Here is a 41,838-nt window from a genome sequence, read left to right as displayed (position 1 = left end):
CAACCGCCACATCAGGCGCGATTAGCTCAGCGGGAGAGCACTACCTTGACACGGTAGGGGTCACTGGTTCAATCCCAGTATCGCGCACAGTAACGGGCCCCTCGGGGCCTGCTGCACAACCGCCACATCAGGCGCGATTAGCTCAGCGGGAGAGCACTACCTTGACACGGTAGGGGTCACTGGTTCAATCCCAGTATCGCGCACAGTAACGGCCGAGGCCGCGATCCGTCAGGGTCGCGGCCTCGGCCGTTTGTCGTTCCGGCTGGACTGAGGCTGGGGCCTCGGGGCTCTCGGGGCCGGAGACCTCTCGGGGCCGGAGACAGAGAAGAGCCGCGTACGGTCGCCCTCACCGACGTCCGTACGCGGCATCTCCGCCTGCCGGGGCGCTCTGCGAACCGCTCTCGCCCGTCCGCGTGTCAACGCGGTCGCGGCCTCCCCGGCGGCACTGCTCCCCGTCCCCAGGGGAACAGTGCCCGTTCTGGTGTACCTCTTACTACGGCCTTGGTGCCCTCGAGGCTTCGACGGCCTCAGCGGCCGATCAGCTCCGCCAGGGCCTCGGCCTGGTTCGCCAGCTGGTCCCACCCACCGAACAGCAGCACCAGGAGCACGGCGCACGGCAGGGCCATGGCCAGCGCCACCGCGGGGTGCCGGGTGGGCTGCTCGGCGGACTGGGACTGGGTGAAGGCCGACCGAGGCCGGCGGGGGGTGCCCGTCTGCTGCGATGCCATGGCCCTGCTCCTGATCCGGTCGAGTTGGCGCGGTGGACGGCTTACCTCGGGGGACGAGCTCCCCGTCCACCGCTGGACACAACGCTATTGGTCGGGGGGCTTCCTGGGCGTCATGCCGTCGTACTGTTCCTCGGGCATCCCGGAGGATGACGCTCAGACTCAAGGCGTACTACCGAAGGGGGAGGGAGGTCCCAGCCCGTCCCCGAGGGAACCCTGAGGGGCAACCCCGAGAAACGATTCGGCACTCCTATGACCTGCAGTTCAGCGCACCATCCGACAATCGCACGGTGGCTTCAGGTGTTGCGTATCAGCACACCGCAGCGGGCAGTCCGTAAGCTGTGCCAGACAGGAACTGACGATGCCCCAACCGACGGGGCCTCACCCACAGGCTGACGGGGAACGAGACATGGCGATGATGCGGCTGAGGCGTGAGGACCCCCGCATCGTCGGGCCGTACCGCCTGCACCGGAGACTGGGCGCCGGCGGCATGGGCGTCGTCTACCTCGGCTCCGACCGCCGCGGACAGCGCGTCGCCCTCAAGCTGATCCGCGCCGAACTCGCCGAGGACCAGGAGTTCCGCACCCGCTTCGCCCGCGAGATCGCCGCCGCCTCCCGGATCCGGGGCGGCTGCACCGCCCGGGTCGTCGGCTCCGACATCGAGGCCGACCGCCCCTGGCTCGCCACCGCGTACGTCCCCGGGCCCTCCCTCTACAAGCGGGTCGGCGACGAAGGACCGCTCAGCTGGCCCGAGGTCGCCCGGATCGGGGCCGCGCTGGCCGACGGGCTGGTCAAGGTCCACGAGGCCGGGGTCGTCCACCGCGACCTCAAGCCCTCCAACATCCTGCTCTCCCCGCGCGGGCCGCGGATCATCGACTTCGGCATCGCCTGGTCGCGCGGCGCCAGCACCCTCACCCACGTCGGCACCGCGGTCGGCTCCCCCGGCTTCCTCGCGCCCGAACAGGTACGCGGCGTCGCCGTCACCCCGGCCACCGACGTCTTCGCCTTCGGCGCCACCCTCGCCTACGCGCTCACCGGCGACACCCCCTTCGGCTCCGGGGCCTCCTCCGAAGTGATGCTGTACCGGGTCGTCCACGAGGAACCGGACCTCTCCGCCGTGCCCCCGCAGCTCGCCCCGCTCATCCGGGCCTGCCTCGCCAAGGAACCCACCGAACGGCCCGGCGCCGCCGCCCTCCACGAGCGGCTCAGCGAACTGGCCGCCCGCGGCGCGGCCACCGCAGGCGGCGGGCGCGGCGCCCGTCGAGGGGCGGCCCCGGCCGCAGCGCCCGCCGACCCGGCCGACGCCCCGCAGGCACCCCAGCAGGAGGACGGACGGCCGGGCGTACCGGCCCCCGGGCGCTCGCCCGAACCCTCCGCACCCGCGCCGCGGGCCCGCGCGGCGGCCGGCCGGGCGGGCGGGCAGCCGGCCGGAGCGTCCGCACGGCGCCCGCACGGCGCGCCGCTCCCCCGGCCCGAGGCCACGCCCGTCACCCGTCCGCTGCGGGAGCGCCCGCACACTCCGCCACCGGCCAGACCCCGGCCCCGGGACCGGCAGCACACCCCGGCGCCCGGGGGGCGGCCGGGCACCGCGCGGCAGCGGCTGCTGCGGCAGCGGCTGGTCGTCTTCGTCACCGTGACGATCGGCGTCGCGCTCGCCATCGCGGCGGCGCAGGGCTGCGAGAACCGGAGCAACCAGGGCGCACGGCCGGCGGTCGGACAGACCGCCCCGGCCGGCCCCCGGGGCGGCGAACAGGCCGTACCCGGGACCTCGGTGGACGTCGCACCGCAGGCCACGGCGACGCCGCTCCCGGCCGCCGCGCGCGGCACCGGGGACAGTGCGTTGGCGCCCGCGCAGGGGCCCGGGCCCGTGGTCGACTGGCCCAACCACAGCTATCCCGACGGGGCGGGCGGGCCCGCCGTCAACCTGAAGGACGGCCGTTCGGTCGGCGGCGGACCCCAGGTCGCGCTGAGCGCGGTGCTGCCGGCTCGGTACAAGGGCCAGCCGGCCGCGGTGGTCGTGCTGCGGCGAGCGGAAGGGGCGGCGCCGGTCGACCTCGTCCAGCTCTACACCTTCGCCGGGGACAACCCCGTCGCCACCACCTCCCGCACCTCCACCGCCGACCCGCAGGCCACGGCCACCTGGCGCCTCGACGGCAGCGCGGTCGTCCGGGAGGAACGCGTGGCCGCCACCGGCGCGGTCATCTCCACCCGCTACACCGTGCGCGGCGACGGCACCCTCGACGAGTCCTGGCCCGGCGCCGGCGCCTCCGGCGGCACCGGCCTCACCACCCCTCCCCCGGCCGCCGCACCGGCACCGCCGACCGCCCCGGCGGGCTGAGCGCGGGGAGTCGGGCGGCGAGTGGGGTGACGTTGCGTGGCTGGAGTGGGGAGTTCCGGCTGACGGGGCGATGGGGATTGCGCGGCGCGCGCGAGAAGTCGGATGGGTCGACTTTCTGTGCTGCGCGGAGAAAGCCGGGGGTGCGGGGGCTGGTGGGTGGGCTTACCGCCGTGAGAACGCGGTGCCGCGGCAGGGGCGGGTTGCAGGGGTAGGTGCAGGAAGTCGGGCAGGCCGACTTCTCGTGTAGCGCCACCGGCAGGGATAGGAAGTCGGGCGGGCCGGATTTCCGTGTGGGCGAGTGAGGGGTGGGTCGCCGCGCGCTCGGGCTGGGGGTGGGGTGATCCGGTGCGGGGCGGGTTGTGAGGGGGGTCAGGGGGTGGTGACGGCGTAGAAGGCTACGGCGGCGGCGGCGCCTACGTTGAGGGAGTCGATGCCGTGGGCCATCGGGATGCGGACGGGGTGGTGGGCGGCGGCGATGGCTCGGGGGGTGAGGCCGTCGCCCTCGGCGCCGAGGAGGAGGGCGGTCTTGGGGAGCGAGTGGGGCGCGAGGGTGGCGAGGTCGACAGCGGTGTCGGCGGGGGTGAGGGCGAGGAGGGTGAAACCGGCGTCGCGGACGGTTTCGAGGGCGGCGGGCCAGGGGTCGAGGCGGGCGTAGGGGACCGCGAAGACGGCGCCCATGGAGACCTTGACGGCGCGGCGGTAGAGCGGGTCGGCGCAGTCGGGTGAGAGCAGGACGGCGTCCATCCCGAGGGCGGCGGCGCTGCGGAAGATCGCGCCGAGGTTGGTGTGGTCGACCAGGCCCTCCAGGACGGCGACCCGGCGGGCTCCGGCGAGCAGGTCGGCGGCGTCCGGGAGGGCCTTGCGCTCCATCGAGGCGAGCGCGCCGCGGTGGACGTGGTAGCCGGTGACGGCCTCGGCGAGCCCGGGTTCGACGACGTGGACGGGGGCGTCGGCCTCGGTGATGACATCGGCCATCACGTCGAGCCACTTGGCGGTCAGCAGCATCGACCGCATCCGGTAGCCGGCCGAGAGGGCACGGCGGATGACCTTCTCCCCCTCGGCGATGAACAGGCCCTCGGCGGGTTCGCGGCGGCGGCGCAGTTCGACGTCGGTGAGGCCGGTGTAGTCGGCGAGGCGGGGGTCGGCCGGGTCGGTGATGGTGCTGGGTTCGGACACCCTGCGATCTTGCCAAGCCGGGGCGGGGAAGGCCAAACGGCGGAAGGGGCGGGGTGGTCCCGGGCTAGTCTGAGTGTAAATATGACCGTATGGCCCGAAATCCGGGCCGATCCTGGGCTCCGTCGGCCTCTGGTGCCACCGGCGACGCCGGTTCCTCCGGTGGGCGCCCACACGGTCGGCAACAACTGCCCCGCGCGAAGCGGCCGCGACCGGCACGGCACCGGTCGGTGGCCGGGCAGGTGTTCGCGCTGCAGATCCTGATCGTGCTGCTGCTGGTGGTGGGGGCCGGGGTGGCGCTGGTGGTGCAGTCGCGCAACGACGCCGACCACGAGGCGCGCAACCGGTCGGTGGCGGTCGCCCAGTCCTTCGCCAACTCACCGGGCATGGTGGCCGCGCTGCGCTCCCCCGACCCGACCGCGATCCTCCAGCCGAAGGCGCAGTCCGCGCGGATCGCCACCGGCGTGGACTTCATCGTCGTGCTCAACAACCAGGGCATCCGGTACACCCACCCCAACCCGGCCCGGATCGGCCAGAAGTTCGTCGGCACCTACGAGCCCGCGCTGCACGGCCAGGTGGTGACCGAGCACCTCAACGGCACGCTCGGACCGCTGGTCCAGGCGGTGGTCCCGGTGTACGCGCCGGACGGCTCGGTGGCCGGGATGGTCTCGGCCGGCGTCACCCTGAGCAAGGTCTCCACCGCGAGCGAGCGCCAGCTGCCGGTGGTGCTGGGCGCGGCGGCGGGCGCGATAGGACTGGCGACGCTGGGGACCGCCCTGATCAGCCGCCGACTGCGGCGGCAGACCCACGGGTTGGGCCCGGTCGAGATGACCCGGATGTACGAGCACCACGCGGCGGTGCTGCACGCGGTGCGCGAGGGCGTGATGATCGTCGGCGGGGACGGGCGGCTGCTGCTCTGCAATGACGAGGCGCGCCGGCTGCTGGACCTGCCGCAGGACGCCGAGGGCCGCCCGGTGACCGACCTGGGCCTGGAGCCCGCGCCACTGGAGCTGCTGACCGCCGACCGTCCGGTGAGCGACGAGGTGGTGCTGGCCGGCGAGCGGCTGCTGGCGGTGAACGTACGGCTGACCGACCAGGCCGGCGGCCCGCCCGGCTGCGTCGCCACGCTGCGCGACTCCACCGAGCTGATGGCGCTGACCGGGCGGGCCGAGGGCGCGCAGCGGCGGCTGCGACTGCTGTACGACGCCGGGGTGACGGTGGGCAGTTCGCTGGACGTGACCCGGACGGCGGAGGAGCTGGCGCAGGTCGCGGTGCCGCGGTTCGCGGACTTCGTCACGGTGGACCTCGCCGAGCAGGTGCTGGCCGGTGAGGAGCCGCCGTCGGTCGGCTCGCTGGGCCAGGTGCGCCGTACCGCGCTCGCCGGGACCGCGGACGACGCGCCGTTCCACCCGGTGGGCACCGTGCTGGACGTGGTCCCGGCCACCCCGCTGGCCGGGGCGATGCACAGCGGCGTGCCCGGCCTGGAGCCGCGGCTCGCGGAGGCGCACGGCTGGCGGGAGCAGGACCCGGAGCAGTCGGCCCAGGTGCTGGCGTACGGGGTGCACTCGCTGGTGCGGGTGCCGCTGCGGGCCCGCGGGGCGCTGCTGGGGGTGGCCCGGTTCTGGCGGGCGGAGCGGCCGGAGCCGTTCGATCCGGAGGACCTGAAGCTGGCCGAGGAGCTCGTGGCGCACGCGGCGGTGTGCATCGACAACGCCCGCCGGTACACCCGTGAGCACGCGATGGCGGTGACCCTGCAGCACAGCCTGCTGCCGCGCAGCCTGCCGGACCAGAACGCGCTGGAGGTGGCGCACCGCTACCTGCCGGCCCAGGCCGGGGTGGGCGGGGACTGGTTCGACGTGATCCCGCTGCCGGGCGCGCGGGTGGCACTGGTGGTCGGCGACGTGGTCGGCCACGGGCTGCACGCGGCGGCGACGATGGGGCGGCTGCGGACCGCGATCCACAACTTCTCCACGCTCGACCTGCCGCCGGACGAGCTGCTGGGGCACCTGGACGAGCTGGTGAACCGGATCGACCAGGAGGAGGGCGGCGGCGCCGAGAGCGCCGGGCTGACCGGGGCGACCTGCCTGTACGCGATCTACGACCCGGTGTCGCGGCGCTGCACGCTGGCCGGTGCCGGGCACCCGCCGCCGGCCGTGGTGGACCCGCAGGGCCGGGTGACCTTCCCGGAGCTGCCGATCGGGCCGCCGCTGGGGCTGGCGGTGCTGCCGTTCGAGACCGTCGAGCTGGAGCTGGCCGAGGGCAGCCGGCTGGTGCTGTACACGGACGGGCTGGTGGAGGACCGCGAGCGGGACATCGACGAGGGCCTGCAGCTGTTGCGGGCGGCGCTGGGCGGGCCGGCCCGCACGCCCGAGCAGACCTGCGCGGACGTGCTCGGGGCGATGCTGCCGGCGCATCCGCAGGACGACATCGCGCTGCTGGTCGCGGAGACCAGGGTGCTGGCGCCGGACCGGGTCGCCCAGTGGGACGTGCCCGCCGAACCGGCGGCGGTGGGGGCGGTGCGGGCGCAGGTGGCGCGGCGGCTCGCGGACTGGGGGCTGGAGGAGGCCGCGTTCGTCACCGAGCTGATCCTGAGCGAGCTGGTGACCAACGCGATCCGGTACGGCTCCGAGCCGATCCGGGTGCGGCTGCTCCGCGACCGCACGCTGATCTGCGAGGTGTCGGACGGCAGCAGCACCTCGCCACACCTGCGGTACGCGGCGACCGAGGACGAGGGCGGGCGCGGGCTGTTCCTGGTCGCCCAGTTCGCGGACCGCTGGGGGACGCGCTACACGGCGACCGGGAAGGTCATCTGGACGGAGCAGCCGCTGGAGTAGCCGCGGCGCGGGAAGTCGGACCGGCCGACTTCCCACGCCGCGCGGGGCCTACCGCCGGAAGGCGGCCGCCAGCACGTTGACCACATCGCCGACCACGATCACCGCCGGGGGCTTGACGCCCTCGGCCTCGACCACGGCGGCGACGGTGCCCAGGGTGGCGTCCACCCGGCGCTGGGCGGCGGTGGTGCCCTCCTGGACGATCGCGACCGGGGTGTCGGCCGCCCGTCCGTGGGCGACCAGCTCGGCGGCGATCGCGCCGATCTTGTCCACGGCCATCAGCAGCACCAGGGTGCCGCTCATCCCGGCGACGGCCGGCCAGTTGGTGACCGAGCGCGGGTCGTCCGGGCCGACGTGGCCGGAGATCACGGTGAACTCCTGGGTCAGCCCGCGGTGGGTGACCGGGATGCCGGCCGACTCCGGGACGCTGATCGAGCTGGAGATGCCGGGCACCACGGTGACCGGGATGCCGGCCTCGGCACAGGCCAGCAGCTCCTCGCCGCCGCGGCCGAAGACGTACGGGTCGCCGCCCTTGAGCCGGACCACGAACTTCCCGGCCTTGGCGTGGTCGATCAGCGCCTGGTTGATCGCCTCTTGGGCCATCTGGCGCCCGTACGGGATCTTGGCGGCGTCGATCACCTCGACGTGCTCGGGCAGCTCGGCGAGCAGTTCGCGCGGGGCGAGGCGGTCGGCGACCACCACGTCGGCGTCGGCGAGCAGGCGGCGGCCACGCACGGTGATCAGGTCCGGGTCGCCCGGGCCGCCGCCGACCAGGGCGACGCCGGCGCCGTGCGTGCGGTAGGAGCGGGCGGCCAGCGAGCCGTCCCGCAGGCCGCCGACCACGGCGTCGCGCAGGGCCGCGGAGTGCCGCGGGTCGCCGGTGAGCACGGCGACGGTGGCGCCGGCGTCCCGGCCGCTGGCCGGGGTCCAGGCGGTGGCGGCGGAGGCGTCGTCGCTGCGGGCGCAGAACACCCGCTCGCGCTCGGCCTCGGCGCTGACCGCCGCGTTGACCGCCGGGTCGTCGGTGGCGACCAGGACGTACCAGGCGCCGGTCAGGTCGCCGTCCGCGTACGGGCGGGCGTGCCAGGTCAGCTCACCCGCGTCGGCCATCGCCTGGACGGCCGGGGTGGTGGCCGGGGATATCAGGTGCAGCTCGGCGCCGGAGGCGATCAGGGCCGGCAGCCGACGCTGCGCGACCTGGCCGCCGCCGACCACGACGACGCAACGGCCGGCCAGCAGCAGGCCCACCGGGTACGGGGTACGGCCCTCGGTGCTGGGGTGCGGGGTGGGCGCGCTCATCGGCGGTGCTCCTGATCGGGGACGAGGGGTTCGGGGCAGTGCGGTGGTACGCCGCTCCGCGGGCCGGCGCGCCCTCGGGCCGGTCCGCGGAGCGGGTGAGGTGGTGCGTCAGGCCTTCTCGGTGACCCCGGCGGAGTCGAAGGTGGCTACATCGTGCATCGCGCGGGCCGCACTCTGCACCAGCGGGAGCGCCAGCAGGGCGCCGGTGCCCTCGCCGAGCCGCAGGTCCAGGTCGATCAGCGGACGCAGGCCGAGCTTCGCCAGCGCGGCCTGGTGGCCGGGCTCGGCGGAGCGGTGGCCGGCGATGCAGGCGGCCAGCACCTCGGGGGCGATCGCCTTGGCGACCAGCGCGGCCGAACCGGCGATCACGCCGTCCAGCACCACCGGGGTGCGCAGCGACGCGGCTCCGAGCAGGAAGCCGGCGATGGCCGCGTGCTCCAGGCCGCCGATGGCGGCGAGGACGCCGATCGGGTCGTTCGGGTCGGGCTGGTGCAGGGCGAGCGCGGCGCGGATGACCTCGATCTTGCGGGCGTGGGTCTCGTCGTCGATGCCGGTGCCGCGGCCGGTGACCTCGGCCGGGTCCAGGCCGGTGAACACCGAGATCAGGGCGGCCGAGGCGGTGGTGTTGGCGATGCCCATGTCGCCGGTGACCAGTGCCTTGTTGCCGGCCGCGACCAGGTCGCGGGCGGTCTCGATGCCGACCTCGATGGCCTGGAGGGCCTCCTCGCGGGTCATCGCCGGGCCCTGGGTCATGTCCGCGGTGCCGGGCTTGACCTTGCGCGGCAGCAGACCGGTGGCGCGGCCCTGCTGGACGGCCTGCGGCAGCTCGGCGGCGACGCCGACGTCCACCACGCAGACCTCGGTGCCGATCTGCTTGGCGAAGGAGTTGATCACCGCTCCCCCGGCCAGGAAGTTGCCGACCATCTGGGCGGTCACCTCCTGCGGCCACGGGCTGACGCCCTGGGCGTGCACGCCGTGGTCACCCGCGAAGATCGCCACGCAGGCGGGCTCCGGGATCGGCGGCGGGCACTTGCGCGACAGGCCGCACAGCTGGGCGGAGATGATCTCCAGCATGCCGAGCGAGCCGGCCGGCTTGGTCATCCGCTTCTGGCGGTCCCAGGCCTCGCCGAGCGCCTTGGCGTCCAGCGGGCGGATCCCGCGCAGGGTGTCGGCGAGCAGGCTCTGCGGCTCCTCGCCGGGCAGCGCGCGGTTGCCGTACTGCTCCTCGTGGACCACCCAGGCGAGCGGGCGCTTCTTGGCCCAGCCCTGCTGCTCCAGCTCCGGCTCGTCCGGGAAGGAGTCGACGAAGCCGACGCACAGGTAGGCGACGACCTCCAGGTGCTCGGGCAGGCCCAGCTCGCGGACCAGCTGCTCGTCGTCGAAGAAGCTCACCCAGCCGACGCCCAGGCCCTCGGCGCGGGCGGCCAGCCAGAGGTTCTCGACGGCGAGGGCGGCCGAGTACGGGGCCATCTGCGGCTGGGTGTGCCGGCCCAGGGTGTGCCGGCCGCCGCGGGTGCGGTCGGCGGTCACCACGATGTTCACCGGGGTCTCGAGGATGGCCTCGATCTTGATCTCCCGGAACTGCTTGGCCCGGCCCTTCGGCAGCGAGTCCGCGTACGCCTCGCGCTGGCGCTCGGCCAGGGCGTGCATCCGCCTGCGGGTCTTCGCCGAGCGGATCACCACGAAGTCCCACGGCTGCGAGTAGCCGACGCTGGGCGCGGTGTGGGCGGCCTCCAGGACGCGGATCAGCACCTCGTGCGGGATCGCGTCCGGGCGGAAGCCGTTGCGGATGTCGCGGCGCTCGCGGATCACCTGGTGGACGGCGTCGCGGCCGGCCTCGTCGTAGCCGGGGGCGGCGGGGCCGCGCGGCTCGGCGGGCTCGGCGACCTGCTCGGCCTCGGCGGCGGGGGCCTCGGACGGGTCGACGGGCTGCTCGGGCTGCTGGTCGGCGGGCTGCTCGGCCTGGGCCTCGGGCTGCGGCTCCTCGGTGGCGAGGGCCCCGGCCGCCTCGGCCTCGGGGGCGACGGCCTCGGCGGGCTGCTCCCCCGGCTGGTCGGCGGCGGCTTCGGCGGGCTGCGCGACCGGCTGCTCCGGCTGCTCGGCGTGTTCGGCCTGCTCGGTGGCGGGGGCCTCCTCCTGGACGGCCTCCGGCGCGGCGGCGAGGGCGACGGGCTCGGCCTGCTCCGCGGTGGGCTCGGCCGTCGGCTCCTCGGCGGCCGGGGCCTCCGCGGGCTGCTCGGCTTCGGGGGCGACTGCCTCGGCGGGCTGGGCAGCCTCGGCGGGCTGGTCAGCAGCGGCGTCGACCGGCTGCTCGGTGACCGGCTCGGCCTGGGCTTCGACGGCCGGCTCGGCCGGTACGGCCTCCGGCTGCTCACCCTCGGTGACGACGGGCTGGACGGCGACCGGCTCCGCCACGACGGTCTCGGCGGCAACGGCCTCGGCTGCGACGGCCTCCTGGTCGGCGCCCTCGGGAACGGCCTGGCCGGAGGGCATCTCACCGGTGCCGGCGGCGGTCTCGGCGACCGGCTCGGCCGGGACCTCGACGACCGGCTCGGCCTGAACCGCCTCGACCTGGGCCACCTCGGCCTCGGTCATCCCGGTGACCTGCCCGGCCTCCTGGATCGCCTCGGCGGCCGGGGCCGGCTCGGCGGCGGCCTGCGGCGCGTCGGCGGCCGCTATGGGAGCGGGCTGCTCCGCTGCCGTCTCCTCGGCCGCCGGGGCCTGCTGGGGCGCCTCGACCTTGGGCAGGCCGTGCGGGGTCGGGGCGGCGAGGAAGGCGGAGATCCGGCGCGGCTGGCCGGCCGGGGCGGCGGCCTCGGTCTGCTCGGCGGGCGCGGCGGGCGCCGACTGCTCGGCGGCCACGACCGGCGCGGCACCGGCCTCGGTCCCGGCAGTCTCGGTCACCGCAGTCTCGGGCGCGGCGGCCTCGGTCACGGTGGCCTCCGTGGTCTCCACGGCGGCGGCGTCCACGACCACGGTCTCGATCGCGGGGCTCTCCACGGCGGCGGCCTCGGCGACCGGCTGCTCGGCGGCCTCGGTCGGGGCCGACTCGGCCACCACGGCTTGGGCCGCCTGCGCGGCCTCGGGGACCGGCTGGACCTGGACGGCCTCGGCGACCGGCGCGGCCGGAACCGCCTCCGGGGTCTCGATGACCTCGATGACCTCGATCGCCCCGACCGTCTCGACGGTCATCAGCCCCTCGACCGGCGGCGCGGCCAGCGGCACCTGCTGGTAGCCCTGCGGCACCTGGTGAACCGTCGGACCGGCGTCGGCCGTGGTGGGAACCGGGGCCACCGGCGCGGCGGGCGCCATCGGGGCGGCCTGCGGCACGCCCTGCGGCGCGGCGCCCGGGACCGGCACGACGGCCTCGCCCATCGGCGGCCGGCCGACGACCGGGATGCCGTGCGCGGGCGTACCGCCCTGCGTGGGGCCGCGGTCGGCCAGCGAACGGACCGGCACCTGGCCGGTCATCAGCGAGGGGTCCGGGATCGGCGGACCGGCGTGCAGCGGGCGGCGCGGCGCCTGAGCCTGGGTCATCGGCTGCTGCGGCTGCGCCGGGGCGGCGTGCAGCGGCTGCTGCTGGACGTGCTCACCGCCGAGCACCGGCGGGTCCACCGGCGGCCAGGACGGCTCGACCGGGGTGCCGTCCGGCTGCGCGAACGGCGCCTGCTCGGCGCCCCAGGAGCCCTGCGGGCCGGGCATCAGCAGGACGTCGTCCTCGTCGTCCAACCCGTCCGGCTGGTCGACGAAGTGGAACGCCGGACGGGCCGCGCCCTGGTCGACGGTCCAGCCGTCGCCCGGGGCGGCCGGGGCCGGCACGCCGGGGACGGCGAAGTTCGGCTGGCCCTGCGGCGGGATCACGCCCACGCCGGGCAGGCCGCCGACCGGCGCCGCCGGGTGGGGGATCACCCCGCCGTCGGTCGCGACGCCCTGCAGGGGTGCAACGCCCGCGACGCCCTCCGGTCCGCCGAGCGGGTCCGGCCCGGCGTTCAGGTGCTCCGGCAGTCCCTCGCCCGGGACGTGGCCGCCATCGGTCATTGTCAAAGCTCCTTCCAGGCCGCTGCCGCGCCCCTTGGCGACGCGATCACCGACCGCAGCGCCCATCCGCACGGGCCGGGCCTGCACCGACCCGCCCCTCAACACACGCGGCCGCCGCGCCGTGGCGCTGCGGCCCAAGTCCTTCCGGCGCGCTGCGGCACCCCGGCCCGGGCACCGCCGATGAGGGCGGTGCACCATCTGAATCAACGACAACCCGGAGCAACCGGCACGACCGCACCGGACCCTACGGCATTCTCCAGGTCCGGCACGCGGCCCGTCGAATTGCCCACACTCCGAGCGGAACCGGGTTGCACCACGTCAAAAAGGTGACAAACCGACCGAATCGGGTGGGTCGTCGGCGGCTGCAGCCGCCTGGGACGCCACACTACCGGCCCGGCGCGGCGACCTCTCGAATCGGTGTCCGGATGCGACCTGGATCACCGCGCGGTGCGCCCGGCGGTCCCGGCGCACACCCGAGGCCTTCACACGATCTGCTCACCCCAGAGCAGCAGTGCGCCGCTCGCGCCCGACCCGAGCGCCAGTGCGCCGCCGTCCTCGGCGGCCTGCAGCGGGGTGGACTGCAACAGCGTGCCGTCCGCCCGGTACCCGGCCCCGGCGATCGCCCGGTGGATCTCCTCGGCCTCGGCGAAGGTCCGGGCGAGGGCGACGAAGCGCTCGGGCTTGCGTGCCAGCACCGCGCGCACCACGTCGAGGCCGCCGGACTCCACCACGGCCGCGTCCGGCTCCGGCAGTCCGCCCAGCACCTCGGGGCCCTTCCCGTACACCGTCTCCACCTCGACGCCGTACCGGCGGGCGTTGACGGTGAGTCGGGCGCAGGCCGAGCGGGAGCCCTCGACGGCGACCACGGCGGCGCCGAACCGGGCCGCCTCCACCGCGAGGGCTCCGCTGCCCGCGCCGACCGACCAGACGAGGTCCCCGGGACGTGCACCCAGACGGGCCAGCACCAGGGCGCGCACGTGCGCGGGCAGCGCCTCCGATGCGCCCGGTACGTCCTCCGTGCGCCCGGCGCCCGCATAGGCGTCGCCGGGGAGCGCCCAGCCGCGGTCCGCGCCGGGGTAGCCGAGCGGGCGCCCGGCGAGCCAGCCGGCCGCCTCGCCGACCGCGCCGGCCTGGGCACCGCCGCCGATCACCAGCACCACATTGGGGTCGCGCCAGACGTGGTCGGCGATCCGGTCGGAGGTGAGGACGGTGACGTCCTCCTCCGGGGTGCCGAGGGCCTCGCAGACCACGAAGGTGCGGTGCACCCCGCGCAGCATCAGGGCGAGTTCGCCCGGCCCGGCGCCCGGGGCGGTGAGCACCGCGACCTTGGGGTGGGCCCGGCAGATGTTGGCCGCGCGGCGCAGCCGTCCGCCGTGGGCACTGACCACCTGGGCGTCCTCCCAGGGCATGCCGGCCCGGGCGAAGGCGGTGGCGACGGAGGAGACGGCGGGCAGGACTTCGAGCTCGAGGCCGTACTCGGGGCGGCGCAGGGTGCGCACCACGCCGAAGAAGCCCGGGTCGCCCTCGGCGACCACGACGGCGGCGCCGCGGTGCTCGGCGATCGTGCGGGCGGCCTGCTGGATGTTGCCGAGGGCGAGCCGCTCGGCGTCCTCCGGCACCGGGAGGGCGTCCAGTTGGTAGGGCGCTCCGGCCACCAGGGTCGCCGCGGCGAGGGCCGCGCCGGCGGCCTCGGTCAGTGGCGTACCGTCCCACCCGATGACCGTGATCCGGTCAGCCATCTGCGGCCGTTCTCCCTCGACTCGTTGCGCGGCTCGTTGCGCGGCTCGTGGCGCCGGCTGTGCGGCGCCGGTGGAGAGGCTACCGGGTGTGGTCCCCCGGAGGCCGACATCTCGCACACATGTCCGCGCCGCGCGGGTGACCGGCGGGGGAATGCGGGGGAATGCGGGGGGCGGGATCAGTCGCGCAGCACGTAGCGGTGGTCGCCGTGCCAGCCGTCGCGGTGCAGTTCGGGCGACTCCAGGTCCTCCGGGAGCAGGCTCCACAGGATCAGGTCGCTGCGGCTCTCCTCCACGACCTCGCCGGACTCGCCGCGGACTATCCAGGCGCTGCGCAGCACGCCCTCGCTGATGCCGCCGATCTTCTGGGCGACCTGCTGGGCGGAGGTGTTGCCGGCGGCGGTGCGCAGCTCCAGGCGCAGGAAGCCGCGGTCCTCGAACAGCCACTGGGCGACGCCGAGGACGGCCTCCGGGGCGTAGCCCTCGCCGCGCGCCCAGACGGCGGTGACGTAGGAGATCTCGGTGCTGCGCAGCCGCCAGTCGGTGTTGCGCAGTTCGACCAGGCCGACCAGGCGCTGGGTGAGGTGCTCGGTGACGGCGAAGACGATGCCGCGTCCGCCGGCGCGGTGGGCGGGGGCGAGGGTGCGGGCGAGCTCGGCCGCGTACTCCTCGGTGAAGGGGTGCGGGAGGTCGGTCCAGGCCAGTACGAGGTCGTCGGCCATCATCGTGGCCAGGCCCGGGGCGTCATCCTCCGCAAGGGGCCGCAGCAGCAGCCGTTCGGTGCTGATGGCGGTCTCGGGGAAGCTCGCTGCCATGCCGTCTCTCCTCGCCGGGTTGTGAACACAACACCGTACGCCTCCGGCGCGCCCCGGGTATCAGGCGGTGCGCGGCCCGCGCGACGGTGCGTCAGAACCCGGTCTGCCGTGGTGTCCCTGGTGCATACTGCCCGACCGGGCCCCCGCCGAGGTGCGGCGGGGGCCCGGTCGGGCACTACGAGGTATGACCGTACGACGATCAGAAGGCCGGGATGACCGAGCCCTGGAAGGTGTCGTTGATGTACTTCTTGACCTCGTCGGAGTGCAGCAGCTCGGCCAGCTTCTTCACCCGCGGGTCGTTCTCCTTGCCCTTCTTGACGGCGAGGATGTTGGCGTACGGGTTGCCCTCCGCCTTCTCCAGCACCAGGGCGTCGGTGGCCGGCTTCAGGCCGGAGTCGATCGCGTAGTTGCCGTTGATCACGGCGGCGTCGAGGTCGGTGATGGAGCGGGGCAGCTGGGCGGCCTCCAGCTCCTTCCACTTGAAGTTCTTCGGGTTGCCCGTCACGTCCGCGGGAGTGGCGGCGGTGCCGGCGCCGTCCTTGAGGGTGATGAGCTTGTTGTCGGCGAGCAGCTTGAGCGCCCGGCCCTCGTTGGTGGCGTCGTTCGGCACACCGATGGTGGCGCCGTCCGGCAGGTCGTTGATGGACTTGACCTTCTTGGAGTAGACGCCCAGCGGCTCCAGGTGAACGGGCTCGACCGGGACGATGTCGGTGCCGTTCTTCTTGTTGAAGTCCTCCAGGTACGGGACGTGCTGGAAGTAGTTGGCGTCGGCCGAACCATCCTGCACCGCCGTGTTCGGGGTCACGTAGTCGGTGACCTCCTTGATGTCGAGCTTCAGGCCCGCCTTGGCCGCGAGGTTGTCCTTGACGAACTTGAGGATCTGCGCGTGCGGGGTCGGGCTGGCCACGACCTTCAGCGGCGCGTTCGGGTCCGAGGAGGACGAACCCGAGCTGCCGCACGCGGCCAGCGACAGGGCGAGGCCGGCGGTGGCGAGGACACTGGTGAACTTCAGAACGTTGCGCACGAAAAGTGCCTTTCTGCGTGGTACGGGGAGCCGCGTCCGGAGGTCGGACGAGGGAGGTCTAGGAGGCGACGAGGTCCTCGTCGGGGGCGGTGGCACGCGGGGGGAGCAGGCGGGTGCGTCCGCCGCCGCGGCCCCGGTTGGCCAGCCGGCGCACGGCGTAGTCGCCGGCCAGCTGGATGATCGTGACGATGATCGCGATCTCGGCCACGATGATCCACATGAAGGTGGTCTCGAAGCGCAGGTAGCCGTACCGGTAGGCGAGGTCGCCGAGGCCGCCGCCGCCGACCGTGCCGGCCATCGCGGAGTAGCCGATCAGCGCGATGACGGTGGTGGTGACGGAGGCGACGATGCCGGGCAGCGCCTCGGGCACCAGCGTCTTGCGCACCAGCGTCCAGGTGCTGCCGCCCATCGCCTGGACGGCCTCGATCAGGCCGCGGTCGACCTCCCGGACGGAGGTCTCGACCAGCCGGGCGAAGAACGGGATCGCACCGACCGTCAGCGGCACGGTCGCGGCCTGCCAGCCGAGGGAGTTGCCGGTCAGCCACCGGGTGAAGGAGATCAGCGCGATCATCAGGATGATGAACGGCAGCGAGCGGGTGAGGTTCACGATCGCGCCGAGCACCTTGTTCACCGGCTGGTTCTGCAGCGCGCCACCCTTGGAGGTGAGCACCAGCAGGACGCCGAGCGGCAGGCCGAGCAGCACGGTGCAGACGGTCGAGACCCCGACCATCTGGAAGGTCTCCTGGGTGGCGGGCCACATCAGGTCCTGCATCTGGTCCCAGCTCAGGCCAGTCATGCCACCGCTCCGTTCGCCGCGCCGATCACGTCCACCTGCAGGCCCTGCTCGCGCAGGTAGCCGATCGGCACCACGTTGTCCTGGTGGCCGCCGGGCAGCTCGACCCGCATCCGGCCGACCATCCGGCCGGCGATGGTCTCCACCGCGGCGCCGAGGATGTTGATGTCGATCTGGTAGGTGCGGGCCAGCTGGGAGACGAAGGGCTGCGCCGGGGTGTCGCCCTGGAAGGTGATCTCCAGGACGGTCGCGCCGGGGTGGCCGGTGCCGAACTCGCTGAGCGGGAACAGCTCGCGCGCCAGCTCGGAGCCGGGCTCGGCCAGCAGGTCGGTCAGCTCGCCGGACTCCACCACCCGGCCGCCGCGCATCAGGGCGGCGGAGTCGCAGACGGACTTGATGACGTCCATCTCGTGGGTGATCAGCAGGACGGTCAGGCCCAGTTGCTGGTTGAGGTCGCGCAGCAGCTTGAGGATCGAGCGGGTGGTCTCCGGGTCGAGCGCCGAGGTGGCCTCGTCGGAGAGCAGCACCTTGGGGTCGCCGGCCAGGGCGCGGGCGATGCCCACCCGCTGCTTCTGGCCGCCGGAGAGCTGGTTGGGGTAGCTGCGGGCCTTGTCGCCGAGGCCGACCAGGTCGAGCAGTTCGGCGGCCTTGCGGCGGCGCTGGGTGCGGTCCAAGCCGATGATCTCCAGCGGGAGTTCGACGTTCTGCTGCACCGTGCGGGAGGAGAGCAGGTTGAAGTGCTGGAAGACCATGCCGATCCGGCGGCGCGCCTCGCGCAGGTCCTTGCCGGCCCGGTTCTCGCCGCCGGACAGCGCGGTCAGCTCGACCCCGTCCACGGTGACCGTGCCGGAGGTCGGACGCTCCAGCATGTTCACGCAGCGGATGAGGGTGGACTTGCCGGCGCCGCTGGTGCCGACGACTCCGTAGACCTCGCCCGGGCGGACGTGCAGGTCGACACCGGCGAGGGCGGTCACCTCGCGGCCTCGGGAACGGTAGACCTTCGTCAGGTCCGTGGTGGTGATCACAGCTGCTTCCGTGGGTCGGGGGCGGGCGGCGGTGTCGGCCGTTCGACCGGGTGTGCGGTCGGCGGCGTCCTACGACGCGTCACCAGGGGGATCCGGACCTGCCACCCCTTGATCGTGGCCGCAGAACGGCCGGGCCGCGCGACGGCGTGGCCCTAACGAGTCATCGACGGCCGCGGGTCGGCGGGCACGCCGGAGGGAGGGATTCCGGTCTTCCGGGAGGGCGGCGCGCTCACACGGGCAGGAGCGGCGCCGGAGTCTCGCTTCGGGGCGCGAGGTCTCGCTTCGGGGCGCGAGGAGGAGGCACCCTCGACGGGGTGCCGGGGGCGGTGGCCCTCAGCAGTGACACATTCGACGGCACATGGCACGCTCACCTGCCGGCAGCGTGCCGGTGGGGGTCCAGTTCGTCGTCGCAGTCATGTGAGCCAGTAAAACAGATGGGTCGATTTACGCCCAACTGTTCGGGCCCGACTGTCCGCATTGCGGACACGGGCCGCCCCGGAACTGCGGCGGAACGCCTCGACGCCGCCACCGGGGCGTCCGGATGGTGGCGGCGTCGAGGTGCCCGGAGGCGGGCGGGGCTCAGGCGGTCGCGGCCAGCGGGGCGACGACCGGCTTCTCCAGGTGCACGAAGCTCAGCCGGCTGGTGACCGGCTCGACCGCGGTCTGCCGGTAGCCCTGGCGGGCGTACAACCGCAGGTTGCCGAGGCTCCGGTGACCGGTGAACAGCCGGAAGGCCGTCACCTGGCGGCCGTCCTCGGCCAGCCGGCGCTCCAGCGCGTCCAGGAGCCGGCCGCCCAGGCCGTGCCGCTGCATCCGGGGGTGGACGACCAGACGCCCTATCCGGCCGATGCCCTCGGCGTCCACATGGCCGCGCACGGCGCCGACCACCTCATCGCCCAGCCGGGCGACCAGGACGTGCTGCTCGGTCAGTTCGGCGCGCAGGCTCTCCAGGGTCTGCGTCAGGGGCTCGATCGCCCAATCGCCGTACAGCTCCGCCTCGGGCTGGTAGCCCAGGTACTGGAGCTTGAGGATCTGCTCCGCGTCCTCGGCCGCAGCAGCCGAGATGATCACGCTCATGCCCATGTGGAGGGGCCTCCCCAGTCGTCGTGCCCGGCGCGCAGAGGGTGGCGCGCTCACGCTCAGTATCCGAGCGTATGCGCCACCGTCAAGAGTGACGTTCGCCAGCGTGCTACCCGGGTGTCAGGTTCTCTCAACCTTCGACGGGGCAGACGTGGCAAGGGTCACGCCGGGGCCGGGGTGGGGGCGACGCGCCGTGGGCGGGGCGGGGCGAGCTGTGGGGCGCTCGGGTGACCCGGGGCTGGGGCGTGCAGCAGGGGAAGGGGGGTGAGGAGGGGCGGGGGCAGACGTGGCAAGGGTCACGCCGGGGCCGGGGTGGGGGCGACGCGCCGTGGGCGGGGCGGGGCGAGCTGTGGCGCGCTCGGGTGACCCGGGGTGGGGGCGTGCAGCAGGGGAAGGGGGACGAGGAGGGGCGGGGCCCCGCCCGGTCAGGGGTAGCGCTCGGCGTGCAGCAGCAGTCGCAGGCAGGCCAGGCAGCGGGAGCGGGTGGGGCCGATGGAGCCGCGCGGCATGCCGAGGCGTTCGGAGAGCTCGCGGTAGGTGGGCGGCGGATCCTCGGCGAGGGCCGCGATCAGCTGCGGGCAGCGGCCGGGCAGGGCGGCGACGGTCTCGCGGACCACGCGGCGGCGGAGTTCGGCGAGGAAGACGTCCTCGGCGGAGGGGACGGGCGGAAGGGGGGTGCACACACCGTGCATGACGGGCCCGGGCGGGGCCGGTTACGCCCGGACCGGGGCGCGCACGCGGGAGGGGCGTGACGGTCGGACCGTCACGCCCCTCGCGCGCTGCCCCAGGGGTCGATCCCCGTTACGCGGGGATCAGCCCTGGGCCCACTCCTGCTGCCGCGCCAGGTCCGCCTTCACCTCGGCGAGCTGGACCGCGACGGCCGAGGGGGCGGTGCCGCCGCGCCCGTTGCGGGCGGCGATGGCGCCGTGCACGCTGAGCACCGTCCGGACCTCGGGGGTCAGGTGCTCGGAGATCGAGGCGAACTGCTCGTCCGTCAGGTCGGACAGTTCGATGCCCTGGGCCTCGCAGACCTTGACGCAGGCGCCGGCCACCTCGTGCGCGACCCGGAACGGCACACCCTGCTTGACCAGCCACTCGGCGATGTCGGTGGCGAGCGAGAAGCCGGCCGGGGCCAGCTCCTCCAGCCGCTCCCGGTGCACGGTGAGGGTGGCCATCATCCCGGTGAACGCGGGCAGCAGCACCTCCAGGGTGTCGCAGGAGTCGAAGACCGGCTCCTTGTCCTCCTGGAGGTCCCGGTTGTAGGCGAGCGGCAGCGCCTTGAGGGTCGCCAGCAGGCCGGTCAGGTTGCCGATCAGCCGGCCGGACTTGCCCCGGGCCAGCTCGGCGATGTCCGGGTTCTTCTTCTGCGGCATGATCGAGGAGCCGGTGGAGAAGGCGTCGTGCAGGGTGATGAAGCCGAACTCCTTGGTGTTCCAGATGATCACCTCCTCCGCGATCCGGGAGAGGTTGACGCCGATCATCGCGGTGACGAAGGCGAACTCGGCGACGAAGTCGCGCGAGGCGGTGCCGTCGATGGAGTTGCCGACCGAGCCGCCCTCGAAGCCGAGGTCGGCGGCGACGGCCTGCGGGTCGAGGCCGAGCGAGGAGCCGGCCAGCGCGCCGGAGCCGTAAGGGGAGACGGCGGTGCGGGCGTCCCACTGGCGCAGCCGCTCGGCGTCCCGGCCGAGGGCCTGCACGTGCGCGAGGACGTGGTGGGCGAACAGCACCGGCTGGGCGTGCTGGAGGTGGGTGCGGCCCGGCATCGCGGTGTCGGGGTGTGCCTCGGCGAGGCCGACCAGGGCGTGCTGGAGGTCGAGCAGCAGGCCGCCGATGGTCCTGGCGTGGTCCCGCAGGTACATCCGGAACAGGGTGGCGATCTGGTCGTTGCGCGAGCGCCCGGCCCGCAGCTTGCCGCCGAGGTCGGCGCCGAGGCGCTCCAGCAGGCCGCGCTCCAGGGCGGTGTGGACGTCCTCGTCGGCGACGGTGCCGACGAAGGTGCCGGCCTGGACGTCGGCGAGCAGCTGGTCGAGCCCGGCCAGCATGCCGGCCAGTTCCTCGTCGGAGAGCAGTCCGGCCTTGTGGAGCACCCGGGCGTGGGCCTTGGAGCCGGCGATGTCGTAGGGGGCGAGGCGCCAGTCGAAGTGGACCGAGGCGGAGAGCTTGGCCAGCGCCTCGGACGGGCCGTCGGCGAAGCGCGCGCCCCAGAGGCGGACGTCAGTCACTCCTCGGGCGGACTGCTGGGCGGTCATCGCGGTGGCTCCTTCACACATGTACGGTGGGTGGCATAAGTATGCATCACACCGTATGAAACACAAAACCCCGGTCGAAGGGGATCCTTCGACCGGGGTTCCGGGTGTCCGGTGCCCTACTGGGCCTTGGCCTGGGCGAGTTGCATCAGGTGGTCGGCCAGCGCCTGGCCTCCGGCCGGGTCGCGGCTGATCAGCAGCACGGTGTCGTCCCCCGCGATGGTGCCGATGATCTCGAACACCTCGGCCTGGTCGATCGCCGAGGCGAGGAACTGCGCGGCCCCGGGCGGGGTGCGCAGCACGACCAGGTTGCCGGAGGCCGTCGCGGAGACCATGAGCTCGCCGGCCAGCCGGGCCATCCGGCCCTCGCTGGCCGACTCCCCCATCGGGGCGCGCGGGGTGCGGTCGCCGCCCTCGGCGGGGACGGCGTAGATCAGCGCGCCGTCCCGGTTGCGGATCTTGACCGCGCCCAGCTCGTCCAGGTCCCGGGAGAGGGTGGCCTGGGTGACCACCAGTCCGTCGTCGGCGAGCAGCTTGGCGAGCTGGCTCTGCGAACGCACGGGCTGGCGGGTGAGCAGGTCCACGATCCGCCGGTGGCGCGCCGTGCGGGTCTGCGGGACCTGCGGCGTCGGGCCGGCGGCGGAGGGGCCGGAGCGGGATTCGGTCATGTGATTATTCTCCCGGACGACGGTCAACTCGCATCGGCCGGGGCGCTCTCGCGCACCGTCCGGAGGATCTCCGGCAGCGCCGCGAGGAAGGCGTCCGCCTCCTGCTCGGTGAGCACCAGCGGCGGCGCCAGCCGTACGGCGTCCGGAACGGCCGCGTTCACCAGGAAGCCCGCCTGCTGCGCGACGGCCTGGACCTGCGCCGAGACCGGCCGGGTGAGCACGATGCCGAGCAGCAGGCCGGCCCCGCGCACGTGCGAGACCAGCGGGTCGCCGATCGCCTCGACGCCGTGCCGCAGCCGCTCGCCGATCTTGCGGACGTGCTCCAGCAGGCCCTCGGACTCGATGGTGTCCAGCACCGCGAGCCCGGCCGCGGCGGCCACCGGGTTGCCGCCGAAGGTGGTGCCGTGCTGGCCCGGGGTGAGCAGCTCGGCGGCCGGGCCGAAGGCCAGCACCGCGCCCATCGGCAGGCCGCCGCCGAGCGCCTTGGCCAGGGTGACCACGTCCGGCTCGACGCCCTCGGCGGCCTGGTGGGCGTACCAGTAGCCGGTGCGGCCGATACCGGTCTGGATCTCGTCCAGGACCAGCAGGGTGCCGGTGGCCCGGGTGATCTCGCGGGCGGCCCGGAGGTAGCCCTCGGGCAGCGGGATCGCGCCGTTCTCGCCCTGGATCGGCTCCAGGAAGACGGCGGCGGTGTCGGTGGTGACGGCCGCGCGCAGCGCCTCGACGTCGCCGAACGGGACGTGGGTGACGTCGCCGGGCAGCGGGAGGAACGGCGCCTGCTTGGCGGGCTGGCCGGTGAGCGCGAGGGCGCCCATCGTCCGGCCGTGGAAGCCGCCCTGGAGGGCGACCAGGTGGGTGCGGCCGGTACGCCGGCTGATCTTGAAGGCGGCCTCGTTGGCCTCGGCGCCGGAGTTGCAGAAGAACACCCGGCCGCCCGCCCGGCCGTCCAGCTCCAGCAGCCGTTCGGCGAGGGCGATGGTCGGCTCGGCCATGAAGAGGTTGGAGACGTGACCGAGGGTGGCGATCTGCCGGCTGACCGCCTCGACCACGGCCGGGTGTGCGGTGCCGAGGGCGTTGACGGCGATGCCGCCGAGCAGGTCGGTGTACTCCTTGCCGTCGGCGTCCCACAGCTTGACGCCCGCACCGCGCACCAGCGGGATCCGGGGGGTGCCGTAGTTGTCGGTGAAGGTGTGCTGCCACCGGTCCTTCAGCTGGTCGTTCGCGGTCATGCCAGTCCCCCGGTCACGTTCGGTTCGTCGTCCGGCACGACCATCGTGCCGATGCCCTCGTCGGTGAAGATCTCCAGCAGCAGGCTGTGCTGCACCCGGCCGTCCAGCACGCGGGCGGTGCCCACGCCGGAGCGGACGGCCCGCAGGCAGCCCTCCATCTTGGGGAGCATGCCGCTGGCCAGGCTCGGCAGCAGGCCCTCCAGCTCGGTCGCGTTGAGCTGGCTGATCACGTCGTCGGAGTTCGGCCAGTCCTTGTACAGGCCCTCGACGTCGGTCAGCACGACCAGCATCTCGGCGCCGAGCGCGACCGCCAGGGCGGAGGCGGCGGTGTCGGCGTTGATGTTGTAGACGTGACCGTCGACGCCGCGGGCGATCGAGGAGATGACCGGGATCCGGCCGTCCGCGATCAGCGCCTTCACCGCGCCCGCCTCGATGTTGACGATGTCGCCGACCAGGCCGATGTCCACCTGCTCGCCGTCCACCACCGCGTAGCGCTTGACCGCCGTCATGGTGTGGGCGTCCTCGCCGGTCATCCCGACGGCGAACGGGCCGTGCTCGTTCAGCAGCCCGACCAGCTCGCGCTGCACCTGGCCGGACAGCACCATCCGGACCACGTCCATGGTCTCGGGGGTGGTGACGCGCAGGCCGTTGGTGAAGTTGGACTCCAGGCCGAGCTTGTCCAGCTGGGCGCTGATCTGCGGGCCGCCGCCGTGCACCACCACCGGGTGCAGCCCGGCGTAGCGGAGGAAGACGACGTCCTGGGCGAAGGCCGCCTTGAGGCTCTCGTCGACCATGGCGTTGCCGCCGAACTTGATCACGATGGTCTTGCCGTGGAAGCGCTCCAGCCACGGCAGCGCCTCGATCAGCGTCATGGCCTTGGGCAACGCGGTGTTGTTGCGGGCCTGTTCGCCCTTGGGTGCGATCTGCACGGGTTTCCCTCGTCGATGGGGGTCCCCCGGCCGAAGGCTGGGGGAGGATGTCGCGGATCGGCTGCGGGTGCCGCGGCTCAGCTGGAGTAGGCGCTGTTCTCGTGGACGTAGTCGGCCGTCAGGTCGTTGGTCCACAGCGAGGCGCTCGCCGTACCGGCGTTGAGGTTCGCGGTGATGACGACGTCGCGGGCCTTCATGTCCACCAGCTCGCGGTCCTCGCCCACGCCGCCGTCCTTGCAGACCCAGACGCCGTTGATGGCCACGTCGAGCCGGTCGGGGTCGAAGGCGGCGTCAGTGGTGCCGATCGCGGACAGCACCCGGCCCCAGTTGGGGTCCTCGCCGTGGATGGCGCACTTGAGCAGGTTGTTGCGGCCGATCGTCCGGGCGACCTCGACGGCCTCGTCCTCGGTGGCGGCGCCGGTGACGTCGATCCGGATGTCCTTGCTGGCGCCCTCGGCGTCGCCGATCAGCTGGCGGGCCAGGTCGGCGCTGACGGTGCGGACCGCCTCGGCGAACTCGGCCGCGTCCGGGGTGATGCCGGTGGCACCGGAGGCGAGCAGCAGCACGGTGTCGTTGGTCGACATGCAGCCGTCGGAGTCGATCCGGTCGAAGGTGGTGCGGGTGGCGCCGCGCAGCGCGGTGTCCAGGGCGGCGTCGTCCAGGTCGGCGTCGGTGGTGAGCACCACCAGCATGGTGGCCAGGCTCGGGGCGAGCATGCCCGCGCCCTTGGCCATGCCGCCGACCGTCCAGCCGGCCGGGCTGGTGATCTGGGCGGTCTTGTGCACGGTGTCGGTGGTCTTGATGGCGATCGCGGCGGCCTCGCCGCCCGTCGCGCTCAGCTCCCCGACGGCCAGGGTGACGCCGGGCAGCAGCACGTCCATCGGCAGCCGGACGCCGATCAGGCCGGTGGAGGCGACGGCGACCTCGCCGGCGTTGAGCCCCAGCTCCGCGGCGACCCGCTCCGCGGTGGCGTGGGCGTCCTGGAACCCGGCCGGGCCCGTACAGGCGTTGGCGCCACCGGAGTTGAGGACGACGGCGGAGACCCGGCCACCCTTGAGGACCTGCTGGGACCAGAGCACGGGCGCGGCCTTGACCCGGTTGCCGGTGAAGACCCCGGCCGCGGCGAGGGAGGGACCGTCGTTGACGACCAGGGCGAGGTCCGGGGTGCCGGAGGCCTTGATGCCCGCGGTCACGCCGGCGGCCCGGAAGCCCTTGGCGGCGGTCACGCCGGTGTTCGGGGTGGTCACGGTGCGACTCCGTTCAGGGGAAGGCCCAGCTCCTCGGGCAGGCCGAGGGCGATGTTCATGCTCTGCACCGCGCCACCCGCGGTGCCCTTGACGAGGTTGTCGATCGCGCTGATCGCGATGACCCGCCCGGCGGTGGCGTCCAGGGCGACCTGGATCAGGGCGGTGTTGGCGCCGTAGACGCTACTGGTCTGCGGCCACTGCCCCTCGGGCAGCAGGTGGACGAAGGGCTCGTCCGCGTACGCCCGGGCGTACGCGTCGCGCAGGCTCCCGGCGCTCACGCCCGGCTTCGCCTTGGCGGAGCAGGTGGCCAGGATGCCGCGCGACATCGGGACGAGGGTGGGGGTGAAGGAGACCGTCACCGGCTCGCCGGCGACCGGGCTGAGGTTCTGCACCATCTCCGGGGTGTGCCGGTGCACGCCGCCGACGCCGTACGGGCTGACGCTGCCCATGACCTCGCTGCCGAGCAGGTGGGTCTTGGCGGCCTTGCCCGCGCCGGAGGTGCCGGAGGCGGCGACCACCACGGCCTCCGGCTCGACGAGCCCGGCCGCGTAGGCGGGGAACAGCGCCAGGGAGACCGCCGTCGGGTAGCAACCGGGCACGGCGATCCGGTTGCTACCCTTCAACGCGTCGCGGTGGCCGGGGAGTTCGGGCAGGCCGTAGGGCCAGGTGCCGGCGTGGGCGGAGCCGTAGAACTGCTCCCAGTCGGTGGCGGCCTTGAGCCGGAAGTCGGCGCCGCAGTCGATCACCAGGACATTCTGGCCGAGGGCCTCGGCGACGGCGGCGGACTGGCCGTGCGGCAGCGCCAGGAACACCACGTCGTGGTCGGCCAGCACCTCGGGGGTGGTGGGCTCGAGCACGCGGTCGGCCAGCGGGACCAGGTGCGGCTGCAGCGCGCCCAGCGCGGTGCCCGCGTTCGAGCCGCCGGTCAGCGCCCCGATCTCCACCTCCGGGTGGCCGAGCAGCAGGCGCAGCACCTCACCGCCCGCGTACCCGCTCGCGCCGGCGACGGCGACTCGCAATGCCATGGCGTTCCTCCTTTGTCGTGGCATGAATATACGCGCGAAGGAAAAGTCATGCAAGGCTGGGTAGCGGGATCCCGATGGCCCTGGCGATGGCTCTGGCGATCGCGATCGTGGTGGCGATCGTGTTGGCGATCGCGGGGCAACCGGTGTCGCCCGGCTGCCGGAGCGGAGAGCGCCGCTGAACTGCCGCGCGGGTTACCGCTTGACCGCCCGCAGCACCACGAACTTGGGATTCCCGGCGACGACTTGGCAGTTGCCGAACAGCTTGCGCAGCTTGACGTGGTAGCCCAGGTGCCGGTTGCCGACCACCCACAGCTCACCGCCGGGCCGCAGCGCCCGCCGGGCACCGGTGAACATCCGCCAGGCGGTGGCGTCGGTGGTGGCCTGGTGGGTGTGGAACGGCGGGTTGTTGAGCACCAGGTCCACCGAGCCGGGGGCGAACACCGCCGGGTCGAGCGCGTCCGCGGTGCGGAACTCGGCCGGGGCGTCCGGGCCCAGGTTGGTACGGAAGGTCTCCTCGGCCGAGGCCACCGCCTGGTGGGACTCGTCCACGAACACCAGCTCCGCGCCCGGCCCGGCCAGCGCCGCCGCCGTACCGACCACGCCGTTGCCGCAGCCGAGGTCGACCACCCGGTCGCCGGGGGCCGGGGTCGGCAGGTGGGCCAGGAGGAAGCGGGTGCCGATGTCGAGCCGCTCCGCGCAGAAGGTGCCCGCGTGGTTGACCACGGTACGGCCGGCGGCGACGCCGATGTCCGGCGGCAGCGCGTAGCGGTGCGGCCACGGATTGGGGCCGGGGTCGAGCGCCGGGTCGGGGGTGCAGAAGATCAGCCGGGCCTTGCGGACGGCGAGCGAGGTGCGGGTCGGGCCGAGGACCCTCTCGAACAGCTGGAGGGTGGAGGTGTGGATCTCGGTCACCATCCCGGTGCCGATCACCACGGTGCCGGGGTGGACCGCCGGGGCGAGCCGGTGCAGCTGGTCCTCCAGCAGGGCCAGGCTCTTGGGCACCCGCACCAGCAGGACGTCGATCCGCTCCGGCGGGGTGTCCCGGGTGGTGCGCAGCCGGGTCTCGTCGACGGCGGCGCCGGCCCGGGCGAGGTTCTCCCGGGTGGCCTGCCGGCCGAGGTGGGAGTCGCTGATCTGGACCGGCCGGTACGGCGCCAGCGCGGTGGCCAGCGCGCCCCAGCGGTCGCCGAGGACGGCGATCCGGCGGCCGGCCAGCTCGGTGGCGGCGCCGCCGGCGCTGTCGGCCGCGCCGGCGAGGTGGCGCAGGAGGTACTCGTCGGCTGCGTCCCAGGCCCGCAGCCGCTCGCGCGGGTCCACCGGGAAGCGGGTGAGGTCGAGGGCGCCCCAGGGGGTCTCGAAGGTGGTGGCTGACGGTGACGAGGCGGGCGTGGTCTGCGGATTCATCGTGTTCTCAGGCTATCCGAAGGTCCCCCGGGGAACGGTTTCGGCAGATACTGGAAGGGCCCGACCGAGAGGGGTGAGGGCGATGGACTGGAAACTCGAAGTCGTGGTGGTCCCGGTGGCCGATGTGGACCGCGCGAAGCTCTTCTACGAGGAGCAGGCCGGCTTCACCGTGGACCACGACACCCGGCTGCGGGACGGGGTCCGAGTGGTCCAGCTGACTCCCCCGGGCTCGCGCTGCTCGATCGTGGTGGGCACCGGGGTGATCGAATCCCCGCCCGGCTCGGTGAAGGGCCTCCAACTGGTCGTCCCGGACATCGAGAAGGCGCACGCGGAGCTCGCGGCGCGCGGCGTGGCCGTCAGCCCCGTCCAGCACTTCGTCGCGGGGGCCCGGGTGAACGGGCACGGCGAGGCCTGGAACAACTTCGTGTTCTTCAACGATCCGGACGGCAACGGCTGGGCGGTCCAGGAGGTCCCGTCCGCCGCGTAGGGCCCGGACCCGTCCGGCGCTCGGAGCCCGTCCGGCGGCTTCGATAGGCTCGCGGGATGGCTGAGGACGAGGGAAGCGTGCGGGTGGACGTCTGGGTCTGGTCGGTCCGGCTGGCCAAGACCCGCTCGCTGGCGGCGGCCGCCTGCAAGGCCGGACACGTCCGGGTCAACGGCGAGCGGGCCAAGCCCGCCCAGCCGCTCAGGGCCGGGGACGAGGTCCGGGTCCGCGAGGAGGGCTACGAGCGGGTGGTCGTGGTGCGCAAGCCGATCCGCAAGCGGGTCGGCGCCCAGGTCGCGGCGGAGTGCCTGACCGACAACAGCCCGCCGCGACCGCCGCGCGAGTTCACCCCGACCGCCTTCGAGCGGGACCGCGGCGCCGGGCGCCCGACCAAGCGGGAGCGCCGCGACCTGGACCAGCTGCGCGGCCGGTAGCGGCCGTTGGCCCTGGGCTACGCCGCGGTGTCGGTGAGCACCCTGGCCAGGAAGGCGTCGAGGTTGCCCACCGTACGGGCGACCTGCTGCTCCAACGGCAGCGACTCGTCCGGCCTGGTCACCGCGGCGGACTTCTTCAACCCGCGGACGTAGAGCGAGCAGGCGAGGTCGGCGCAGATGTACGTGCCGACGGTGTTGCCCTCGCGCCCGGACGCCCCGGCCCGGCGGGCGGCCAGCAGCGCGACGCCCGACCCGGCGTGTGCGGTGATGCACAGCGAGCAGACGTTGGTCTTGGTCAGGCTGCGCCGGACCATCGGCGAGCGCAGCGTCACGCCGACCAACTCGCCGCCGTACGGCGCCACCAGGTACGCCCGGTCGGGCGCGCCCTGGTCCCGCCAGCCGAGGAAGTCCAAGTCCCCCCAGGGCAGTTCGGCCAGGCCCCGGGGCAGCGTGAGCCGACGGGCCTCGCCCTTGGAGCAGTTGACGAAGGACGCGCGGATCTCGGGGTCGCTGAGGGGTTCCATGACGCGGAAGCTAACACCGCCCACCGCGCCCTGTCGCGTCAATTCCGCCCGGTCCGTACCGGGTGCGCGGCCTGGAGGGCGAGCCGCCGCGGGGCGTCGTCGCCGATCCGGGTGAGCAGGTCGTCCAGGGCCGCAGGGTATCCATGGGGGTGAGGGGTTGTCAGTGCCCGTACGTAGTCTGCGATGGTCGGTCCCGGCGCAGGAGGGAGGTGCCGGGACCGGCCACCCCGTCATGGCTTGACGGTGGCGCCGGGCCGCGTCATGGCTTGAGCGGCTTGAGCGCGACGCCCGCGTACGCGGAGACGTCCTGCCAGCCCTCGGGCAGTTCGGTGGTGCGGATGTGGCCCGCGGTGGGGCGCCAGAGTGGGAGTTGGACGAGACCGGGGCCGACGAACTCGAAGTCGCCGAAGAAGGGTTCGACGCCGGCCCGGGGCCGCAGCACCAGCGGGGCGCTGGCGCTCTTGTAGATCCGGGTGCCCTCGGCGGCGCTCTCCCGGGAGGCGAAGTCCGGGCTGCCGTGGGAGAGGATCAGGGCGCTGCCGGGGGCGAGCGCGTCCCGCAGGGTGCGGACGATCCGCTGGGCGCCCTCCTCGTCCCGGATGAAGTGCAGGACGGCGACGAGCATCAGCGCGACGGGCTGGGAGAGGTCGACGGCGCCGCCGAGCTCGGGGTGGCGCAGGATCGCCTCGGGGTCGCGCAGGTCGGCCTCGATGACCGAGGTGCGCCCGGCGGGGCGGCCGGCCAGCAGGGCGCGGGCGTGGGTGGCGACGATCGGGTCGTTGTCGACGTAGACCACCCGGGCGTCCGGGGCGACCCGCTGGGCGACCTCGTTGGTGGAGCCCACGGCCGGGATGCCGGTGCCGATGTCGACGAACTGGCGGATCCCCCGGCCCGCCGCGAACTCGACGGCCCGGCCGAGGAACTGCCGGTTGGTGCGGGCCAGCAGCGGCAGCGCCGGGTAGGCGGCTATCGCGGCCTGGGCGGCCTTGCGGTCGGCCTCGAAGTTGTCCTTGCCGCCCAGGTAGTAGTCGTACATCCGGGCGGTGTGCGGGATGCCGGTGTCGAGCTCGCTCGGCGGCTGCCAGTCATCTGCTCTGGCCCACTCCCAGCCGGTGCGGGTGTCCTGGTCGACGGCCGCGGTGTCCTCGTGCATCATGTTCCGCCCCCAATGCGCAATGCCGGAAGGTGCCTACTGCCCCGTAACACGCGGTGCGCCGTGATCGTATCCAAGGACCCGCCGTGGAAACAGCGGGAGTTCAGGTTTACGCAAGACCCGGACAGCGGAGTGTGTGCACGTCAAAAGCGGTAGCGGAGGGCGGCCACGGGCGGCGGCTCCGGATCGCCGGGCGGGGCCGTCCTCTCTATGCTGGCTGCCGATGACTGCCGACCGCCGCACCGTACTGCGCACCGCCGCCAAGCTGGCCGCCCTGTCAGCCGCAGGAGGGCTCCTCACCTCCTGCGACAGCGGCACGCCCCGCCGGGCCGACACCGGGGCGCTCGCCGCGCACCCCGGCAGCGTCGACCCCCAGCACCTCACCGACCCGGCCTGGAACGGCGGTGAGGGGCCCGCCTCCCCGGCCCCGCCCACCCCGTCCGGGCCGCAGCCCGACGCGGGGCCGACCCCGGCCGCCGCCGCGACCCCGACCCCGCCCGTACTGACGCCACTGGCGGCCGGCACCCCGTTCGAGGTGGTGCACGGGCCGCGCTCCGGCAAGAGCGTGGCGCTCACCTGCCACGGCAGCGGCGACCCGAAGCTCGCCACCGCCCTGCTGGAGGCCGCCGAACAGCGCGGCGTCAAGCTGACCGTGATGGCGGTCGGCAGCTGGCTGGACCAGCAGCCGCAGATGGCCCGGCGGATCCTGGACGGCGGCCACGAGCTGGGCAACCACACCCAGAACCACCTCAACATCTCCGCCATGACGCCGGACCAGGCCCGCGCGGAGATCGCCCAGTGCGCCGACCGGCTGCAGCAGCTGACCGGCTCGATCGGCCGCTGGTTCCGCCCGTCCGCCGCGCAGTACGCCACCTCGATGGTGGGCGAGCAGGCCAAGGCCGTCGGCTACGAGCACGTGCTGTCCTTCGACGTCGACCCGCGCGACTACAACGACCCGAGCGCCGCCGAGCTGCAGCGCCGGGTGCTGAACGCGGTGCGCGGCGGCTCGGTGGTGGCCCTGCACATGGGCCACCAGTGCACCATCGACGCGCTGCCGGCGATCCTGGACGGGCTGGCGAAGGCGGGGCTCAAGCCGGTCACCGCCAGCCAGCTGTGCGCCTGAACGGCAGGGCGGCCGAGCGACCGAGCGGCAGGGCGACGACTGAGCACCTGAGCGCCTGACCGGATCCGCCGGTCAGACCATCGGGTCGTCGTCCTTGTACGGGCGCAGCCGCAGCGTCCGGGCGTCCGCCGCGCGGATCTCGTCGGCCCGGGCGACCAGCTCCTCCAGGTCGTCCCGCCCCGCGTGGATGAACCGCCCGTGCAGCGCGTCGAAGCGGCCGCGGGCGGCGTCCACGGTGACCGCGACCATGTACGGGATCGAGCCCCACTCCTTCATGTCCCGGAACATCGGCATCCCCGCGGTCATGTCGGTGGCCACCGCGCCGGGGCTGATGTCCAGCACCACGACGTCGTGCCGGGCCAGCGAGTCCGCCATGTTGTCGGAGAGCTGGAGCAGCGCGCCCTTGGAGGTCGCGTACGCGGTGTAGTCGCCGTCCGGGCGCAGCGCGAAGCCGGAGTTCAGGTTGACCACCCGGCCGCGGCGGCGGGCGACCATGCCGGGCAGCACGCAGCGCAGCAGGTTGTAGGGGCCGCGCAGGTTGGTCTCGATCACCTGCCACCACTGGTTGGGGTCGGTCTCCCACAGCGGCACCTCGGCGCGGTCGACCAGGCCGGCGTTGTTGACCAGCAGGTCGATCGGGCCGAGGTCGCGCTCGACCAGCCGGACGGCCTCGCGCACCGAGCCGGGGCGGCAGACGTCGGCGGTGACGGCGACGCCCCGGGAGCCGTGCTTGACGCACTCCTTGAGGGTCTCGGTCAGCGTCTCGTGGGTGCGGCCGACCAGTCCGACGGCCATGCCCTCGGCGGCCAGGCCGATGGCGATCTCCCGGCCGATGCCCCGGCCGCCGCCGGTGACCAGCGCGACCTGTCCTGTGAGCGATCCCGTCGGCACCGTGTGCTCCCTTCCCGTCCCCGGCCCCCGTCTGCGGCATTCTGTCGGGCGGCGCCCGGCGGCGGGTCCGGGCACACGCGCGGGCGGCGCGGCCTCACCCGTACGGGGGCCTTTCGGACTGGCACCCTGCCGGGGAGGGGGTGACCTACTGGCCGGTACGGAGTAGTAACGTCGTCGGGGCGGTGACCGGTGCACCCATTCCGGTACACCGACCCGTTGACCAGCAGCTCGCTGGGCCACCAGTTCGCTGGGCGACCCCCAGCACCACCGAAGGGCAACTGAGTGAGTGACATCGCGCGCGTCGGAGTAGTCGGCTGCGGCCTGATGGGGTCGGGCATCGCCGAGGTCTTCGCCCGGGCCGGGCTGGACGTCATGGTGTCGGAGGCCAGCGGTGAGGCGCTGGAGTTCGGGCGCACCCGGCTGACCAACTCCCTGGAGACGGCGGTCAAGCGCGGCAAGCTGACCCCCGAGCTGCGGGACGAGGCGATGGCCCGGCTGTCCTTCACCACCGACCTGTCCGACTTCGCCGACCGCGACCTGGTGGTCGAGGCGGTCGCCGAGCGCGAGGACGTCAAGGTCCAGATCTTCCAGACGCTGGACCAGGTGGTCGAGCGGCGGGACGCGATCCTGGCCTCCAACACCTCCTCGATCCCGATCGTGAAGCTGGCCGCCGCCACCTCCCGCCCGGAGCAGGTCATCGGCCTGCACTTCTTCAACCCGGCGCCGGTGCAGAAGCTGGTCGAGGTCATCCCGACCCTGACCACCTCGGCGACCACCACCGAGCGGGTCGAGGCCTTCGCGACCCAGGTGCTCGCCAAGGAGCCGATCCGCGCCCGCGACCGGGCCGGCTTCGTGGTCAACGCACTGCTCGTGCCGTACCTGCTGTCCGCGGTGCGGATGTTCGAGTCGGGCGTGGCCACCGCCTCGGACATCGACAAGGGCATGGAGGCCGGCTGCGCCCACCCGATGGGCCCGCTGCGGCTGTGCGACCTGATCGGCCTGGACACCATCGTGTCGATCGCCGAGTCGATGTACGACGAGTACAAGGAGCCGCTGTACGCCGCTCCCCCGCTGCTGTCCCGGATGGTCGACGCCGGCCTGCTGGGCCGCAAGTCCGGCCGCGGCTTCTACGACTACACCGCGAGCGCCTGAGCCTCGACGGAGGGGGCGCCCCCGTACCGGCCTCCGGTACGGGCGCGCCCCTTTGCGACTGCCTGACGGACCGCGCTACTTGACCCCGGCCTGCGCGCAGGCCTCCGCGTACTGCTGGGTGCAGATGTCGGACGCCTTGTAGAGCCCGCCGCCGACGACGGTGGCCTCCACCTTCGACTTGGTCACCACGATCGGGGTGAGCAGCAGCGAGGGGATCTTCAGGCCGCCGCTGTCGGTGAGCGTGGCGGCGGTCGTGCTGATGTCCATGCCCTCGGCCAGTTGGACGGCGATGCTGCCCGCCGCGTCGGTCTCGGGCTTGTAGGGCTTGTAGATGGTGTACGCCTGCTCGCCCGTGAGCACCCGGCGGACCGCGTCGAGGGAGGCGTCCTGGCCGCCGACCGGCACGTTCTTGATGCCCGCGGCCTTCAGGGCCTCGATGACGGCGGCGGCCATGCCGTCGTTCGCGACGTAGACGGCCTGGATGCCGTTCTTCCCGAGGCTCTGGATGGCCTCGTTCGTCTTCTCCGTGGCCACGTCCGGCTTCCACTCGCCGGACTGCTCGTAGGGGATCTTGACCCGACCGTCCAGTGCCAGGTGCGCGCCCGCCTTGAACTGCGCCGCGTTGGGGTCGGATTCGGCGCCGTCGATCATCACGACGTTGGCCGAGGAGGCCTTCGGGCCGAGCGCGTCGAGCAGGGACTGGCCCTGGAGCTGACCGGTCTGCTGGTTGTCGAAGGAGACGTACGCGGCGACCTTGCCCTGGGCCAGCCGGTCGTAGGCGACGACCTTCACGCCCTTGGCGTTGGCGGCGTCCACCCACGGGGCGGTGAGCTTGGCGTCGACCGGGTCGAGCAGGATGACCTTCACGCCCTTGGCGAGCATGTCGTCGAACTGCTTCTTCTGAACGGTGGCATCGCCGCCCGCGTTGGCGTAGCTCACCGTGCACTTGGTGCAGAGGCCGGTCACCGTCCGCTCGATCAGGGGCTTGTCGAAGGCGTCGTACCGGGTGGAGGACGTGCTCTCCGGCAGCAGCAGACCGATGCCCTCGCCACCTCCGCCCCCGCCTCCGCCGGCCGCCGGCGTCTGGCCCGCCACCGTCTGGCCGCAGGCCGTGAGGGCGAGTGCGAGCGACACGGCGGCCGTGCCCGTGGCCGCGAGACGCATGGGTCTGATCATGATCGGTGGTGCCTCCTGTACGGCGCCGCAACCCTGCGGCAGGGGACGGAGTCAAGCGCCACCGTGCGAATGCGTCAATGCGGGAGGGATCGTTCGTTATGCCCCTGCTCGATTCGTTATGGGATGAACAGGACTTTCACAGTCCCTTGGGTTGTTTGCGGGGGGGGATCGAATGCCGAGATGGCGGGAGACCCGAGGGAACGGGCTCCCGCCACCGCGCCGACCTGGGCGTCAGCTGTTGATGCTGTAACTGTCGCCGTAGACCTTCCACTTGAGCGGCGGGTTGAGGTCGAAGTTCTTGGCGTTGAGGAACACCGACTGCTCGGTGTCGACCCGGCTGGTGTCGGAGTGCGCCTCCTCCTTCTTCATGACCACCTTGCGGGCGTCCAGGAAGGCCTTGAGGTAGGTGGCCTCGTCGCCGCCCTGGGCGGGCGTCCTGGCCTTCTTCATGGCGGCCGCGCGGATGCCGCCGAAGCTGTCCGAGCTGTCGCCCGGGCCGTGCATCACGATGGCGTCGTAGTAGGCGAACTGGCCGAGCGCGCGCAGGCCGTCGGCCTTGGCCTGGTTGACGGCGGGATTGAAGTACACCCGGTCGCGCTCGTCGTTCTGGGCCTGCTGGAAGACCGGGTCCTTGGCGGCGGTGGCCCAGTCCTTGACGAACGGGGTGCCGAGGCCGGAGTGCGAGGCGCTGCCGTTGACCTTCTTCAGCGCGGGCAGGTACTTGGCGAGGACGTTGCCGGGCTTGAGGTCGGCGTAGTGCTGGACCAGGTCCAGCATGTCTCCGGTGCCGGAACAGAACCCGATGATGCCGGCGGTGTAGCCGCGGCCGTCACCGATGTCCTCGATGTACTTGTACTGGGCCTTCCAGTCCAGCGAGGAGTTCTCGGCACTGGACACCAGCTGCATCGCGATGTCCTTCTTGTGCGGGTCGTCGAGGCCGACGCCCTTGAGCTGGACGGACGTTGCGGGCGCGGGCGCGGCCTGGGCGGCCGAGGTGGCCACGACGGTGAGGGGCGCGGCCACCAGGGCGGCGGCGAGGGCTATGCGGAGGGCACGACGGGGCTGAGGACGCATGGGACGCTCCGGTTCCTCGTAGGTTAGGAAACCTTCCTAACGAGAAGGAAACGCCCAGGAGCCCCGGTCCCGCAAGGGTTTTGACAATGCAACTTCAAGGAGCTGCGAACGGTGCAGGTCAGACCGCCCGGCGGCGCACCCACCAGACCGCCGCCGCGCACAGGGCCACGGCGAGCAGGGTCGTCCAGCCGAACTCGATCCACTGGAACGGCCAGAACCGGTCGGCCGGCTGGTACACCTCGTGCATGGTGTAGCCGCCGTCGTGCACCAGGGACTGCAGATGGTCGTAATCACCGCCGAGGTTGTAGAACTCGGACTCGGAGAGCCGGTTCCCCGCCGGGTCGGAGTACCAGACGCTCAGCACCCAACGGTCGTCCGTCGCCAGCGACGTCATGGCGCGCACCGGCTCGTCCAGCGGGGTCATGTAGTGCGAGCGCGCGGCCTGGGCGAGGAACGGCAGGGCGACCGAGGCCACCAGGCCGAGGCCCACCGCGAACACGGTGCGACGCAGCACCGCGCCGGCCAGCGCCGCGACCCCGAAGGCCACCAGCACCCGGCCGATCAGCACCGGCGGCGCCTCCACGAAGAGGTCCGGGTGGAACTGTCCGCCCATGAGCTCCAGCGGCACGGTCCACCAGCGCAGCACCAGCCCGAACAGCGCCGCCACCACGGCCAGCACCGCGCCGCCCAGCACCAGGCCGCCCGCCGTCCAACGGGAGCGTCCGGCCCCCTGGGTCCAGGCGAAGCGCACCGTGCCGTGCTCGAACTCCCGTGCCAGCAGCGGGCCGCCGAGGAAGGCGCCGAACACACCGCCGAGGACGTAGGCCACACTGCCGAGCATCGGCATGCTGTCGGCGTACTGGTGCAGGAACCGCTTGAACGTCGCCGCACAGGCGGCGGTGGCCGGGTCGCAGGAGCCCGCGCCGGTGCGGTCCAGGCCGTCGTGCAGGTACCAGCCGTGCGCCAGCAGGACGAACGAGATCACGCCCATCACGGTCAGCAGGGTCAGCAGCGCCGGCCGGTGGCGCAGCCCGGCGGCCCTCAGCACGGCGGAGCGGGGCGGGGCGAGGGTGATCGAGCTCACGACAGTACCTTCTGGTTCGTCCGGACGGCCCCGCGCGGGCCGGGCAGGGCGGAGGCGGTCGGCTCGCGCAGGTAGGCGAGCACCAACTCCTCCAGGCCGACGCGCTGTTGGCACCAGCCGCCGGAGACCGGCGCGTCCAGTCCGCCGGTGCGCACCAGCAGGTGGGACTGGCTGCCGGCCCGGCGGTCACGGACCACCGGCAGGCGCTCGGCGACGGTGTCGGCCTCGGCGGTCGGGCCGGTGAGCATCCGGTGGTCGGCGATCAGGTCGTCCACCTCCCCCGCCACCTGCACCCGGCCGCCGGCCAGCACCACCAGGTAGTCGCAGCTCTGCTCCAGCTCGTTGACGGCGTGCGAGGAGAACAGCACCGAGAGGCCGTCCTCGGCCACCGCCGTGAGCAGCACGGACATGAAGTCGTGCCGGGCGAGAGGGTCGAGCGCGGCCAACGGCTCGTCCAGGAGCAGCAGTTCGGGCCGCTTGGCGAGGGCCAGGGCGAGCGAGACCTGGGCCTGCTGGCCGCCGGAGAGCCGGCCGTACTTGCGGTCCAGCGGGATGCCGAGGCCGTCCAGGTGGGTGCGCGCCCGGGTCTCGTCCCAGCGCCGGTTGAGGTGGCGGCCCATCGCGAGCAGGTCGCGTACGGGCAGGCCGGGGTAGAGCGCGGCGTTCTGGGCGACGAAGCCGATCCGGTCCAAGGCCCTTGGTGAGCCCGGTAGTTGGTCACCGAGGACGGTCATCGCGCCCTCGCTGGGCAGGGTGAGTCCGGCGGCCAGGCTGAGCAGGGTGGTCTTGCCGGCGCCGTTCGGGCCGACCAGGGCCACCACGTGCCCGGCCGGGACGGCGAGGTGGCAGTCCCGCAGGGCCCAGGAGCGCCGGTAGCGCTTGCCGATGCCGCCGCAGTCGATCACGGTGTCGGTCGTCATCACGCCACCACCCCGTCGCGCCCCTCGCGCAGGTCGCGCAACGCGTCCTCGAACACCGCGACCATCCCCCCTTCGTCCAGCCCGGCGGTCCGCGCCGAGCGCATCCAGTCCAGCAAGCCCCGCCGCAGCGCGGCCCGTTCGCGCAGCGGCACCACTCCGGCGGGCAGTCCGCGCACGAAGGTGCCCTGGCCGCGCCGGCCGGCCGCCAGGCCGCGGTGTTCCAGCTCCCGGTAGGCCTTGAGCACGGTGTTGGGGTTGATCGCCAGCCCGGCGACCACCTCGCGCACCCGGGGCAACCGGTCCCCCTCCGCCAACCAGCCCATCCGCAAGGCCTGTTCGACCTGCTGCACGAGTTGCAGGTAGGTCGGGACGCCGGAGGCCGGGTCCAGGCGGAACTCGATGGGCGAGGGCTGGTCTTCGGCTTTATCTACTTCCATAGGTAAAGAGATAAAGGATCGCGTGATGAGTCGTCAAGCCGGAAAGGGCGGGGAAGGGCCGGGAAGGGCCGGGAAGGAACGCCGAAGGGCCCCACCCCCGCCTCGCGGCAGGGGTGGGGCCCTCTCCGGGCGCTACGGGATCAGGCGCCGCGCAGCACCGCGCCGGTGCGGCTGACGGCCTCGGCGACGGCCGCCTCGCGGGCGGCGGTGGCCTCGTCGGCGGTCAGGGTGCGGTCGGCGGCGCGGAAGCGCAGCGCGTACGCCAGCGACTTCTTGCCCTCGCCGACCTGCTCACCGGTGAACACGTCGAACAGCCGGATGGCCTCCAGCAGTTCGCCCGCGCCCGAACGCAGCGCGGCCTCGACCTCGGCGGCCGGGACGGCGGTGTCGACGATCAGCGCGACGTCCTGGGTGGCCACCGGGAAGCCGGAGACCGCCGGGCCGTCGACCTTCCGCGAGCCGTCGGCCGTCAGCAGGTCGATGTCGAGCTCCATCGCCGCCGAACGGGCCGGCAGGCCGAGCGCCTTGACCACGCGGGGGTGCAGCTCACCGGCGTGGCCGACCACCCGGTCGGTGCCGGCGACCACCAGCTCGGCGCAGCGGCCCGGGTGCCAGGGCGCCAACTGGCCCTGGCGCACGGTCAGCTCGACGCCGGCCGCACGGGCCACCGTACGGGCCGCCTCGATCGCGTCCGCCCAGGAGGCCTGGTCGCCCTTGCCCCACCAGCCGGAGGGCAGCCGCTCGCCCGCGAGGGCGACGGCGACCCGGCGCGGCTGGTCCGGCAGCGCGGCGTCCAGCGCGGCCAGCTCCGCGTCGCTCGGCCGGCGGTCGACGGCCGGGCGCGGGGCCACGGTCAGCTCGTCCTTCGGCAGGAACACGGTGCCGGTCTCGAAGATCGCCAGGTCGGTGTTGCCCCGGCCGATGTTGCGGCGCAGTGCGCCGAGCAGGCCCGGCAGCATGGTGGTGCGCAGCGACGGTTCCTCGTCGTTGAGCGGGTTCACCAGCGTGACGGTCCGGCGGCGGCGGTCCTCCGGCTCCAGGCCGAGCGCCTCGAAGGCGGCCTCGCCGAGGAACGGGTAGTTGTTGACCTCGACGTAGCCGGCCCCGGCCAGCGCCACCCCGATCCGGCGGTGGACGCGCTGGGCCTCGGTCAGGCCCTTGCCCGGCGGGACGTTGGGCATCCGGGCGGGGACGTTGTCGTAGCCCTCCAGCCGGATGACCTCCTCGGCGAGGTCGTACGGGTCGGTGAGGTCAGGCCGCCAGGCCGGCGGGGTGACCTCCAGGACGTCGGAGCCCGCGACCGAGCAGCCGACCTCCTGCAGGCGCCGGGTGACGGTCTCGCGGCCGTACGCCGTGCCGGCCACCCGGTCCGGCAGGTCGGCGGCGATGGTGATGGTGCGCACCGGGTGCGGGGCCGCGATGTCGGTGACCCCGGCCTCGGCGGTGCCGCCGGCGATCAGCACCAGCAGGTCGACGGCGCGCTGCGCGGCGGCGCGGGCGGCCTCCGGGTCGACGCCGCGCTCGAAGCGCTTGGACGCCTCGGAGGGCAGCTTGTGCCGCTTGGCGGTGCGGGCGATGGAGACCGGGTCGAAGTGCGCGGCCTCGATGATCACCTCGGTGGTGCCCGGACCGGCGGCCGGGTCGAGGATCTCGGTGGAGGCGCCGCCCATGACCCCGGCCAGGCCGATCGGGCCGCTGGCGTCGCAGATCAGCAGGTCCTCGGCGGCGAGCTTGCGCTCGACGCCGTCCAGGGTGGTGAGGGTCTCGCCCTCGGCCGCCCGGCGGACCGTGATCGGGCCGCTCACGCGCTGCTTGTCGTAGGCGTGCAGCGGCTGGCCGACCTCCAGCATCACGTAGTTGGTGATGTCGACGGTCAGCGAGATCGGGCGGATGCCCGACTTCTGGAGGCGGCGCTGCAGCCAGATCGGCGACTTGGCGGTCGGGTCGACGCCGATGACCGTGCGGGCCACGAAGCGGTCGCAGCCGGCCGGGTCGTTGACCTTGACCAGGTAGCCGAAGGAGTTGGCCGGCGGCACGTCGAGCAGCGCCGGGTCGGCCAGCGGCAGCCCGTACGCGGCGGCGGCCTCGCGGGCCACGCCGCGCATCGACAGGCAGTAGCCGCGGTCCGGGGTGACGGCGATGTCCAGCACCTCGTCGACCAGCTGGAGCAGCTCGATGGCGTCGGTGCCGGGCTCGTACTCGGGCGGGAGCACGATGATGCCGTTGTGGTCGTCGCCCATGCCCAGCTCGCGGGCGGAGCAGATCATGCCGGCCGAGGTGTGGCCGTAGGTCTTGCGGGCCGCGATCGGGAACGGGCCGGGCAGCACGGCGCCCGGGAGCACGACCACGACCTTGTCGCCGACGGCGAAGTTGGTCGCGCCGCAGACGATCTCCTGCGGCTCACCGGTGCCGTTGGCGTCGCCGACGTTGACGAAGCAGTGCCGGATCGGCTTCTTGAAGCCGGACAGCTCCTCGATGGAGAGCACCTCGCCGACCACCAGGGGGCCCTTGAGGTCGGTGCCGAGCTGCTCGACGGTCTCGACCTCCAGGCCGGCCCGGACCAGGCGCTCGGCCACGTCGCGGCCGGTCTCACCGGCCGGAAGGTCGACGTACTCGCGCAGCCAGGAAAGCGGGACGCGCATCAGATCTCCATCCCGAACGGGAGGGTGAAGCGGACGTCACCCTCGACCATGTCGCGCATGTCGGCGACGTTGTGACGATTCATCAGGATCCGCTCCAGGCCCAGGCCGAAGGCGAACCCGCTGTAGCGGTTCGGGTCCACGCCGCAGGCGACCAGCACCCGGGGGTTGACCACGCCGCAGCCGCCGAGCTCGATCCAGCCCTCGGAGGAGCAGGTGCGGCACGGGCGGTCCGGGTTGCCGACGCTCTCGCCGCGGCACACGAAGCACTGCAGGTCGATCTCGGCGCTCGGCTCGGTGAACGGGAAGTACGAGGGGCGCCAGCGCAGCTCCAGGCCGCCGCCGATCAGCTTCTCGACCAGCACCTCGATGGTGCCCTTGAGGTCGGCGAAGGTGATGCCCTCGTCGACGGCGAGGCCCTCGACCTGGCGGAACACCGGGGTGTGGGTGGCGTCCAGCTCGTCCGTCCGGTAGACCCGGCCGGGGCAGACCACGTAGACCGGGGGCTCACGGTGGAGCAGGGTGCGGGCCTGGACCGGGGAGGTCTGGGTGCGCAGCACCACGCCGGAGTCGGCGGAGCCGTCCGGGGCCTGGACGAAGAAGGTGTCTTGCATCGAGCGGGCCGGGTGGTCCGGGCCCAGGTTGAGGGCGTCGAAGTTCAGCCACTCGGCCTCGACCTCGGGGCCCTCCGCGACCTGGTAGCCCATCGCGACGAAGGTGTCCTCGATGCGCTCGGCCAGCGTGGTCAGCGGGTGCCGGGCGCCGCGCGGGGCGCGGTCGTACGGCAGGGTGACGTCCACCGCCTCCTCGACCAGCACGCGGGCGTCCCGCTCCGCCTCCAGCTCGGCCTGCCGCTTGGCGAGCGCCTGGTTGACGGCGCCGCGGGCCTGGCCGATCAGCTTGCCGGCGGCGGCCTTGGCGTGCGGCGGAAGGGCGCCGATCTCGCGGTTGGCGAGGGAGAGCGCGGAGCGGTCGCCGGTGTGGGCGACCTTGGCCTGCTTCAGCTCGTCCAGGGAACCGGCGGCGGCGAAGGCGGCGATCGCCGCGTCCCGCGCCTGCTCCACCACCTCGGGCTTGAGTGCCTCGACCTCGACAGGGTCGTACGACTTGTTGGGTGCCGAC

General features: G+C 73.6%; 33 protein-coding genes, 2 tRNA genes and 1 pseudogene (1 of these 36 running past the window's edge). 8 read left to right on the top strand and 28 right to left on the bottom strand.

Annotation, left to right across the window (positions count from 1 at the left end):
- The first annotated feature begins 15 nt into the window (after positions 1–15).
- A tRNA-Val gene (locus tag ACZ47G_RS20755) sits at positions 16–87 on the top strand.
- 44 nt (positions 88–131) lie between these two features.
- Positions 132–203, top strand: a tRNA-Val gene (locus tag ACZ47G_RS20750).
- Positions 204–527: 324 nt separating this feature from the next.
- Here the strand turns inward: ACZ47G_RS20750 and ACZ47G_RS20745 are convergent.
- Positions 528–728 carry a hypothetical protein gene (locus ACZ47G_RS20745; RefSeq protein ID WP_465744646.1) on the bottom strand — a complete coding sequence of 67 codons (201 nt, stop codon included), beginning with the start codon at positions 726–728 and terminating at the stop codon, positions 528–530.
- 406 nt (positions 729–1,134) lie between these two features.
- Here ACZ47G_RS20745 and ACZ47G_RS20740 point away from each other — a divergent pair.
- Positions 1,135–2,469 (top strand): annotated as a pseudogene (locus tag ACZ47G_RS20740) (serine/threonine-protein kinase); the annotation flags it as partial.
- A 963-nt stretch (positions 2,470–3,432) separates the two neighbouring features.
- Here ACZ47G_RS20740 and ACZ47G_RS20735 read toward each other — a convergent pair.
- Positions 3,433–4,239 carry a TrmH family RNA methyltransferase gene (locus ACZ47G_RS20735; RefSeq protein WP_465744644.1) on the bottom strand — a complete coding sequence of 269 codons (807 nt, stop codon included), beginning with the start codon at positions 4,237–4,239 and terminating at the stop codon, positions 3,433–3,435.
- 89 nt (positions 4,240–4,328) lie between these two features.
- Here ACZ47G_RS20735 and ACZ47G_RS20730 point away from each other — a divergent pair, with 89 nt between their 5' ends.
- Positions 4,329–7,070, top strand: a complete 2,742-nt coding sequence (locus ACZ47G_RS20730) for a SpoIIE family protein phosphatase (protein ID WP_465744642.1) — start codon at positions 4,329–4,331, stop codon at positions 7,068–7,070.
- A 48-nt stretch (positions 7,071–7,118) separates the two neighbouring features.
- Here ACZ47G_RS20730 and cobA read toward each other — a convergent pair whose 3' ends face one another.
- The 16 genes from cobA to ACZ47G_RS20650 form a co-directional block, all read right to left on the bottom strand.
- On the bottom strand, positions 7,119–8,366 hold the full coding sequence (cobA, locus tag ACZ47G_RS20725) for a uroporphyrinogen-III C-methyltransferase (RefSeq protein WP_465744640.1): 1,248 nt from the start codon (positions 8,364–8,366) through the stop codon (positions 7,119–7,121).
- A gap of 108 nt (positions 8,367–8,474) precedes the next feature.
- Positions 8,475–12,404, bottom strand: coding sequence for a nicotinate-nucleotide--dimethylbenzimidazole phosphoribosyltransferase (gene cobT, locus ACZ47G_RS20720; RefSeq protein WP_465744638.1), 3,930 nt, complete (start codon positions 12,402–12,404; stop codon positions 8,475–8,477).
- Between the two features lie 482 nt (positions 12,405–12,886).
- Positions 12,887–14,143, bottom strand: a complete 1,257-nt coding sequence (gene cbiE, locus ACZ47G_RS20715) for a precorrin-6y C5,15-methyltransferase (decarboxylating) subunit CbiE (RefSeq protein WP_465744636.1) — start codon at positions 14,141–14,143, stop codon at positions 12,887–12,889.
- 176 nt (positions 14,144–14,319) lie between these two features.
- Positions 14,320–14,955, bottom strand: coding sequence for a GNAT family N-acetyltransferase (locus tag ACZ47G_RS20710; RefSeq protein WP_465744634.1), 636 nt, complete (start codon positions 14,953–14,955; stop codon positions 14,320–14,322).
- Between the two features lie 199 nt (positions 14,956–15,154).
- The gene (locus ACZ47G_RS20705; RefSeq protein WP_465744632.1) at positions 15,155–15,979 is read right to left on the bottom strand and encodes a MetQ/NlpA family ABC transporter substrate-binding protein; all 825 of its coding nucleotides are present in this window, start codon (positions 15,977–15,979) and stop codon (positions 15,155–15,157) included.
- Positions 15,980–16,037: 58 nt separating this feature from the next.
- A complete protein-coding gene (locus tag ACZ47G_RS20700; protein ID WP_465744836.1) occupies positions 16,038–16,766 on the bottom strand; it encodes a methionine ABC transporter permease in 729 nt (242 codons plus the stop codon).
- A gap of 5 nt (positions 16,767–16,771) precedes the next feature.
- A complete protein-coding gene (locus ACZ47G_RS20695; protein WP_380462191.1) occupies positions 16,772–17,797 on the bottom strand; it encodes a methionine ABC transporter ATP-binding protein in 1,026 nt (341 codons plus the stop codon).
- Positions 17,798–18,376: 579 nt separating this feature from the next.
- Complete coding sequence (locus ACZ47G_RS20690) at positions 18,377–18,880, bottom strand: GNAT family N-acetyltransferase (RefSeq protein ID WP_465744629.1); 504 nt, start codon at positions 18,878–18,880, stop codon at positions 18,377–18,379.
- A gap of 422 nt (positions 18,881–19,302) precedes the next feature.
- Complete coding sequence (locus ACZ47G_RS20685) at positions 19,303–19,560, bottom strand: sigma-70 RNA polymerase sigma factor region 4 domain-containing protein (RefSeq protein ID WP_380462189.1); 258 nt, start codon at positions 19,558–19,560, stop codon at positions 19,303–19,305.
- Positions 19,561–19,689: 129 nt separating this feature from the next.
- Entirely contained in the window at positions 19,690–21,126 is a 1,437-nt protein-coding gene (gene argH, locus ACZ47G_RS20680; RefSeq protein ID WP_465744626.1) for an argininosuccinate lyase, read from the bottom strand.
- A 116-nt stretch (positions 21,127–21,242) separates the two neighbouring features.
- Positions 21,243–21,791, bottom strand: a complete 549-nt coding sequence (locus tag ACZ47G_RS20675) for an arginine repressor (RefSeq protein ID WP_188303078.1) — start codon at positions 21,789–21,791, stop codon at positions 21,243–21,245.
- Positions 21,792–21,814: 23 nt separating this feature from the next.
- Positions 21,815–23,020: an acetylornithine transaminase gene (locus ACZ47G_RS20670; RefSeq protein WP_465744624.1), complete on the bottom strand. Its 1,206-nt coding sequence runs from the start codon at positions 23,018–23,020 to the stop codon at positions 21,815–21,817.
- Positions 23,017–23,892: an acetylglutamate kinase gene (gene argB / locus ACZ47G_RS20665; RefSeq protein ID WP_380462194.1), complete on the bottom strand. Its 876-nt coding sequence runs from the start codon at positions 23,890–23,892 to the stop codon at positions 23,017–23,019. The genes ACZ47G_RS20670 and argB overlap by 4 nt, the downstream gene beginning before the upstream one ends.
- A 134-nt stretch (positions 23,893–24,026) precedes the next feature.
- Positions 24,027–25,175 carry a bifunctional glutamate N-acetyltransferase/amino-acid acetyltransferase ArgJ gene (gene argJ / locus ACZ47G_RS20660; protein ID WP_465744833.1) on the bottom strand — a complete coding sequence of 383 codons (1,149 nt, stop codon included), beginning with the start codon at positions 25,173–25,175 and terminating at the stop codon, positions 24,027–24,029.
- A 17-nt stretch (positions 25,176–25,192) separates the two neighbouring features.
- Positions 25,193–26,221, bottom strand: coding sequence for an N-acetyl-gamma-glutamyl-phosphate reductase (argC, locus tag ACZ47G_RS20655; protein ID WP_465744622.1), 1,029 nt, complete (start codon positions 26,219–26,221; stop codon positions 25,193–25,195).
- A 192-nt stretch (positions 26,222–26,413) separates the two neighbouring features.
- On the bottom strand, positions 26,414–27,625 hold the full coding sequence (locus ACZ47G_RS20650; protein ID WP_465744620.1) for a methyltransferase: 1,212 nt from the start codon (positions 27,623–27,625) through the stop codon (positions 26,414–26,416).
- Positions 27,626–27,707: 82 nt separating this feature from the next.
- Here ACZ47G_RS20650 and ACZ47G_RS20645 point away from each other — a divergent pair, with 82 nt between their 5' ends.
- Both ACZ47G_RS20645 and ACZ47G_RS20640 read left to right on the top strand, forming a co-directional pair.
- Entirely contained in the window at positions 27,708–28,112 is a 405-nt protein-coding gene (locus tag ACZ47G_RS20645; protein ID WP_380462183.1) for a VOC family protein, read from the top strand.
- Positions 28,113–28,168: 56 nt separating this feature from the next.
- Positions 28,169–28,543, top strand: a complete 375-nt coding sequence (locus ACZ47G_RS20640) for an RNA-binding S4 domain-containing protein (RefSeq protein WP_380462182.1) — start codon at positions 28,169–28,171, stop codon at positions 28,541–28,543.
- Between the two features lie 17 nt (positions 28,544–28,560).
- Here the strand turns inward: ACZ47G_RS20640 and ACZ47G_RS20635 are convergent, their stop codons facing one another.
- Positions 28,561–29,067, bottom strand: a complete 507-nt coding sequence (locus tag ACZ47G_RS20635; protein ID WP_465744617.1) for an FBP domain-containing protein — start codon at positions 29,065–29,067, stop codon at positions 28,561–28,563.
- Positions 29,068–29,326: 259 nt separating this feature from the next.
- A complete protein-coding gene (locus ACZ47G_RS20630; RefSeq protein WP_465744615.1) occupies positions 29,327–30,223 on the bottom strand; it encodes an SAM-dependent methyltransferase in 897 nt (298 codons plus the stop codon).
- A gap of 220 nt (positions 30,224–30,443) precedes the next feature.
- On the opposite strand from ACZ47G_RS20630, the gene ACZ47G_RS20625 reads away from it, so the two are divergent.
- Positions 30,444–31,343 carry a polysaccharide deacetylase family protein gene (locus ACZ47G_RS20625; protein WP_465744613.1) on the top strand — a complete coding sequence of 300 codons (900 nt, stop codon included), beginning with the start codon at positions 30,444–30,446 and terminating at the stop codon, positions 31,341–31,343.
- Positions 31,344–31,415: 72 nt separating this feature from the next.
- On the opposite strand, the gene ACZ47G_RS20620 is transcribed toward ACZ47G_RS20625, so the two are convergent.
- The gene (locus ACZ47G_RS20620; RefSeq protein ID WP_465744611.1) at positions 31,416–32,234 is read right to left on the bottom strand and encodes an SDR family NAD(P)-dependent oxidoreductase; all 819 of its coding nucleotides are present in this window, start codon (positions 32,232–32,234) and stop codon (positions 31,416–31,418) included.
- Between the two features lie 282 nt (positions 32,235–32,516).
- Here ACZ47G_RS20620 and ACZ47G_RS20615 point away from each other — a divergent pair, with 282 nt between their 5' ends.
- Positions 32,517–33,386 (top strand): 3-hydroxybutyryl-CoA dehydrogenase, encoded by an 870-nt coding sequence (locus ACZ47G_RS20615; RefSeq protein ID WP_380462176.1) that lies wholly within the window; start codon positions 32,517–32,519, stop codon positions 33,384–33,386.
- A gap of 75 nt (positions 33,387–33,461) precedes the next feature.
- Here the strand turns inward: ACZ47G_RS20615 and ACZ47G_RS20610 are convergent, their stop codons facing one another.
- From ACZ47G_RS20610 to pheS, 7 genes are all read right to left on the bottom strand, one after another.
- Positions 33,462–34,550, bottom strand: a complete 1,089-nt coding sequence (locus ACZ47G_RS20610; RefSeq protein ID WP_465744609.1) for a sugar ABC transporter substrate-binding protein — start codon at positions 34,548–34,550, stop codon at positions 33,462–33,464.
- Positions 34,551–34,793: 243 nt separating this feature from the next.
- A complete protein-coding gene (locus ACZ47G_RS20605; RefSeq protein WP_465744606.1) occupies positions 34,794–35,636 on the bottom strand; it encodes a chitosanase in 843 nt (280 codons plus the stop codon).
- Positions 35,637–35,754: 118 nt separating this feature from the next.
- Positions 35,755–36,720, bottom strand: coding sequence for a hypothetical protein (locus tag ACZ47G_RS20600; RefSeq protein WP_465744604.1), 966 nt, complete (start codon positions 36,718–36,720; stop codon positions 35,755–35,757).
- Positions 36,717–37,640 (bottom strand): ATP-binding cassette domain-containing protein, encoded by a 924-nt coding sequence (locus ACZ47G_RS20595; RefSeq protein ID WP_465744602.1) that lies wholly within the window; start codon positions 37,638–37,640, stop codon positions 36,717–36,719. Before ACZ47G_RS20595 ends, ACZ47G_RS20600 begins: the two co-directional genes overlap by 4 nt.
- The gene (locus ACZ47G_RS20590) at positions 37,640–38,077 is read right to left on the bottom strand and encodes a GntR family transcriptional regulator (protein WP_465744600.1); all 438 of its coding nucleotides are present in this window, start codon (positions 38,075–38,077) and stop codon (positions 37,640–37,642) included. Before ACZ47G_RS20590 ends, ACZ47G_RS20595 begins: the two co-directional genes overlap by 1 nt.
- A gap of 140 nt (positions 38,078–38,217) precedes the next feature.
- On the bottom strand, positions 38,218–40,719 hold the full coding sequence (gene pheT, locus ACZ47G_RS20585; RefSeq protein ID WP_465744598.1) for a phenylalanine--tRNA ligase subunit beta: 2,502 nt from the start codon (positions 40,717–40,719) through the stop codon (positions 38,218–38,220).
- On the bottom strand, positions 40,719–41,838 hold the 3' portion of the coding sequence (gene pheS, locus ACZ47G_RS20580; protein WP_465744595.1) for a phenylalanine--tRNA ligase subunit alpha. It continues 2 nt past the right edge of the window; the window shows 1,120 of its 1,122 coding nt (coding positions 3–1,122); the start codon is cut by the window's right edge — 1 of its three bases falls inside, at position 41,838; it ends in the stop codon at positions 40,719–40,721. Before pheS ends, pheT begins: the two co-directional genes overlap by 1 nt.

It is taken from the genome of Kitasatospora sp. NPDC030952 (genome assembly GCF_055571335.1).
The sequence above is the reverse complement of the archived record's forward strand: the minus strand, read 5'-3'. Positions and strand labels throughout refer to the sequence as shown.

Coding starts and splice junctions, on each gene's coding strand:
- ACZ47G_RS20690 (WP_465744629.1), bottom strand. CDS start 18,880: ATGGGCATGAGCGTGATCATCTCGGCTGCTGCGGCCGAGGACGCGGAG.
- ACZ47G_RS20670 (WP_465744624.1), bottom strand. CDS start 23,020: ATGACCGCGAACGACCAGCTGAAGGACCGGTGGCAGCACACCTTCACC.
- ACZ47G_RS20595 (WP_465744602.1), bottom strand. CDS start 37,640: ATGACGACCGACACCGTGATCGACTGCGGCGGCATCGGCAAGCGCTAC.
- ACZ47G_RS20645 (WP_380462183.1), top strand. CDS start 27,708: ATGGACTGGAAACTCGAAGTCGTGGTGGTCCCGGTGGCCGATGTGGAC.
- ACZ47G_RS20590 (WP_465744600.1), bottom strand. CDS start 38,077: ATGGAAGTAGATAAAGCCGAAGACCAGCCCTCGCCCATCGAGTTCCGC.
- ACZ47G_RS20625 (WP_465744613.1), top strand. CDS start 30,444: ATGACTGCCGACCGCCGCACCGTACTGCGCACCGCCGCCAAGCTGGCC.
- argB (WP_380462194.1), bottom strand. CDS start 23,892: ATGACGCTGATCGAGGCGCTGCCGTGGCTGGAGCGCTTCCACGGCAAG.
- ACZ47G_RS20630 (WP_465744615.1), bottom strand. CDS start 30,223: ATGATGCACGAGGACACCGCGGCCGTCGACCAGGACACCCGCACCGGC.
- cobT (WP_465744638.1), bottom strand. CDS start 12,404: ATGACCGATGGCGGCCACGTCCCGGGCGAGGGACTGCCGGAGCACCTG.
- ACZ47G_RS20605 (WP_465744606.1), bottom strand. CDS start 35,636: ATGCGTCCTCAGCCCCGTCGTGCCCTCCGCATAGCCCTCGCCGCCGCC.
- ACZ47G_RS20640 (WP_380462182.1), top strand. CDS start 28,169: ATGGCTGAGGACGAGGGAAGCGTGCGGGTGGACGTCTGGGTCTGGTCG.
- pheT (WP_465744598.1), bottom strand. CDS start 40,719: ATGCGCGTCCCGCTTTCCTGGCTGCGCGAGTACGTCGACCTTCCGGCC.
- argC (WP_465744622.1), bottom strand. CDS start 26,221: ATGGCATTGCGAGTCGCCGTCGCCGGCGCGAGCGGGTACGCGGGCGGT.
- argH (WP_465744626.1), bottom strand. CDS start 21,126: ATGACCGCCCAGCAGTCCGCCCGAGGAGTGACTGACGTCCGCCTCTGG.
- ACZ47G_RS20635 (WP_465744617.1), bottom strand. CDS start 29,067: ATGGAACCCCTCAGCGACCCCGAGATCCGCGCGTCCTTCGTCAACTGC.
- ACZ47G_RS20610 (WP_465744609.1), bottom strand. CDS start 34,550: ATGCGTCTCGCGGCCACGGGCACGGCCGCCGTGTCGCTCGCACTCGCC.
- cbiE (WP_465744636.1), bottom strand. CDS start 14,143: ATGGCTGACCGGATCACGGTCATCGGGTGGGACGGTACGCCACTGACC.
- cobA (WP_465744640.1), bottom strand. CDS start 8,366: ATGAGCGCGCCCACCCCGCACCCCAGCACCGAGGGCCGTACCCCGTAC.
- ACZ47G_RS20730 (WP_465744642.1), top strand. CDS start 4,329: ATGGCCCGAAATCCGGGCCGATCCTGGGCTCCGTCGGCCTCTGGTGCC.
- ACZ47G_RS20675 (WP_188303078.1), bottom strand. CDS start 21,791: ATGACCGAATCCCGCTCCGGCCCCTCCGCCGCCGGCCCGACGCCGCAG.
- ACZ47G_RS20710 (WP_465744634.1), bottom strand. CDS start 14,955: ATGGCAGCGAGCTTCCCCGAGACCGCCATCAGCACCGAACGGCTGCTG.
- ACZ47G_RS20745 (WP_465744646.1), bottom strand. CDS start 728: ATGGCATCGCAGCAGACGGGCACCCCCCGCCGGCCTCGGTCGGCCTTC.
- ACZ47G_RS20650 (WP_465744620.1), bottom strand. CDS start 27,625: ATGAATCCGCAGACCACGCCCGCCTCGTCACCGTCAGCCACCACCTTC.